This is a genomic window from Pseudomonas petroselini (assembly GCF_045037875.1).
GTDB classification, from domain to species: Bacteria; Pseudomonadota; Gammaproteobacteria; order Pseudomonadales; family Pseudomonadaceae; genus Aquipseudomonas; species Aquipseudomonas petroselini.
In genome coordinates, this window is record NZ_CP173614.1 from 3,969,346 (window position 1) to 4,027,016 (window position 57,671).

General features: G+C 61.1%; 50 protein-coding genes and 1 pseudogene (2 of these 51 only partly in view). 33 read left to right on the forward strand and 18 right to left on the reverse strand.

Translation table 11 applies throughout. The annotated features are described in order from the left end of the window. From arnA to ACI512_RS18275, 14 genes are all read left to right on the forward strand, one after another. Nucleotides 1–241: the end of a bifunctional UDP-4-amino-4-deoxy-L-arabinose formyltransferase/UDP-glucuronic acid oxidase ArnA gene (arnA, locus tag ACI512_RS18210; RefSeq protein WP_046034157.1), read on the forward strand. The gene continues 1,751 nt to the left of window position 1, outside the view; the window shows 241 of its 1,992 coding nt (coding positions 1,752–1,992); its start codon lies beyond the left edge, outside the window; the stop codon is at nucleotides 239–241. Further along, a complete protein-coding gene (arnD, locus tag ACI512_RS18215; protein WP_236380333.1) occupies nucleotides 241–1,125 on the forward strand; it encodes a 4-deoxy-4-formamido-L-arabinose-phosphoundecaprenol deformylase in 885 nt (294 codons plus the stop codon). Before arnA ends, arnD begins: the two co-directional genes overlap by 1 nt. Continuing rightward, a complete protein-coding gene (gene arnT, locus ACI512_RS18220) occupies nucleotides 1,122–2,777 on the forward strand; it encodes a lipid IV(A) 4-amino-4-deoxy-L-arabinosyltransferase (RefSeq protein WP_236380332.1) in 1,656 nt (551 codons plus the stop codon). Before arnD ends, arnT begins: the two co-directional genes overlap by 4 nt. Beyond that, entirely contained in the window at nucleotides 2,774–3,121 is a 348-nt protein-coding gene (arnE, locus tag ACI512_RS18225; protein WP_012724218.1) for a 4-amino-4-deoxy-L-arabinose-phosphoundecaprenol flippase subunit ArnE, read from the forward strand. Before arnT ends, arnE begins: the two co-directional genes overlap by 4 nt. Continuing rightward, nucleotides 3,118–3,531, forward strand: a complete 414-nt coding sequence (gene arnF, locus ACI512_RS18230; protein ID WP_093544495.1) for a 4-amino-4-deoxy-L-arabinose-phosphoundecaprenol flippase subunit ArnF — start codon at nucleotides 3,118–3,120, stop codon at nucleotides 3,529–3,531. The genes arnE and arnF overlap by 4 nt, the downstream gene beginning before the upstream one ends. Then, nucleotides 3,528–4,919 (forward strand): UDP-glucose/GDP-mannose dehydrogenase family protein, encoded by a 1,392-nt coding sequence (locus tag ACI512_RS18235; protein WP_236380331.1) that lies wholly within the window; start codon nucleotides 3,528–3,530, stop codon nucleotides 4,917–4,919. Before arnF ends, ACI512_RS18235 begins: the two co-directional genes overlap by 4 nt. Nucleotides 4,920–4,922: 3 nt before the next feature. Then, entirely contained in the window at nucleotides 4,923–6,545 is a 1,623-nt protein-coding gene (locus ACI512_RS18240) for a glycosyltransferase family 39 protein (RefSeq protein ID WP_236380330.1), read from the forward strand. A 168-nt stretch (nucleotides 6,546–6,713) separates the two neighbouring features. Then, on the forward strand, nucleotides 6,714–6,950 hold the full coding sequence (locus ACI512_RS18245) for a type VI secretion system contractile sheath small subunit (RefSeq protein ID WP_231809579.1): 237 nt from the start codon (nucleotides 6,714–6,716) through the stop codon (nucleotides 6,948–6,950). A 175-nt stretch (nucleotides 6,951–7,125) separates the two neighbouring features. Beyond that, a complete protein-coding gene (locus tag ACI512_RS18250; protein ID WP_064055117.1) occupies nucleotides 7,126–7,836 on the forward strand; it encodes an HPP family protein in 711 nt (236 codons plus the stop codon). 279 nt (nucleotides 7,837–8,115) lie between these two features. Beyond that, nucleotides 8,116–9,726, forward strand: coding sequence for an acyl-CoA dehydrogenase family protein (locus ACI512_RS18255; RefSeq protein WP_236380329.1), 1,611 nt, complete (start codon nucleotides 8,116–8,118; stop codon nucleotides 9,724–9,726). Between the two features lies 1 nt (nucleotide 9,727). Then, nucleotides 9,728–11,347, forward strand: a complete 1,620-nt coding sequence (locus ACI512_RS18260) for a cytochrome P450 (RefSeq protein WP_231809577.1) — start codon at nucleotides 9,728–9,730, stop codon at nucleotides 11,345–11,347. After that, on the forward strand, nucleotides 11,344–12,219 hold the full coding sequence (locus ACI512_RS18265) for an alpha/beta hydrolase (RefSeq protein WP_231809576.1): 876 nt from the start codon (nucleotides 11,344–11,346) through the stop codon (nucleotides 12,217–12,219). The genes ACI512_RS18260 and ACI512_RS18265 overlap by 4 nt, the downstream gene beginning before the upstream one ends. A 92-nt stretch (nucleotides 12,220–12,311) precedes the next feature. Then, nucleotides 12,312–13,415, forward strand: a complete 1,104-nt coding sequence (locus ACI512_RS18270) for an enoyl-CoA hydratase/isomerase family protein (RefSeq protein WP_405121255.1) — start codon at nucleotides 12,312–12,314, stop codon at nucleotides 13,413–13,415. Between the two features lie 3 nt (nucleotides 13,416–13,418). After that, nucleotides 13,419–14,567: an acyl-CoA dehydrogenase family protein gene (locus ACI512_RS18275; RefSeq protein ID WP_236382218.1), complete on the forward strand. Its 1,149-nt coding sequence runs from the start codon at nucleotides 13,419–13,421 to the stop codon at nucleotides 14,565–14,567. 94 nt (nucleotides 14,568–14,661) lie between these two features. On the opposite strand, the gene ACI512_RS18280 is transcribed toward ACI512_RS18275, so the two are convergent. Genes ACI512_RS18280 through ACI512_RS18295 form a run of 4 tightly spaced genes read right to left on the reverse strand, consistent with a single transcriptional unit; the run spans nucleotide 14,662 to nucleotide 18,548 of the window. Beyond that, on the reverse strand, nucleotides 14,662–15,435 hold the full coding sequence (locus ACI512_RS18280; protein ID WP_012724210.1) for an enoyl-CoA hydratase: 774 nt from the start codon (nucleotides 15,433–15,435) through the stop codon (nucleotides 14,662–14,664). An 11-nt stretch (nucleotides 15,436–15,446) separates the two neighbouring features. After that, complete coding sequence (locus ACI512_RS18285) at nucleotides 15,447–16,574, reverse strand: acyl-CoA dehydrogenase (protein WP_093544507.1); 1,128 nt, start codon at nucleotides 16,572–16,574, stop codon at nucleotides 15,447–15,449. A 9-nt stretch (nucleotides 16,575–16,583) separates the two neighbouring features. Continuing rightward, the gene (locus ACI512_RS18290) at nucleotides 16,584–17,768 is read right to left on the reverse strand and encodes an acetyl-CoA C-acyltransferase (RefSeq protein ID WP_231809571.1); all 1,185 of its coding nucleotides are present in this window, start codon (nucleotides 17,766–17,768) and stop codon (nucleotides 16,584–16,586) included. 12 nt (nucleotides 17,769–17,780) lie between these two features. Next, nucleotides 17,781–18,548, reverse strand: coding sequence for an SDR family NAD(P)-dependent oxidoreductase (locus tag ACI512_RS18295; RefSeq protein ID WP_236381290.1), 768 nt, complete (start codon nucleotides 18,546–18,548; stop codon nucleotides 17,781–17,783). A 200-nt stretch (nucleotides 18,549–18,748) separates the two neighbouring features. Here ACI512_RS18295 and ACI512_RS18300 point away from each other — a divergent pair, with 200 nt between their 5' ends. From ACI512_RS18300 to ACI512_RS18320, 5 genes are all read left to right on the forward strand, one after another. After that, nucleotides 18,749–19,642: a bestrophin family protein gene (locus ACI512_RS18300; RefSeq protein ID WP_064055123.1), complete on the forward strand. Its 894-nt coding sequence runs from the start codon at nucleotides 18,749–18,751 to the stop codon at nucleotides 19,640–19,642. Nucleotides 19,643–19,717: 75 nt separating this feature from the next. Then, the gene (locus ACI512_RS18305; RefSeq protein WP_012724205.1) at nucleotides 19,718–20,776 is read left to right on the forward strand and encodes a tetratricopeptide repeat protein; all 1,059 of its coding nucleotides are present in this window, start codon (nucleotides 19,718–19,720) and stop codon (nucleotides 20,774–20,776) included. Between the two features lie 143 nt (nucleotides 20,777–20,919). Further along, nucleotides 20,920–22,422, forward strand: coding sequence for an ATPase domain-containing protein (locus tag ACI512_RS18310; RefSeq protein WP_231809568.1), 1,503 nt, complete (start codon nucleotides 20,920–20,922; stop codon nucleotides 22,420–22,422). Beyond that, nucleotides 22,419–24,089: an ATP-binding protein gene (locus ACI512_RS18315; protein WP_236381289.1), complete on the forward strand. Its 1,671-nt coding sequence runs from the start codon at nucleotides 22,419–22,421 to the stop codon at nucleotides 24,087–24,089. Before ACI512_RS18310 ends, ACI512_RS18315 begins: the two co-directional genes overlap by 4 nt. A gap of 250 nt (nucleotides 24,090–24,339) precedes the next feature. Continuing rightward, entirely contained in the window at nucleotides 24,340–28,380 is a 4,041-nt protein-coding gene (locus ACI512_RS18320) for a hypothetical protein (RefSeq protein WP_405121256.1), read from the forward strand. A gap of 51 nt (nucleotides 28,381–28,431) precedes the next feature. Here the strand turns inward: ACI512_RS18320 and ACI512_RS18325 are convergent, their stop codons facing one another. The 5 genes from ACI512_RS18325 to ACI512_RS18345 all read right to left on the reverse strand — a co-directional run bounded on the left by ACI512_RS18325 (nucleotide 28,432) and on the right by ACI512_RS18345 (nucleotide 35,006). Beyond that, a complete protein-coding gene (locus ACI512_RS18325) occupies nucleotides 28,432–28,809 on the reverse strand; it encodes a response regulator (protein ID WP_016974745.1) in 378 nt (125 codons plus the stop codon). A gap of 79 nt (nucleotides 28,810–28,888) precedes the next feature. Next, on the reverse strand, nucleotides 28,889–30,082 hold the full coding sequence (locus ACI512_RS18330; protein ID WP_093544526.1) for a hybrid sensor histidine kinase/response regulator: 1,194 nt from the start codon (nucleotides 30,080–30,082) through the stop codon (nucleotides 28,889–28,891). Next, complete coding sequence (locus ACI512_RS18335) at nucleotides 30,076–30,681, reverse strand: chemotaxis protein CheB (RefSeq protein WP_231809565.1); 606 nt, start codon at nucleotides 30,679–30,681, stop codon at nucleotides 30,076–30,078. Before ACI512_RS18335 ends, ACI512_RS18330 begins: the two co-directional genes overlap by 7 nt. Continuing rightward, the gene (locus ACI512_RS18340; protein ID WP_012724198.1) at nucleotides 30,678–31,508 is read right to left on the reverse strand and encodes a protein-glutamate O-methyltransferase CheR; all 831 of its coding nucleotides are present in this window, start codon (nucleotides 31,506–31,508) and stop codon (nucleotides 30,678–30,680) included. The genes ACI512_RS18335 and ACI512_RS18340 overlap by 4 nt, the downstream gene beginning before the upstream one ends. Continuing rightward, entirely contained in the window at nucleotides 31,509–35,006 is a 3,498-nt protein-coding gene (locus ACI512_RS18345; protein ID WP_236381285.1) for a response regulator, read from the reverse strand. Nucleotides 35,007–35,246: 240 nt separating this feature from the next. On the opposite strand from ACI512_RS18345, the gene ACI512_RS18350 reads away from it, so the two are divergent. Then, nucleotides 35,247–35,612: a response regulator gene (locus tag ACI512_RS18350; RefSeq protein ID WP_231809563.1), complete on the forward strand. Its 366-nt coding sequence runs from the start codon at nucleotides 35,247–35,249 to the stop codon at nucleotides 35,610–35,612. Between the two features lie 158 nt (nucleotides 35,613–35,770). After that, a complete protein-coding gene (locus ACI512_RS18355) occupies nucleotides 35,771–37,171 on the forward strand; it encodes a DUF1254 domain-containing protein (RefSeq protein ID WP_236383923.1) in 1,401 nt (466 codons plus the stop codon). Between the two features lie 262 nt (nucleotides 37,172–37,433). Here the strand turns inward: ACI512_RS18355 and ACI512_RS18360 are convergent, their stop codons facing one another. Both ACI512_RS18360 and ACI512_RS18365 read right to left on the reverse strand, forming a co-directional pair. Continuing rightward, nucleotides 37,434–38,105, reverse strand: coding sequence for a DUF3313 domain-containing protein (locus ACI512_RS18360; RefSeq protein WP_236383760.1), 672 nt, complete (start codon nucleotides 38,103–38,105; stop codon nucleotides 37,434–37,436). Nucleotides 38,106–38,248: 143 nt separating this feature from the next. Next, a complete protein-coding gene (locus ACI512_RS18365) occupies nucleotides 38,249–38,743 on the reverse strand; it encodes a hypothetical protein (protein ID WP_043205339.1) in 495 nt (164 codons plus the stop codon). Between the two features lie 257 nt (nucleotides 38,744–39,000). Between ACI512_RS18365 and ACI512_RS18370 the strand changes: the two are divergent. Both ACI512_RS18370 and ACI512_RS18375 read left to right on the forward strand, forming a co-directional pair. Further along, nucleotides 39,001–39,093 (forward strand): annotated as a pseudogene (locus ACI512_RS18370) (cbb3-type cytochrome c oxidase subunit 3); the annotation flags it as partial. Nucleotides 39,094–39,183: 90 nt separating this feature from the next. Next, nucleotides 39,184–39,876: an aspartate/glutamate racemase family protein gene (locus ACI512_RS18375; protein ID WP_012724190.1), complete on the forward strand. Its 693-nt coding sequence runs from the start codon at nucleotides 39,184–39,186 to the stop codon at nucleotides 39,874–39,876. Here the strand turns inward: ACI512_RS18375 and ACI512_RS18380 are convergent. Next, nucleotides 39,873–40,385, reverse strand: a complete 513-nt coding sequence (locus ACI512_RS18380; RefSeq protein WP_064052091.1) for a GNAT family N-acetyltransferase — start codon at nucleotides 40,383–40,385, stop codon at nucleotides 39,873–39,875. The two genes, ACI512_RS18375 and ACI512_RS18380, sit on opposite strands and share 4 nt — an antisense overlap. 238 nt (nucleotides 40,386–40,623) lie before the next feature. Between ACI512_RS18380 and ACI512_RS18385 the strand changes: the two genes are divergently transcribed. From ACI512_RS18385 to ACI512_RS18400, 4 genes are all read left to right on the forward strand, one after another. Next, nucleotides 40,624–41,595, forward strand: a complete 972-nt coding sequence (locus tag ACI512_RS18385) for a helix-turn-helix transcriptional regulator (protein WP_236383759.1) — start codon at nucleotides 40,624–40,626, stop codon at nucleotides 41,593–41,595. Between the two features lie 102 nt (nucleotides 41,596–41,697). Further along, nucleotides 41,698–42,573, forward strand: a complete 876-nt coding sequence (locus ACI512_RS18390; protein ID WP_405121257.1) for a transporter — start codon at nucleotides 41,698–41,700, stop codon at nucleotides 42,571–42,573. A 22-nt stretch (nucleotides 42,574–42,595) separates the two neighbouring features. Then, nucleotides 42,596–43,780: an MFS transporter gene (locus ACI512_RS18395; RefSeq protein WP_405121258.1), complete on the forward strand. Its 1,185-nt coding sequence runs from the start codon at nucleotides 42,596–42,598 to the stop codon at nucleotides 43,778–43,780. Next, nucleotides 43,777–44,889 carry a class II histone deacetylase gene (locus ACI512_RS18400; protein WP_236381516.1) on the forward strand — a complete coding sequence of 371 codons (1,113 nt, stop codon included), beginning with the start codon at nucleotides 43,777–43,779 and terminating at the stop codon, nucleotides 44,887–44,889. Before ACI512_RS18395 ends, ACI512_RS18400 begins: the two co-directional genes overlap by 4 nt. Before the next feature lie 64 nt (nucleotides 44,890–44,953). On the opposite strand, the gene ACI512_RS18405 is transcribed toward ACI512_RS18400, so the two are convergent. The 3 genes from ACI512_RS18405 to ACI512_RS18415 all read right to left on the reverse strand — a co-directional run bounded on the left by ACI512_RS18405 (nucleotide 44,954) and on the right by ACI512_RS18415 (nucleotide 47,720). Continuing rightward, nucleotides 44,954–45,205, reverse strand: coding sequence for a fibronectin type III domain-containing protein (locus tag ACI512_RS18405; protein WP_236381514.1), 252 nt, complete (start codon nucleotides 45,203–45,205; stop codon nucleotides 44,954–44,956). 180 nt (nucleotides 45,206–45,385) lie between these two features. After that, entirely contained in the window at nucleotides 45,386–46,522 is a 1,137-nt protein-coding gene (locus ACI512_RS18410; RefSeq protein WP_236381512.1) for a glycerate kinase, read from the reverse strand. Nucleotides 46,523–46,613: 91 nt separating this feature from the next. Beyond that, complete coding sequence (locus ACI512_RS18415) at nucleotides 46,614–47,720, reverse strand: sugar diacid recognition domain-containing protein (protein WP_405121259.1); 1,107 nt, start codon at nucleotides 47,718–47,720, stop codon at nucleotides 46,614–46,616. Between the two features lie 161 nt (nucleotides 47,721–47,881). On the opposite strand from ACI512_RS18415, the gene ACI512_RS18420 reads away from it, so the two are divergent. Then, nucleotides 47,882–49,192, forward strand: coding sequence for an MFS transporter (locus ACI512_RS18420; protein WP_236381508.1), 1,311 nt, complete (start codon nucleotides 47,882–47,884; stop codon nucleotides 49,190–49,192). Between the two features lie 54 nt (nucleotides 49,193–49,246). On the opposite strand, the gene ACI512_RS18425 is transcribed toward ACI512_RS18420, so the two are convergent. Then, nucleotides 49,247–49,951 carry an SDR family oxidoreductase gene (locus tag ACI512_RS18425; RefSeq protein ID WP_046034187.1) on the reverse strand — a complete coding sequence of 235 codons (705 nt, stop codon included), beginning with the start codon at nucleotides 49,949–49,951 and terminating at the stop codon, nucleotides 49,247–49,249. A 101-nt stretch (nucleotides 49,952–50,052) separates the two neighbouring features. Here ACI512_RS18425 and ACI512_RS18430 point away from each other — a divergent pair, with 101 nt between their 5' ends. From ACI512_RS18430 to rarD, 3 genes are all read left to right on the forward strand, one after another. Next, a complete protein-coding gene (locus tag ACI512_RS18430; protein ID WP_236381506.1) occupies nucleotides 50,053–50,955 on the forward strand; it encodes a LysR family transcriptional regulator in 903 nt (300 codons plus the stop codon). A gap of 79 nt (nucleotides 50,956–51,034) precedes the next feature. After that, on the forward strand, nucleotides 51,035–52,045 hold the full coding sequence (locus ACI512_RS18435; protein ID WP_236381499.1) for an aldo/keto reductase: 1,011 nt from the start codon (nucleotides 51,035–51,037) through the stop codon (nucleotides 52,043–52,045). Between the two features lie 172 nt (nucleotides 52,046–52,217). Then, complete coding sequence (gene rarD, locus ACI512_RS18440) at nucleotides 52,218–53,099, forward strand: EamA family transporter RarD (RefSeq protein ID WP_064052097.1); 882 nt, start codon at nucleotides 52,218–52,220, stop codon at nucleotides 53,097–53,099. Between the two features lie 59 nt (nucleotides 53,100–53,158). Here the strand turns inward: rarD and hppD are convergent, their stop codons facing one another. Together hppD and ACI512_RS18450 are read right to left on the reverse strand one after the other, a co-directional pair. After that, nucleotides 53,159–54,235, reverse strand: coding sequence for a 4-hydroxyphenylpyruvate dioxygenase (hppD, locus tag ACI512_RS18445; protein ID WP_064052086.1), 1,077 nt, complete (start codon nucleotides 54,233–54,235; stop codon nucleotides 53,159–53,161). 244 nt (nucleotides 54,236–54,479) lie between these two features. After that, on the reverse strand, nucleotides 54,480–55,403 hold the full coding sequence (locus ACI512_RS18450; protein WP_236381490.1) for an EamA family transporter: 924 nt from the start codon (nucleotides 55,401–55,403) through the stop codon (nucleotides 54,480–54,482). A 77-nt stretch (nucleotides 55,404–55,480) separates the two neighbouring features. On the opposite strand from ACI512_RS18450, the gene ACI512_RS18455 reads away from it, so the two are divergent. Then, nucleotides 55,481–56,350: a LysR family transcriptional regulator gene (locus tag ACI512_RS18455; protein WP_236381488.1), complete on the forward strand. Its 870-nt coding sequence runs from the start codon at nucleotides 55,481–55,483 to the stop codon at nucleotides 56,348–56,350. A 96-nt stretch (nucleotides 56,351–56,446) separates the two neighbouring features. After that, a protein-coding gene (locus ACI512_RS18460; RefSeq protein ID WP_236381522.1) for an EAL domain-containing protein crosses the window boundary here: on the forward strand, nucleotides 56,447–57,671 show its 5' portion. It continues 317 nt past the right edge of the window; only the first 1,225 of its 1,542 coding nucleotides appear in the window; it begins with the start codon at nucleotides 56,447–56,449; its stop codon lies beyond the right edge, outside the window.

Here is a 57,671-nt window from a genome sequence, read left to right on the forward strand (position 1 = left end):
GCGTCAGTTCGAAGCGCACCCGCTGCGTGGCAACTTCCCGCCGTTCGCCGGTTTCCGCGATGTCGAAAGCAAAGCGTTCTACGGCACCGGTTACCAGGACGTGGCGCACCGCAAGCCAAGCATCGAAAACGCCAAGCGCCTGCTGAACTGGGAGCCGACCGTGGAGATGAGCGAAACCATCGGCAACACGCTGGACTTCTTCCTGCGTGAAGCCATGCTTGAAATCGCGGACAAAAAGTAATGGAGGCAGGTCTTCGCATCGACGTCGACACCTACCGTGGCACCCGTGAAGGTGTGCCGCGGTTGCTCGAAACCCTGGATGAAGCTGGGGTAAAAGCGACGTTCTTCTTCAGTGTCGGGCCGGACAACATGGGGCGCCACCTGTGGCGCCTGATCCGCCCGCAGTTCCTGTGGAAGATGCTGCGTTCCAACGCCGTGGGCTTGTATGGCCTGGACATTTTGCTGGCCGGCACGGCCTGGCCAGGCAAGCCGATCGGCCGCGACCTGGGGCACTTGATGCGCCAGGCCAAGGCGGCCGGGCATGAAGTCGGCCTGCACGCCTGGGATCACCATGGCTGGCAAGCCAACACCGGGCGTTGGAGCGAAGCGCAGCTGGTCGAGCAGATTCGACGCGGCGTGGAGACCCTGAGCGACATCCTCGGCGAACGCATCGACTGTTCAGCGGCCGCCGGTTGGCGCGCCGATGAACGCGTCGTGCAAGCCAAGCAAGGGTTCAACTTTCGCTACAACAGCGATTGCCGGGGCACCAGCCTGTTTCGTCCAACCCTGGTCGATGGCAGCGCGGGCACCCCACAAATTCCGGTGGACCTGCCGACCTTCGACGAAGTCGTCGGGCCGGTGGTAGCTGCCAAAGACTTCAACACCTTCATCCTCGACCGCTTTGGCGCGTCGAAGCTCAACGTCTACACGATCCACGCAGAAGTAGAAGGGATTCTGATGGCCAATGATTTTCGCCAGTTGCTCGCCCAGGCAGGGCAGCGCGGCATCGACTTCAAACCCCTGGGCGACCTGTTGCCTGCCGACCTGACCTCCCTGCCCCAGCAACAGCTGGTGCGCGGCGCCTTGCCCGGCCGCGAGGGCTGGCTCGGAGTGCAGCAGGCATGATCCGCCGTTGGGCCCTGCCCCTGCTCCTGTTGGCGTTTGGCGTGTTTTACCTGCTGCCATTGGCCACCCACGGCCTGTGGATCCCGGATGAAACCCGCTACGCACAGATCAGCCAGGAAATGCTGCTGACCGGCAAGTGGGCGTCGCCGCACTTCATGGGCATCCGCTACTTCGAGAAACCGGCGGCGGGCTACTGGATGATCGCGCTGGGCCAGGCGATCTTCGGGCAGAACCTGTTCGGTGTGCGGTTTGCGTCCGCCTTGAGCACCGGCTTGAGCATCCTGCTGGTGTACCTGGTATCGCGCCGGCTGTGGAATGACCCGCAGAAAAGCCTGGTCAGCACCGTGCTCTACATGAGCTTTGTCAGCGTCGCGGCGCTGGGCGGCTACGCCAACCTCGATCCGCAGTTCACCTTCTGGGTCAACCTGACCGGCGTGGCCTTGTGGTTTTGCTTCGACAGCACCACGCGCAGCGGGCGGCTGGGGGCCTGGGCGCTGCTGGGCCTGGCCTGTGGCATGGGCTTCATGACCAAGGGTTTCCTGGCCTGGTTGCTGCCGGTGTTGATCGCCCTGCCCTACGCGATCTGGCAGAAGCGTTTTCGTGAGCTGCTGGGCTACGGCGTGGTCGCCGTGGTGGTGGCGATTGTCGTCAGCCTGCCATGGGCGCTGGCCGTTCACCTGCAAGAGCCCGACTACTGGAACTTCTTCTTCTGGCACGAGCATATTCAACGTTTTGCCGGCGACGACGCTCAGCACGCCGAGCCGTTCTGGTATTACCTACCGCTGCTGGTTGCGTTCTGCCTGCCGTGGGTGGCGTTGTTGCCGTCCACGCTCAAACAGGCTTGGCTGGACAAACGCAGCGCAAAAATCGGCTTTGTGTTGCTGTGGCTGTTGATGCCGCTGGCATTCTTCAGCCTGGCCAAGGGCAAGTTGCCTTCCTACATCATGCCGTGCCTGCTGCCGCTGGCGTTGCTGATGGGCAACACCCTGGCCGACAAACTGGCCCAGGGCCGTTACCGTGCATTGCGTATCAACGGCTGGCTGAACCTGATCATTGGCGTAGTGGTGCTGCTGGCGCTGAGCTGGTTCCAACTGAAAAAACCGGTGTACGAACACGGGCAGGAAACCCTCAGCCTGGTGCTGGTGTTCACCTTCCTGTTCGGCTGGATCCTGGTCAACCTGCTGCAGGCCGCCCAGCCATCGCGCCTGTGGGCGGCGCCGATTCTCGGCAGCTGGCTGATGGTCGCCCTGTTGCCGGCCGCGTTGCCGCACTCGGTGGTGTACAACAAGACCCCTGATCAATTCATCATCGACCACCTGCAGGAACTGCAACCTGCCACCGCCTTGCTGAGCAATGACCTGGGCGCGGCGTCCGCGCTGTCGTGGCGCCTGGCACGCCCGGACGTGACGCTCTACAACACCGTCGGCGAAGTCAAATACGGCCTCGCCTACCCGGATGCCGGCCATCACAAGGTGGATGTCACCCAGGTCCAGCAGTGGATGACCGAGGCGCGCAAACAAGGCGCGGTCGGCGTGGTGATGCGCGTCAAAGGCGACGACGAAGTGGCCGAAGTGGCATTGCTGCCCACCGACGGCAAGCGCTATGAACAAGGCAATATCGTGATTCTGATCTTCCCGCAGGTGACGCCTTGATCACCCTGCTGCTGTTACTGGCTGCGTGCCTGCTGACCTGCATGGGCCAGGTATCGCAGAAGTTCGCCGTGGAAAGCTGGCGCGACCTGCCGGAGGGCTGGGCACTGAAACTGCGTTCGCCGTGGTTGTGGTCGGCGCTGGTATGCCTGGGCCTGGGCCTGCTGGTGTGGCTGCTGGTGTTGCAGCGCCTGGAGGTGGGTATTGCGTACCCGATGCTCAGCCTCAATTTTGTGCTGGTCACGCTGGTGGCGCGGTTTGTCTTTCATGAACCCATTGATGCCCGCCATTGGCTGGGTGTGGCGTTGGTGATCAGCGGTGTCGTGCTGCTGGGGCGTCACGTATGAGCCGGGTCCAAGGGTTTGCCCTGGCCCTGGGCAGCGTCGGCTTGGTCAGTGCCGCCCAGCTGGGGATGCGCTGGAGCATGACGCGCCTGCCGCTGCCCAGCGAATGGCTGGACGCGTTCACCCACAACAGCATCGACCTGGGTGCGCTCGGCATGGTGATCCTGGCGATCCTGGCCTACGCGCTGTCGATGCTCTGCTGGCTCGGCGCGCTCAAACACCTGCCGCTGGGCCGTGCCTATTCACTGTTGAGCATCAGCTACGCCCTGGTCTATCTGCTGGCGGCCAGCCTGCCGGTGTTCAACGAAGATTTTTCGGTTTCAAAAACCCTGGGGGTGGCGCTTGTCATCCTCGGTGTGCTGGTTATCAACTCTCGCCGTGCTAGCGCTACAAGTCCCAGGAATGCCCCATGAAAATCAGTGTATTTGGTAGTGGTTACGTCGGTCTGGTGCAGGCCACCGTATTGGCCGAAGTCGGTCACGATGTCATCTGCATGGACGTTGACAAAAACAAGGTCGAGTCTTTACAGAAAGGCCATGTGACGATCTTCGAGCCGGGGCTGGCAGCGATGGTCAAGGAAAACCTGGAAAGCGGGCGACTGCACTTTACCCATGACGAGAAACTCGCGGTCGAACACGGCGAAGTGCTGTTTATCGCCGTGGGCACGCCCTCGGATGAGGACGGTTCGGCGGACCTGAAGTACGTGCTGTCAGTGGGCGATGCGGTCGCCCGTCACCGCCAGGAGCCAGTGATCCTGGTGGAAAAATCCACCGTGCCCGTCGGCACCGGCGACACCCTGCGCGCACATATCGAAAAAGCCTTGCACCTGGCCGGCCGGCACTTGGACTTCGATATCGTCTCCAACCCGGAATTCCTCAAGGAAGGCTCGGCCGTGGCCGACTGCCGCCGCCCGGACCGCATCATCATCGGCTGTGAGCGCGAAGAAGTGCGCGACGTGATGCGCGACCTGTACGCACCGTTCAACCGCAACCATGACCGCATCATCTTCATGGACCTGCGCAGCGCCGAGCTGACCAAATACGCCGCCAACTGCATGCTGGCGACCAAGATCAGCTTTATCAACCAGATCGCAGAACTCGCCGAACACCTGGGGGCGGACATCGAAGCCGTGCGCCTGGGCATCGGTGCCGACTCGCGCATCGGCTACCACTTTATCTACCCCGGCTGCGGCTACGGCGGTTCGTGCTTCCCCAAGGACATGCGCGCCCTGATCCACAGCGCCAAGCAAGCCAACTGCTCCAGCGACCTGCTTGAAGCCGTGGAAGCCATCAACCAACGCCAGAAGAGCAAGCTGTTCGAACGCATCAATGCGTTCTTCAAGGGCGACCTGCGCGGCAAGACCTTCGCCTTGTGGGGCCTGGCGTTCAAGCCCAACACCGACGACATGCGCGATGCACCCAGCCGTGTGCTGATGGAAGCCTTGTGGGCCGCCGGCGCCCATGTACGTGCGTTCGACCCGGAAGCCATGCAGGAAACCCAGCGTATCTACGGCGATGATCCACGCCTGATGCTGATGGGTACGCCGGAATCCACCTTGGGCGGCGCCGATGCGCTGATCGTCTGCACCGAATGGCAACAGTTCAAGGCGCCGGACTTCGACTTGATCCACCAGCGCCTGAAAACCCCGGTGATCTTTGACGGCCGTAACCTCTACGACGGCGAACGCCTGGCGCGCAGAGGGTTCCAGTATTACCCGATCGGCCGTGGCGACTCCTGCCAGTTGCCGATTCCCCAGCAGCAGTGGGTGGCTCAAGTGGCAAAACAGGTCGTGGAAGCCTGATACGTGAACAAAGACCGACCGCCCCTGTTAAGCCCAGCGATCCGCCGCCAATCCCTCGGTTTGGGATTGCTGGCGCTGCTGCTGTTTATCGCCGGCAGCTGGCACCAGGCGATCATTGGCTTCGACTCACGCTTCGTGCTGTTTGCTCAGGAGATGCTGCGCCACGGCCCAGGCTTTTTCCCCACCACCTATGGGCAGCCTTATGCGGATTACCTGGCCACCTCGACGCTGCTGACGTGGCTGCTGTCAGTGCCGCTGGGCCAGGTCACCAGCCTTACCGCCTGGCTGCCCACGGCGATGGCGTCGGCAGTCATCGTCATGCTGGTGTATCGCCTGACGGCGCCCTACTCCCAGCGTTGGGGCTTGCTGAGCATTGCGATGCTGTTGCTGAGCAGCAGCTTTATCAGCGAAACCCGCGCGGTGTCCCTCGACCAGATGCTGGCCGCCATCGCCCTGGCGGTGTTTTACCTGGGTTATGCCCACGATCACTTTGGGGCGGGTAAACGTCTGCACTGGATTTACCTGTTGCTGATCGTCGGCTTTGCGATCCGTGGGCCGATTGGCCTGGTGATTCCGACCGGCGTGCTGTGCAGCTATTACCTGATCAACCGCCAATGGCGGCAACTGTTCAGCTTCGGTTTGTTGGCACTGGCATTGCTGGTGGCGTGCGTTGGCCTGCTGTTGCTGATGGCCAAGCTCAGCGGCGGCGAGCGCTTCATGCAGGACGTGATTCGCATGCAGTTCCTCGGGCGTATGGATGGCAGCGAAGGCTCCAGCGGCGTGCTGTATTACTTCACCAGCTCCCTGGGCAACTACGCCCTGGCCTATCCCATGGCCGTGTTGGTGCTGCTGGCAATGGTGCTCAGCGGGCGCCGTGCGCCGGGGCCGGCGTTGCAGTTGGTGTGGTATTGCGCGGCCGCGGCCTTGCTGGTGATGCTTGGCCTGTCGATTCCCCAGGCGAAAAAGGCGCGTTATGTGCTGCCGATGTTGCCGATGGCGGCGATCATCGCGGCGTATCCGTTCCAAGTCGCACACGGGCGGCTCTTTGCCTGGCTGCGTGGGCTGATGCTGGTTATCTGGACGTTGCTGCCGACACTGTTGATCGCCGGCTTGCTGTTGGCGCGACCGCGCTATCCGGAGCAGTTGAGCCACCTCGGGTGGGTGCTCGGCGTGCTGGGGGCGCTGCAGGTATTGGCACTGTTGACGTTGTTCAAGATCCGCTGGCGCCCAGTCGGGCCAGCCTTTGCCGCGGTACTGGCGGTGTGGGCCACGTATATTCTGGTGGTCGAACCGCTGGAGCGCAGTGTCTACGACACACGCACGTTTACCCTGCAGGTGCATGAGCAGGTGATGCAGCAACGCGCGCCAGTGGTGTTGCACGGTCTGGGCAAAGACGCCAAGGCGATCAAATACATGGTCAACCTCGACTGCGACCAGGTGCCTTTGTTTACCCAGCAAACGGCCGACCTGAAGCCCATCCAAGGTCCCGCCTGGGTAGTGATGAGCGAAGCGGATTACGAAGGCCTGACGGACCCGCGTTTTCGCTCCATCACCCCGACCTTGGCCGGTGAATTCGACCGCAACCCTTACGTGCTGCTGCACTTGGTCAAAACCCCGCAACCTTGAGCCCTGCGCCGGCGCTCCCGGCGCAGAGAACTCCTACGTAGCTTTACGTAATGGCTGATGCCATTTCACTTTCCTGCGTCCAAAACCCGACTGTAAACTCGCCTGCGTGCGGTATTCATTTATCGCCACAGGTCATGGATTACAACAAGGACGTTGGAGGAGAGCACCGTGCCAGATAAAGTTTCGCTTGATCCCGCTGTTTCCTGGACCCGAGATGGGATGCCTTCGGGCTACCTACCCGTGCCGTCGCTGGATCGATTGATGGGGTTGCGTGATGCCCTGGTGGCGCTGAACGGGCCGCTGGCCAGTGAGCCAGGGCTACGGGAAAACCTACAAAGACGCTTTTTGGATGAAGACTTCAATAATCGCGTGCTGGGTAAAATGTGCAGCTCGCTGATCGGATAGCACCGTTACAATTCACTATTCTTGCATTCAACCCTCATTAATATGCATTGGCGCCCTGCTTCCCAGCTCGGCACACTGCACCTGTTCCTTCCCCCAAATGTTGGAACCTTCAAAGGGCTTTTCCGGGCGACCAGACAAGCCTTTTTTTTGCCCGCTGTTTATGGACGCCCTTTCAATGCTCGCTCGCTGGTTCCCTGCCGCTATCAACACCCGTCCCACCGAATGGAGTCGTGCCGCGATCGGCATGGCGCTGGGCACCCTGTTCAGTGTCTGGCTATGCGCCCAAGTATTTGGCATGGACGTCGCCCTGCATCTGCTTGGCCCTCTCGGCGCGTCGGCCGTGTTGTTGTTCGCGGTGTCATCAGGCGCTTTGGCGCAGCCGTGGTCGATCATCGGCAGCTACCTGTGCGCGGGTGTCCTGGCGTTGCTGGTGGCCCGCGTCCTCGGGCCTTCCCTGGGCGGCGCCTGCCTGGCGGCGGGCATGACGGTGGTGCTGATGTGCTGGTTGCGCTGCCTGCATCCGCCGGCCGGAGGCCTGGCCATGACGCTGGTGCTGGCCGACCCGGCCTCCGCCGCCTTGGGCTGGTATGAGTTGGGCGCGGTATTGCTGGGCGCCGGGGCCTTGCTGACGTGTGCACTGGCTTACAACAATGCCACGCGCACGCGCTACCCCAAGGGTGCCATCGAGTCCTCGCCGGTTATCTTGAACGATCCCAAGGCCGGTCGAGACCCCGCAATCACCGCTGCCGACCTGAAACTGGCGCTGGCTGAAATGGAGCAGTTCTACGATGTGGAACCTACGGCGCTGGAACAGTTGATCCACGCGGCGGAGACCCACGCCAGGCGCCGCAGTATTGGTGAGGTGCTAGCCAGTCGGGTGCCTTGAGAAGCGCCGCATCACACAATTATGTGCTTCGCACTTGCGATGAGAGACACGGCGACTAGAGTTTTAGAGTCACTTGATGTTGTCTGCTGTTCCCCTGAAGTCTGGATCTTCGTAAACCAGTAGCGAAGACATTGGATCGTCTGGCTAAAGAGTAGTGTTCACTGAGCGGTGATATCGACGGTGACTCCCTCGCTGTTTCCGTGATGGTGTGTAGTTCTGCAGGCTGGCCCTCTTGCTCAAGTGTTTCGAATTACCCGTTCGAACCTCGAGGGTTTTGTCATGGATGAACGTTTGCAGAAGCTGCTACGCACTACGTTGTTTGACGCCAGGCTGCGTTTTGACCTGCCACTCAGGGCCTACATGGACCTGACCATCAGGCGCATGCACACCATTTTCGATCACGGCATCATCAACAATGATATGTGGCTGGGCCAGCCCGCAGGTGCACGCTTCAGAGACCTGTGCGAGCTGATCGGCAGGATCGGCGCCTACGATTATGCCCTGTATTCTTCACTGGTCGACCACATGATCGCCGCCAACGCCTTGCTGACTCAGGGCAGCCCGGAGCAAGTGGCGCGATATCGCGATGACGTCATACAGATGCGTGCGGTGTATGCATTCGGCTGCACCGAAATCGCCAGCGGTACCGATGTGCGCAACCTCAAGACCACCGTGACGTACGACGTGCAAGGCCACTGCCTGATCCTCGACTCACCCTGCGCAGGTGCCTGTAAGTTCTGGATCGGCAACAGCCTCTACGCCGCTCAAGTGGTCATGGTGCTCGCGCGCTTGCAGGTGAACGGCGAAGAACAGGGTCACCACTGGTTCCGGGTGGTGATTCGCGACCGCGAGAACGGCCCTTTACGCCCAGGCGTCAGGGTCATGGCCTGTGACCCCAAGGGCGGCATTCATGCTAACCAAGTCGCCGGTTTGCGCTTTTGTCAGATGAAGCTCGAAACCGATGCGCTGTTGCAGCGCCACGCGCACTTCGCTGCCGATGGGCAATTCATCAGCGTTTTGCCTAAAAGCGAACGCTTTATCAACGCTCTGGAAACCTTCCTTCAGGAACGCCTGCTATTGATGGCTGCTTCCCGCCACGGGGCGGGGCTGAGCGCCCACCTGGCCTACCGGTTTGCCCGCCACCGCCAGGTACAGACCGGATCGACACTGGGTCCATTGCTGGCAAAGCCGCTGTTTCGTCAGCGCCTCTACAACGCGCAACTCAAGGCCTTGGCACTCAAGTACCTGGAACAGGCGATCCTCAACCGTTTCGTAGCGCAATGGCCCAATCCCGAACAGCGTAAGGCACTGCACATTCTCGCGGCCCTGAGCAAATGCATCGGCACCTGGATAGGCCTGGAAGTCATCGCTCAGTGCCGTGAGTTGTGTGGGTCGCAAGGTTTTCATCACTACAACCACCTTGTCACGATGCGCATGGACCTCGAGATCAGCCCAACGTTCGCCGGGGATAACAGTGTGATGGCTTACCAGGTCATCAAGGATGCGCTTACTCGACCACGGTTTGACGATCGGCAGCCGCGCAACCTGGGCCAGCAGATCGAACGACTGATCGTCCGACAATGCCGGCACGTCGATGACTTCTCGCACCAGCAGGCCGTGGGCCTCGCCTACGCCCGCGCGCTTGACCTGATCATCCGGGAAACCGAATCCCAGGCGCTCAACCCCGAGATCCAGCGCGACCTGATCAGCGTGTTTACGTCCTACCTGCATCCGTGGGGCCTTACCGGCGGTGTTGAGCCACGCGCCAGCACTGCACAGGTCATACGTCTGGCCGCAGGGTTGAAGCCCCCCAAAGTACTGGTCAACGCGCCTATCGCCGACGCCGACTACATCCAGCAATTCACCCGTGCGCTGTATGAGGAGCAATGAAATGGACAGTCAATGGAAACCCGACTTCACCGACCCCGATACGATCCGTAACCCTTACCCGGCGTACGCTTTCCTACGCGAGCATCACCCGGTCTACTGGAGCCACCAGCATCAGGCCTGGATGCTCACCCGTTTCAAGGAAGTGCTTGCCGCACAGGGCGACGCCACGCTGTATTCGTCAGACCGGATACGTCAATTGGTGGACGTTCAACTGCCACCCGATAAGCGTGCGATCTACGAACCCTTCATTGAGCGCGCTTCCCGCTGGATGTACGCCCAGGATGGCAAGGCTCATGAGCAAAGCCGCCGTTTGCTGGGCCGGGCCTTCACCCCTCGCTCCATAGATGCGCTGCGCGCAGACATCCAGGCAATCACGGATGGGCTTGTTTCCCGGCTGGGCCCCACCCCGGAGCTGATGAGCCAACTGTTCAATCAAGTGCCCGCGCTGGTATTGGCCAAACTGTATGGCATCCCTAAGAAAGACGCGCTGAAACTACGGCGCTGGACCGATGTGATCCTTATGTTCCTGGTGGGCAACCTCGATACGGCAACCCGGCCGGAAAAGACCCTGGAAGGCCTGGAGGAGATGTATGCCTATTTCGGCGCACTGATTGATCGACGTCGCCGCTCGCCTCACGACGATCTGGTCAGCCGCGTTATTGCTGCCGCCGGTTCCGAAGCCACGCAGGATGAACTACTGGCGCAAATCGTGTTTGTGCTGGTGGCGGGCTACACCACCAGCGCCGACATGCTCGGGATCGGCCTCTGGTATCTGTTGAACAACCCGGACCAACTGCGTGCGCTGTCGGCTGACATGACATTGCTCAAGCCTGCCATCGAAGAAATGCTGCGCATCGACCCGTCCGGCCAATTCAGCCACCGCGTGCTTACGCAAGACGTGACACTCGGCGGGCAAACCCTGCGTAAAGGCCAACTGGTCTACTTGGTGCGTGCTGCCGCCAACCGCGACCCCGAGCACTTCCCCGACCCAGACCGCTTCGACATCCGGCGTGCGAAAAACGATCACCTGGCGTTTGGCCGTGGCGTACATTTTTGCCTGGGCCCGGCGCTGTTCCGGATCGAGGCCGAGTGTGTCTTCAGCAGCCTGCTCGGTCGGTTTCCGAACTTGCGCTTTATCGATAAGAAACCACCGGTCTGGCGGACCAATAATCTGCAGTTTCGCGGGCTGAAATCGATCTATGTCGAATTGGAACCGCTGCAGAAAGATGATCCGATCCAGCGCGTTTTCTCGGCGGCAATCTGGGAAAAAAATGGCGGCTACTGCCGCGCCTTACGAGTCGGTAGCCTGATTGTCACCAGCGGCACAGTGGCTTTCGACAACGATGGCAACCCCTGCGCACTCGGTGATGTGTATGGCCAGACCCAGCGGTGCCTGGAAATCATCGAGACGGCACTGAAGAAACTGGGTGCCGACCGCAGCCGAATCGTGGCCACGCGCATGTACACGACCAACATCCAATGGTGGGGAGACATTCTCAAGGCCCACGGCGAGTTCTTCCACGACTGCCCGCCCACCACCATGCTATTGGGGGTCAACGAACTGATTGCCAAGGAGTTCCTGGTGGAAATAGAGGCCCAGGCACAGGCGTCTGAGTCATGACGCCCGAGCAAGTCCGCCAGGAAGTACGTGATGGCGTAGTAATTGCCGTCAGCAACCTCACCGCCACGGATAATGGCCAGTCAGTGCCTGTGCGACTCTACCGGCCCGCTCATCCGCTGCCGGCACCGGTGTTGATGTACTTTCACGGGGGGGGTTGGGTCGCAGGTGATCTGGACACACACGACAGCTTTTGCCGGGTCATGTGTGAATGGGCGGGCTGCGCCGTGGTGGCCGTGGACTACGCACGGCCGCCCGAGCAGCGCTTTCCCAGAGCCGTAGAGGATTGCCATACCGCCACCCGATGGGTTGCCCGCCACGGCACGCAACTGGGACTCGATGCCCGGCGGATTGCTGTCGCCGGGGGCGGATCGGGCGGCGGACTTGCAGCGGTCATCTGCCAGATAGCCCGTGATCAGCAAGGCCCTGCCATTGGCTTTCAGTTGCTACTGTACCCAGTGCTGGACTGCCTGGCGCGCACACGCTCACGGGAGCAGTTTGCCGAGGGCTTTGGCTTGACCACCGAACGGCTGGATTGGTATCTGAACCAGTATGTGCCACCGGGAACTGCCTTGGCACATCCATGGTTGTCACCTGCGCGCGGCACCTGTTTTCAAGGCCTGCCCGCCGCACTGATCATCACCGCCGGCTGTGACCTGTTGCGTGATGAAGGTCGGGCCTTTGCACGACGCCTGAAAAAGGCCGGGGTGCCGGTGCGATACAAAGAGTACGCCGGTAGACGCCACGGTTTCCTCAACTACCCGGCGGCCGACCCACTGGCCAGGCGCGCCATCCTGCTCTGTGCCGAGGCGTTGGCGGCGCATTTCAGTCAGGCGGCGCCCCTGCATAAATGCAAAAACGACCTGCATGATTGAGGGTTGTACTGTGCAAATTTGCACTGGTACGATCACACGATGGTTCGTCCGCGAACATCTTGATAAAGAATAATAAAAGCAGAGAGTTATCGATGACTGCTCAGGTTTCAACCGAGGCAAGCCACGCAGCAATACTTCAGGACGAAGTCCTCGCCGAAGTCCGCAACCACATCGGGCACCTTACCCTCAATCGCCCCGCCGGCTTGAATGCCCTTACCCTGCAGATGGTCCGCAGCCTGACGTCCCAGTTGCAGGCATGGGCGGATGATCCGCAGGTGTATGCCGTGGTCCTGCGCGGCGCCGGCGAAAAAGCCTTTTGTGCCGGCGGCGATATTCGTTCGTTGTACGACAGCTTCAAGAATGGCGACACGCTGCACCAGGACTTCTTCGTCGAGGAATACGCGTTGGACCTGGCCATCCACCACTACCGTAAACCGGTGCTGGCGCTGATGGACGGCTTTGTCCTGGGCGGCGGCATGGGCCTGGTGCAAGGCGCCGATTTACGCGTGGTCACCGAGCGCAGTCGCCTGGCGATGCCGGAAGTGGCCATCGGTTACTTCCCCGACGTAGGCGGCAGCTACTTCCTGCCGCGTATTCCCGGCGAGCTGGGGATTTACCTGGGCGTGACCGGGGTGCAGATCCGCGCGGCCGACGCGCTCTACTGCGGGCTGGCTGACTGGTACCTCGACAGTCACAAACTGGCCGACCTTGACCAGAAGCTCGACAACCTGAGATGGCACGACTCGCCGCTCAAGGACCTGCAAGGCACGCTTGCCAGGCTGGCGGTGCAGCAACTGCCCGATGCGCCCCTGGCCGCTTTGCGCCCCGCCATCGACCACTTCTTCGCGCTGCCGGATGTGCCGAGCATCGTCGAGCAATTGCAGCAAGTCACCGTTGCCGACAGCCACGAATGGGCACTCAACACCGTCAGCCTGATGCAGACGCGCTCGCCCCTGGCCATGGCCGTGACCCTGGAGATGCTGCGCCGTGGCCGGCGCCTGTCGCTGGAGCAGTGTTTTGCCCTGGAATTGCACCTGGACCGCCAATGGTTCGAACGCGGCGACCTGATCGAAGGCGTACGCGCGTTGATTATCGACAAAGACAAAAGCCCACGCTGGAACCCGCCCACCCTGCATGGGCTGGCTCTCAGCCATGTAGAGAGCTTCTTCCATCACTTCAAGAAGGTTGTGAAATAAGCTATGCAAGACCTTGAATATACAGAAGAACAAGTGATGATCCGCGACATGGCGCGCGACTTCGCCCGTGGTGAAATCGCCCCCTACGCCCAAGCCTGGGAAAAAGCCGGCTGGATCGACGACGCCCTCGTGGCGAAGATGGGGGAGCTGGGCCTCCTGGGCATGGTGGTGCCGGAAGAATGGGGGGGTACCTACGTCGATTACGTTGCCTACGCCCTCGCCGTCGAAGAGATTTCTGCCGGTGACGGAGCTACCGGCGCACTGATGAGTATCCATAATTCAGTGGGTTGCGGGCCAATCCTCAACTACGGCTCAGATGCGCAAAAGCAAACCTGGCTGGCAGACCTCGCCAGCGGCCAGGCGATTGGCTGCTTCTGCCTGACCGAACCCCAGGCCGGTTCAGAAGCCCACAACCTGCGCACCCGCGCCGAGCTGCGTGATGGCCAGTGGGTGATCAATGGCGCCAAACAGTTCGTCAGCAACGGCAAGCGTGCCAAGCTGGCCATTGTGTTTGCCGTGACCGACCCTGATCTGGGCAAGAAAGGGATATCGGCGTTCCTGGTGCCTACGCACACTCCGGGGTTCGTGGTGGACCGCACCGAACACAAGATGGGCATCCGCGCCTCCGACACCTGCGCCGTCACGTTGAACCAGTGCACGGTGCCCGAGGCCAACCTGCTGGGTGAGCGTGGCAAGGGCCTGGCGATTGCCCTGTCCAACCTGGAAGGCGGGCGCATTGGCATTGCCGCCCAGGCGCTGGGCATCGCCCGTGCAGCGTTTGAGGCCGCCTTGGCGTATGCGCGTGATCGCGTGCAGTTCAACAAGGCGATCATCGAGCACCAGAGCGTGGCCAATCTGCTGGCAGACATGCACACCCAACTGAATGCCGCACGCTTGATGATCCTGCACGCCGCACGCCTGCGCAGCGCCGGCAAGCCATGCCTGTCGGAAGCCTCCCAGGCCAAGCTGTTTGCCTCGGAAATGGCCGAGAAGGTCTGCTCCTCCGCGATGCAGATTCACGGTGGGTACGGGTATTTGGAAGATTATCCGGTGGAGCGTTACTACCGGGACGCGCGGATCACGCAGATTTACGAAGGGACCAGCGAGATTCAGCGGATGGTCATTGCGCGGGAACTGAAGAATTACTCATAAAAAAACGGGTTACTCTAACTGTCACACCGCATAAACCCTGTGGGAGGGGGCAAGCCCCCTCCCACATTTGACCTCCAGTGTTTGTCAGGCCGGGTTACTTATCCTTGAACTCGGGTGCACGCTTGGCCACAAACGCCGCCATGCCTTCCTTCTGATCCTGCGTCGCAAACGCTGCATGGAACACCCGGCGCTCAAAACGCACACCTTCGGACAGGCTCACTTCAAACGCGCGGTTCACGCTTTCCTTGACCATCATGCTGATCGGCACCGACTTGCCGGCAATCAGCGTGGCAACTTTCAAGGCTTCCTCCAGCAGCTCATCGGCCGGCACGATGCGCGCGACGATCCCGCAGCGCTCCGCTTCCACCGCGTCGATAAAACGCCCGGTCAGGCACATTTCCATGGCCTTGGCCTTGCCCACCGCGCGGGTCAGCCGTTGGGTGCCGCCCATGCCGGGCAGGACGCCGAGGTTGATTTCCGGCTGGCCGAACTTGGCGCCGTCACCGGCCAGGATGAAGTCGCACATCAACGCCAGTTCGCAGCCGCCGCCCAGAGCGAAGCCGTTCACCGCCGCGATGATCGGTTTGCGGCGGTTGGCCACGCGGTCGCTGTCGCTGAACAGGTCATCGAGGTAGATCTGCGGGTAGGTCAGCTCGGCCATTTCCTTGATGTCGGCGCCGGCGGCAAAAGCTTTTTTCGAGCCGGTCAACACGATGCAACCGATGTCAGGGTTGGCTTCCAGGCCGTCCAATGCCTGGTTCAATTCGCTGACCAGTTGCGCATTCAGGGCGTTCAAGGCGTTTGGACGATTGAGGGTAATCAGCCCGACGCGGCCTTGGACGTCGAGCAAAATGGTTTCGTAACTCATGTATCGGCTCCTTAGAGATTGCGTGAGATGACCATGCGTTGGATGTCGCTGGTGCCTTCGTAAATCTGGCAGACCCGCACGTCGCGGTAGATCCGCTCCAACGGGAAGTCGCTCAGGTAACCGTAACCGCCCAGGGTTTGCAAGGCGGCCGAACAGACTTTCTCGGCCATTTCCGAGGCAAACAGCTTGGCCATGGAGGCTTCCACCAGCGCCGGCTTTCCGCTGTCGCGCAGGGCGGCGGCGTAATGCACCATCTGCCGAGCGACCGCGATTTGCGTGGCCATGTCCGCCAGGCGGAAGGCCACGGCCTGGTGCTCGATGATGGGCTTGCCGAAGCTTTCGCGCTCGCGGGCATAGTCACGGGCCGCTTCAAAGGCGGCGCGGGCCATGCCGACCGATTGCGAGGCGATGCCCACGCGGCCGCCTTCGAGGTTGGCCAGGGCAATCTTGTAGCCTTCGCCCTCCTCCCCAAGCCGATTGGCCACCGGCACTTTCACGTCTTCAAACAGGATCTGGCACGTATCGGACGCATGCTGGCCGAGCTTGTCTTCGACGCGGGCCACGGTGTAGCCCGGCGAGTCGGTCGGTACGATAAAAGCGCTGATTCCGCGCTTGCCCGCCGCCGGGTCGGTCACGGCAAACACAATCACGACCCCCGCGTTCTGCCCGGAGGTGATGAACTGTTTGCAGCCGTTCAGCACGTAGTGGTCGCCTTCCAGGCGCGCACGGGTTTTCAGGCTGCTGGCGTCGGAACCGGCCTGGGGCTCAGTGAGCGCAAAGGCACCCAGCATGGCGCCGCTGGCCAGCGGCTTGAGGAAGTGCTCTTTCTGCTGGTCGTTACCGAATGTGAGAATCGGCACGCAACCGACCGAGTTGTGCACGCTCATGATCGTGGAGCAAGCGCCATCACCCGCTGCGATTTCTTCCAGGGCCATGGCGTAGGCCAGGTAACCGGTGTCGCAACCGCCCCACTGTTCCGGCACCAGCATGCCGAAAAAGCCCAGTTCGGCCATCTCGCCGATGGCTTCCTTGGGGAAACGGTGCTCGCGGTCCCATTCGGCGGCAAAGGGTTTCAGGCGTTCCTGGGCAAAGTGCCGGGCCGCGTCGCTGATCTGCAGTTGTTCGTCATTGGGCAGCATCTGGGCTCCTTAATACAGGCATTCGACGGCCATGGCCGTGGCTTCACCACCACCGATGCAAATCGCGGCGACGCCGCGCTTGAGGCCTCTCTGGCGCAGGGCCGAGAGCAGGGTCACCAGGATCCGCGCACCCGATGCGCCGATCGGATGGCCCAGGGCGCAGGCGCCGCCATGGACATTGACCTTGGCGTGGGGGATTTCCAGCTTGCTCATGGTCACGAGGCTGACCACGGCAAAGGCTTCGTTGATCTCGAACAGATCAACCTCATCCAGGTTCCAGCCAGTCTTGGTCATCAGTTTGCGAATTGCCCCGACCGGCGCCACCGGGAACAGACCCGGCTCATCGGCAAACGCGGCATGCCCATGGATCACCGCCAAGGGCTTGAGGCCACGTTGCTGCGCCTCGGACTGGCGCATCAGCACCAACGCCGCCGCGCCATCGGAAATCGAACTGGAGTTGGCCGCTGTCACGGTGCCGCCTTCGCGGAAGGCCGGTTTCAGGCTGCCGATCTTGTCCAGTTTGGCCTTGGGCGGCTGCTCATCATGCAGGATGGTTTTCTGCTCTTTGCCCACGGTGACTTGAACCGGGACAATCTCGGCGGCGAAGCTGCCATGGGTAATGGCCTCTTGTGCACGGGTCAACGAAGCAATGGCGAACGCGTCCTGGGCTTCACGGCTGAAACCGTTGTGCAGGGCGCAGTCTTCGGCAAAGGTGCCCATCAGGCGGCCTTTGTCATAGGCGTCTTCCAGGCCGTCGAGGAACATATGGTCCAGCACCTTGCCGTGGCCCATGCGGTAGCCGTTGCGCGCGCGGTCCAGCAGGTAGGGTGCGTTGGACATGCTTTCCATGCCCCCGGCAATCACCACGTCGACACTGCCGGCCAGCAGTGAATCGTGAGCCAGGATCGCCGCCTCCATGCCCGAGCCACACATTTTGTTGAGGGTGGTGCAGCGCGTGGCCTTGTCCAGCCCGGCGCCCAGGGCAGCCTGGCGCGCCGGCGCCTGGCCGAGGCCTGCGGGCAATACGCAGCCGAACAGCACTTCATCCACGGCATCGGTGGCGATACCAGCGCGCTCGACGGCGGCACGAATCGCGGCGGACCCCAGCTGCGGCGCAGTCAAGCTCTTGAGATCGCCCTGAAACCCGCCCATGGGCGTGCGCACGGCGCTGACAATAACGATAGGATCAGTCATGCGGGTTGCTCCTCACTTCGCAGCCATGCGCAGGGCGCCGTCGAGACGGATCACCTCACCATTGAGCATGCTGTTTTCGATGATGTGCCGCACCAACGCGGCGTATTCGTCGGGTTTGCCCAGGCGTGGCGGGAACGGCACACCCGCCGCCAGGGAGTCGCGGACTTCCGGGGTCATGCCAGCCATCATCGGGGTTTCGAAGATGCCGGGGGCGATGGTCATCACGCGAATGCCAAAGCGCGCCAGTTCACGTGCGGCAGGCAGGGTAAGGCTGGCGATGGCGCCCTTGGACGCGGCATACGCCGCCTGGCCGATCTGCCCGTCAAACGCCGCCACCGAGGCGGTGTTGATGATCACGCCGCGTTCGCCGTCGGTATTCGCCTCGGTTTCAGCGATAACGGCGGCCGCCAGGCGCAACAGGTTGAAGCTGCCGATCAGGTTGACGTTAATCACCTGGGCAAAGCTCGCCAGGCCGTGGGGGCCGTTCTTGCCGAGGATTTTCTCGCCACGCACCACGCCGGCACAGTTGACCAGACCATGCAGGCCGCCAAAGGCTGCAACGGTGGCCTGCACGGCGGCTTCGGCCGCCGCTTCCTGGCTGATATCCGCGACGCAACTGCTGGCATTGTCGCCCAGCTGCTTGGCCTTGGCGGCCACGGCATCGGCATTCAGGTCTACCAGCATCACCTTGGCACCCGCAGCGATCAGCATCTCGGCAGTCGCCGCACCGAGGCCCGAAGCACCGCCGCTGACCAGGAAGATCTTGTTTTCAATCTGCATTGTTGTTTCCTTGAACGGTCCGAATCGTCGAAATAGTCGCCCCGCAGCGCTGTAGCGGCAATGGTCAAAGCCCTCAACCTGGCTGACTGTTTTGGCCAGTCATCGAGCTCGCCGATCAACCGGTCGGCCCAAGCGATTGGACGGCTGGGGTGCTTGCTTCTAACCTGATGGCCTGCGCCACTCACGAAGCCCGCCCCTGAATGATAGTCCGCCCCAAACCCAACCTGCTGGGCATCCTGTTTTCCCTCAAGGGCTCGATCGCCAAGCGCATCGCCCTGCGCAGCCTGCTGGTCACCTTGCTGGCCTCGGTGATCGTGCTGGTGGAAACCCTGCACCCGGCGTATTTCTCCAAGGTCAATGCCACGCCGTTCACGTTGCTGGGGTTGTCGCTGTCGATCTTCATGAGCTTTCGCAACAACGCCTGCTATGACCGCTGGTGGGAAGGTCGCAAGCAACTGGGGCAGATGATCATCGATGTGCGCTCGTTGATTCGCGAAACCCAAGTGCTCAGTGACCCGGCCGAACGTGCGGGGTTGCTGCGCAGCCTGTGTGGCTTCGCCCATGGCCTGATCGCGCGGTTGCGCCATGAGGATGAAGCCCAGGCGATACAGCCTTGGAGCACGTTCCAGCCGCACCACCCCAACCTCCCCGACCATGTCCTGCAACAGGTGGGTGCCCGGTTTTCCGCGTTGGCCGCGCAAGGTGCGATCAGTGAATGGCGCTACACCCAGCTGGAAGCGCGACTGGTCAGCCTCAGTCAGGTGCAGGCGTCCTGCGAGCGGATCAAAAGCACGCCACTGCCCTTCCCCTACACCCTGCTGCTGCATCGCACCATCTACCTGTTCTGCATCCTGCTGCCATTCGCCATGGCTGAGCCGCTGGGCTGGTTGACGCCGGTGTTCACCGCCATCGTCAGCTACACATTTTTCGGGCTGGATGAAATCGGCGATGACCTTGAGGACCCGTTCGGCTTTGATGAGAACGACCTGCCCTGCAATGCCATCCTGCGCACCCTTGAGCGCGAAGTACTCGCGGCCCTCGGTGAAACCGAGCTGCCGCCGACGCTGGAACCGGTGGAATACGTGCTCACCTGAGACGGGTTTGACACTCGCCGTGGTCTGACCGAAGCTGGGCGCTTTGTACTAGCTGCCTAGCTTTCGGACGCCTGCATGTCAAAGTCACGCCGTTACTCCATCATCGGCCTGTGCGCCCTGCTGTTGATTGTGCTGTTCACTTGGTATTTCTCCCGTTCCACCCCAGTGGCCGTGCCTCCCGCCATTGCCCACGGTTACGCCAAAGCCTTGAAACAGGCGCATAACGGTGAGCCTGGGGCGGCGCGCGTGCTGTATCAGCAGTTAGGCCGCCCAGACCTGACGCCCGAACGCCGGGTGGCGCTGCATGCCGAGCTGCCCAACTACCCCAGCCCCCAAGCCTTGAAGCTGGCCGACAAAGACTTGAGCAGCGATTCACCCCAGGTACGCGAGGCCGCCATCCACAGTATTGTCGGCCTGGTGCCGACCGGTCAGCGCACACTGTTGCTCGGCCCGGTGCTGGATGATCCTGAGCAGGAAGTACGGTTTGCCGCCGCCAATGCATTGCTGGGCTTGTCGCCCGACACCTTGGGCCTGTATTTCGGGCCCTTGCAGCAAGTGCTGGATGAGTTTGTGAAAAAGCTCAAGGCCCAGCCCGAAACCGCCGAAGGCTGGATTCAGCTGGCGCGTCTCTACATCCACAGCGCCCTGTTGCCGGACGCGCAACATGCGCTTGAGCAGGCCATGCGCTTGCAACCGGACAACCTGCAAGCCGTGGTAGCGCAGATCGAACTCCTGGACAAACAGGGCAAGTCCGAAGAGTCCCGCCAATTGTTGGCGCGCCAACTGGCGGCGCACCCTGAATCAGCCTACCTGCAACACGCCCTTGGCCTGTGGCTGTTGCACCATGGCGAACGCCCTTACGCCCTGCTGGGCCTGTCGAAAGCGGTGGAGCTGGAGCCGGACAATCAGGACTACCGCTACGACCTGGCCACCACCCTGCACGCCCAGCAGGAATTGGAAGCGGCCCAGCGCCAGTTGGAAGAAATCATCCAGCGCCACCCGGCCAATCGCAAGGCGCGGGTGCTGCTGGTCAATTACTGGAAGGAAAGCGGCCAGTTGCAAAATGTCCAAGTGCTGCTCGCGCAACTTGAGCAACAGAACCCGGACGACCCGGCACTGCAGCAGGGCTTATAGCGTGGTCACCATTTTTGTAAAACTGGCCTCGCGCTCATTTCCCCAGTAAAAGGTTGAACCGCCGCAAAGCGCTACGGTCAAGAGAATATGGCGCGGCCACATGGCCGCGCATCCTCTACTCGTATGTGACCTGAGGGCACTTCTTGTCTACATCCAAAGCGCAACTATCCGAAAAAGCGGCCATTGGCATTGAAGGTCTCGACGACATTCTTGCCGGTGGACTCTCGCGCAGCCACCTGTTCCTGCTGGAAGGTGAGCCCGGTACCGGTAAAACCACGGTCGCCCTGCATTTCCTGCAGGCGGGGGCGAAGAGCGGCGAGCGATCGCTGTACATCACCCTATCGGAAACCGAGCGCGAGTTGCGTCAAGGTGCCACGTCTCACGGTTGGGACCTGGATGACAACATTCATATTTTTGAACTGACGCCGCCGGAAAGCCTGCTCAACGCCGACCACCAGCAAAGCCTGCTGTACTCCTCCGACCTGGAACTGGGCGAGGCCACCCGGCAGATCTTCGAGGTGGTGGAACGGGTGAAGCCGACCCGCGTGGTCATCGACAGCCTTTCGGAAATCCGCCTGCTGGCGCAAAGCTCCCTGCGCTATCGTCGGCAGATCCTGGCGATCAAGCACTACTTTGTGCGTTACGACGCCACCGTCCTGTTGCTGGACGACCTCACCACTGAATCCCTCGACAAGACCGTGCACAGCGTTGCGCATGGTGTCATCCGCCTGGAAGAGTTGACCCCCAACTACGGCGCCGAGCGGCGCCGGGTGCGTGTGGTGAAGTACCGCGGCCAGAAATACCGGGGCGGCTTTCATGACTTCACCATCATGCAGGATGGCGTCCATGTGTTCCCACGCCTGGTGGCCGCCGAGCATCGCGGGGGCTATAAACGCGAGACCTTGAGCAGCGGCATTGCCGCGCTGGATGCGTTGATGGGCGGCGGGGTCGAGACCGGTTCCAGCAGCCTGATTCTCGGCCCGGCCGGTACCGGCAAGTCGCTGATCTCGATGATCTTCGCCGCCGCCGCCGTGGAGCGCGGCGAAAAAGCTGCACTCTTTATTTTCGATGAAGAGCTGGGGTTGTTGTTCGAACGCATGAAAAACATGGGTATCGACCTCGCCGCCCTGCAGGAAACCGGCAACTTGCTGATCGAACAGGTCGATGCCGCCGAGTTGTCGCCGGGCGAGTTCTCGCACCGGGTGCGGCGTTGTGTCGACGAACGCGGAATCAAAACCGTGGTCATCGACAGCATCAACGGCTACCAGGCGGCAATGCCAGAAGAAAATGCGCTGATCCTGCATATGCACGAACTGCTGCTGTACCTCAATCGCCGGGGGGCGGCGACCTTTATGACGGTCGCGCAACACGGGCTGGTCGGTGATATGCAGGCCCCCGTCGACATCACCTATCTGGCGGACACGGTGATCCTGCTGCGCTACTTCGAAGCCTTGGGCAAGGTGCGTCGAGCTATCTCGATCATCAAGAAACGCACCGGTGCCCATGAAGCCACCATTCGCGAATACCGAATTGGCAGCCAGGGCATGACCGTCGGCGAGCCCCTTGATAACTTCCAAGGCGTGTTGCGCGGCATACCGACCTACATGGGTGCAGGCTCCCCTTTGCTCAAGGATGAGGGGGTGTGACGGCGCTCTCTCCCGTCTCCGAGCGTGCGATCGTCCTTGCGCCCATGGGCCGTGACGGGTCGCTGGCGTTGATGATGCTCAACGAGGCTGGCTACGCCGGCGTCACTGTCGGCAGCCTGGTGCAACTGTGCGAAGCGCTGGAGCAAGGTGCAGGCTTACTGATCATTGCGGCTGAAGCCCTGCGCGGGGTTGATCTGGAACCCTTGCTGGAGTACTTGCATCAGCAACCGGCCTGGTCGGATTTGCCGATTGTGCTGATGACCCATCACGGTGGCAGCGAACAGAATGGCTCATCCAACTTGAGCGGCTTGTTGGGCAACGTGACGTTCCTGGAGCGGCCGTTCCACCCTGTCACGTTGATCAGCCTGGTGAGTACCGCGCTGCGCGGTCGGCGCCGTCAGTACGAAGCACGCGACCGCCTGATTGACTTGAGCGAGAGTGAACTGCGCTTGCAGCGCACGCTGGAGACCCTCGAACAGCAAGTCGAAGAACGTACGGCGCAATTGCGCAGCAATGAAGAAGCCTTGCGCCAATCGCAGAAAATGGAAGCCGTCGGCCAATTGACCGGCGGCATCGCCCACGACTTCAACAACATGCTCACCGGCATCATCGGCAGCCTGGAATTGCTGCGCAGGCGTGTATCCCGGGGCAAGTTGGACGATCTGGACAGCCTTATCGACCTCGGTGTGACCTCGGCCAACCGGGCGGCGGGCCTCACCCATCGACTCCTGGCGTTTTCCCGTCGCCAATCACTGGATTCAAAACCCGTGGGGATCAACCAACTGGTGTTCTCCATGGGCGAGTTGCTGCAGCGCAGCATCAACGAGAGCATTACGCTGGACATGCGGCTGAACGACCAGCTCTGGACCGCCGAAGCCGACCCGAACCAGTTGGAAAGCGCCCTGCTCAACCTGGTTATCAATGCGCGAGACGCGATGCCCGCTGGCGGCAAGCTCACGGTCGAGACCGCCAATCGCCATCTCGACAATGTGTTCACGGCGGCCTATGGCACCCTGAAACCCGGTGACTACGTGGAATTGAGCGTCAGCGACAACGGCTGTGGCATTCCGGAAAGCGTGATGGGCCGCGTGTTCGATCCGTTTTTCACCACCAAACCGATTGGCCAGGGCACCGGCCTGGGGTTGTCGATGATCTACGGGTTTGCGCGCCAATCCCATGGCCACGTGACGATCCACAGTGAAGTGGGAAAAGGCACCACGGTCAGCCTGTTTTTGCCACGGTTTGTCGGTGAAATGGCAACGCATGTAGCGGTCAACCCGACGTTATTGCCATTCGCCAACGCGGGTGAAACGGTGCTCATCGTCGAAGATGACCCCGCCGTGCGTGTATTGGTCAGTGCGGTACTCAAGGAGCTGGGCTACGCCTTTGTCCAGGCTGGCGATGCCGATACGGCGCTGCCGATCATCGAATCCGAGCAGCGTATCGACTTGATGATCAGCGATGTTGGCTTGCCCGGCATGAACGGCCGACAGCTGGCGGAAATCGGCCGGCAGATCCGGCCGGAACTCAAGGTGCTGTTCATTACCGGGTATGCCGAGCACGCCGCCGTACGGGGAGGTTTTCTGGACCCTGGCATGCAATTGATCACCAAGCCTTTTACCTTTGACCTGTTGACGGCGAAGGTCAGGGAGATGATTCAGGCGTGAGGTAGATACCGCAAAGTCCTGACATATTGAAGGGCTGGCAGGCAGGAACGGTTACGAAAGGGAGGGACACGAAGGTCTACACCGCAGTGCGTGAAATGTCACTGCGAACGGCCTGAAAATAACCTTGCGAGCCCCTCCCGCCATGATTTCTTCCCGCTACGTTGTCCCTCTGCATCAACCGCCCCTGGACACTGCCCCTGAAAAAGCACTAGCACGCCGGCCACGGTCCACGGAGCCTGCGAGCGATCCGGTGATCCCGCCCGAAGCACATGCACAAGCGAAAGGCGACAGCCGCCTGGCCGGGCTTGTCGCGCAAACCCTGCGTTCAGCGGCCAATACCGGACGGCTGGAGGACATCGACAACATCCCTCCCGATTCTGCCTTCGGTCAATGGTGGTCACACCTGCACTCGTTGATGAAGAGCCCGTACTTCGTCGATTGGGCGACCAAACAGGGCATTGACCTGACGAAAGCGATTGAGATCAACCCCAGGGAAAATCTCATCGGTGCCATGGTCGCTGGACAGCGCAAAACATTTTCGGGGTTCCAGTTCGGCCATCTCTGGACCTCGATGATGGCGCCGATCATGCAAGCGGCCAAAGCGCTGACCTCTGGCTCCTCCTATATCTACAGCCCCAACAGCAGCACGTCCGCACCTTACCGAGCAGTCGCCGACTTTTATGGCGAAGCCCTCATCGCACAAACCCGAGAATCCGCCTCGGCTCGCGCAGCGGAACTCGAACACACCAACGCCTTCGAGGCCAAATGGCCTTCGCCTGAGCGAGCCGAAGAGGTCCTGCAACGCGAACAGGCCAAGCTGGCCAATGCCCACGATCAGCGATCACTCGCCACCGCACTGCTGCCGATCGTGCAGGAGGTCGACGCGTTATCCGAAACACTGATGCGCCGCACGAAGCTTGACCCCCTTGATCGTTTGTACATGCCTGCAGAGCGTGTGCCAGCCCTGCTTGAGCAACTCATCCGCCGTGAATTGAGCAGCGTCAACATCACGCTTTCTCCCGACCCGACTCTGCGACCACCGCAGGAAGGTAACACCGTCAGCCTCGAAAAATACCTCACCGATATCGGCTGGGACGTGCCCACGAGCCGTGATGAATTGTTCAATCTGGGTCGAGCGCTCTACGCCCCGCCATTGTCCCAGCTCCCCCAGGGAAACTTCGGCGGTGCGCTGTCCTGGCCTACTCCACTGAGTGATGACAGCCGCCGCGACATGAGCGACGCCCTGAGCCAAAACACCCTGGGTCTCGATGATCTGCACAGTTATGACGAGGGCAAAGGTGTCCTGGGGTATCTGACACGCAACCTGCAGTTCGAGCCGTACGAGCTGCAGGACCCCGCGCGGTTTATTCAAAACCTTCTGAGTACACGCAAGGCCCAAGTGTTAGGGCAGGCGCTGCAAGAAAAGTTTAACGGCATATCGACCCCAGACAGCGTTAACGACTGGACCCTGGGTGCACTCGGCGCCACCCTTGATAAGGCGTCCGAATCGGGGAACACATCGGTCCCAGTCAGAACTGGCGTTGCCGGCTTTGATTTGGCGCGTTCCGCACACTGGGGCATGCCGTCTTCAACAGTGGTTACCGCGTTGACCAGGCACCTATTTGTTACAGGACGTACCAGCCTTGAATTAGCGCCCATCGCGGCCCACCTGTTGCTGTCACGCCGGGCGCCTGAGTTTTTGGTCAAGGATATTCCTGGCAACGTGACCTACGGCTCTCATTCCTGGGTGAGCTTCAGCACCGCAGTGGCGCGCCTTGAGAGCCAGGCACCCGGCTCGACCGCACGCATGAACTACGCACACGTCATGCAGCGAGCCGATGTGGCCCCCGTCACCGCACAAGAACGGTACGTGGAGCGGACGGCGCAACAGGACGCGCTCAAAGATTGGGGGGTCGCCAACGGTGTCATTGCGCCAAACGCAGAGGATCACTACACCGACGATGAGATGAGTCGCCTCTTTAGCCAATTCAATGCTCAGGTCTCAGCCCTGAGAGAAGCATCGCAGGCCTATTCGACGCCGATGCCCGTACGCAAGGAGATGGCGCTCGAAGAACTCCAGCGCGTGTACGGCGATAAGCTGCCGTTCGAGAAAAAATGCCTCACCCTCACCCCTCAAAACCGTGACTTTCCCGGTCCTTACTCAGTGCTGGATCTTTACCTGGATGGGAAAATAAACTCCCCTCACGGGGGCGATTGGTCGTCTTCAAGCGATGACATCAACATCCGTAGTATCCAGGGCAACGCCTACCAACTGCCCGACCTAAATGGGCGCTTCAAAACTGAACTTGCGCACTACTTTTCCTCGGCGCAAAGCGCGACGGGGACTCAAGTCAAACACCTCATTGCCACCCTCCCTATTGAAGATAGAAAAATCATTGAACGCGCAAAAATTACAACGCTTAGAGAGTGCAGCGTCACTAAGGGCGCCTTCAGCGGGGAGCTTACTGAAACGGAAGTGCCCAATTGCCTGCTGGTAAAAGCTGAGCTGGCCGGTACCGTCAATGTCTATGAAATCAACTTGAACGAAAACCGCATTCGAAAACGCGATGAGCTGGAACAACACCCGCTGGCGCCTGAATACCGCGCTTGCGAACCCGGTGGGCGCAACATACTCCTGAAAAAAGTGACACCGTCAGGCCGTTATTCAGCGAACGTCACCGACGAGAAGAGTGACAGGGGTACGCCAAACAGCTTTGCGAGCGAGAAAACCCAGTACATTGCCGACGCCATGACACACGTGGTCGGCATCCAACAGCTGAAGGCCCAGGCAGAGGGGATGACGACGTTTGACACCGAGGTGCCCTTCTATAAGAAAGCCCGTGAGTTCATGCTGAATCTGATCCCTCTGCGCTCGGCGATTCAGAATTTTCAAGCCGGCAACATAGGTGACGGCATCGTTGACTTGACGTTCGATGCCTTTGGTTTCGTCTTGGGTCTACACGCCGCGGCCAAAGGTGCAAAGGCCTTACAGGCGGGCGCTTCCGCATTGAGCAAAGTCGCGCACGGCGGAAAAATCCTGGGGCGTGCCGCCATCGGCTCACTCAACCCCCTGGACGGTGCAGGCAACTTGCTCGTTTCGCTGGCCAACACCGGAAAAAAAGGTGCCGTGCGCACCTATCGCCTGCTGCAAGGTGCCAACAGCTATGACCTGATCCAAGCCAGCAAGCAATTCGATGCCAGTGCCATGGGGACCTTCAAGCTGCAAGGCAGCATCGTCGAAGGGCCGGCAGTTCTGAGCAAAGGCAAATGGTATGCCTTCGATGGTTTGAACGGGCGCCCATTCGGCAAAGCGCTGGACGATTTTCAGCCCTCTTTCCTATCAGGTGAGCCGCAGCTGGGTATATGGGCGACTCAGGTGACTGCAATGACGCCTGAATCAATAGCGCTGCGTAAACAGTGGCATGCAGTGGTTGAGCGGCATAAACACGGGGTTGATAAAGCCGATTTCAAGCAGGGTTATGACAAAGGTGACCCTAAGTCTGTCCCCGGTTACCGCCCGAATATGAAGTATGAGGAGGTCATGGAGCTGACCACCAAGACAGCGATGACAACGGTGCAGATCGGCACGCTGGTTCGCCAGCAAGAACGACTGGCCGTACAGCACGGCTTCAAGGGCGTCAGCCGGGTTTATGAATGCGTCAGCGAGGCCGGTGGGCACTTCACCCCTACGCCCCAGATCTTTTACCTCAGCCAGACCCGTCCACTTACCCGAGGCCAATGCGCGGCCATGTCCAGATCGATGGCAAATGCGATGGAACAAGGTACGGAGGCGACGTTTATCGGCAACATGTTCACCGCTGCCGCTAACCCGACCGACCCTGCGGCTCGGCAATTCATCCAGGAGCTGGCGACGATGCAAGCGCGACTGGAGGCTCCGACCTTATTTCATGCCGGCAAGCCACGCCGGCAAATGGGCTACAACGCCATAGTTGATGAGTTGGCTGACGCCAAAGGGCCAAAGACGCTGATGATCAGCAGCCTTGATCATGCGATGACGGCAGGCGTAGCCGGCGAAGGACTGAATAAAAAGTTCTTTTTTTATGACCCCAACGTTAGCGTCGCGACATTTACCAACCCGGAAATGATGAAGCGCGCCCTGCACAAGGTATTCACCGATAAAAAACTGCCGGTTCAATACACGACCTGCAGCAAGGATCCCCACACGCTGGAGTTTGAAGTCAGCGTGTATGACAGCGCGTGGAAGCGAATGACCTCAGTCTCCGATAAGACCGTCAAGGAGGTATCTGAAATGCCGCTCGTGACCACGTAATCAGGGAGCGCTGTCAGGGATGGGCCAACCCCGCCCTGACAGAGGCGACCTTTACGCCAACAACCGCTGGATATGCTCTTGCAGCGTATCCAGATCAAACGGCTTGGCCAGGATCGGCGCATTGCGCGTGATCGGGCTGTTACAGTCGAGGATTTCCTGCGGGTAGCCGCTGATGAAGATCACTTTCAGTTCAGGCCGTAACATGATCGCAGGCTCGGCGATCTGCACCCCGGAAATCCCACCCGGCAGGCGGTAGTCGGTGACCATCAGGTCCAGGTGCGGCTTGGTCGCCAGGATTTCGAAGGCCTGCTCCCCATCGATCGCCTTCAACACCCGATAGCCCAGGCCGGCCAGGTACTCACCCAGCACAAACATAATGGATTCGTCGTCCTCGACGATCAGAACGACATCTTGCGCATCTTCACTCATGGGAAGCCTTTGTTCGGTCAATTGCTGCAATTACGACCATGGGGTCACGCAGAAGGTTGCGTCGAAATGACGATTGATTTCATGCCGACGGTTCAAGGGGCAGGCACACCCGAAACAGGGCGCCCTCGCCTATCTGGCTTTCGACCTCGATGGTGCCGCCATGGGCTGCAACGATCTGCTCGGAAATAAACAGTCCCAGGCCCAGGCCTGCCGCCACCTGACTGGCGGACACACGCTCGAACTGTTGGAAAATACGTTTCTGGTTGTCTTCGCTGATGCCGATCCCGTGGTCGCGCACTTCCACGCGAGCTTCGCCATGTTCGCTGTACACGCGCACCTCCACCGGGCTCTTGGCCCCGTAGCGCAGGGCGTTGGTCAGCAGGTTCGTGACCACCTGCTCAATGCGGAACTCGTCCCAGTTACCTTCAACAGGGCCGTCCACAATCAGCTGCATGGACGATTCCGCAGCCGCCACTTGCGGCGCAAAGTTCTCTACCAAGTTGCTCACCAACTGCGCCAGGTCGAAGCGCGCCGGGCGAATGGACAGCTTGCCGGTGCGAATGCGCGACACATCCAGCATGTCTTCGATGAGGCGGATCAGGCTCTGGATCTGCCGCTCATCGCGGTCGACCATAGCGTGCATCTTGTCGAGGGCGAACGCCGCGGCGTTGTCCCGCGCCAGGTGCATCTTGCGCAGCTGGGTCTCGAGAATCAGGCCATTCAGGGGCGTACGCACTTCGTGGGCGACGATCGACATGAAGTCGTCGCGCATACGTACCGCCTGTTCCAACTCGGCCTGGGTGGCCTGCAGGCGCGTGAGCAGCAGTTCCTGTTCGCGACGGCTGCGCTCCAGGGCTTCGACTTGTTGCTTCATCGCCTTGCTCTGGCGATACAGGTCGACGAACACGTTGACCTTGCTCTTCACCGCATGGATATCCAGCGGTTTGTGCAGGAAGTCGACGGCGCCGCTTTCGTAGCCTTTGAAGGCGTAATTGAGTTCGCGGCCGGCGGCGCTGACGAACACAATCGGGATGTTCTTGGTTTTCTCGGTACCGCGCATCAATTCGGCCAGCTCGAACCCGTTCATGCCGGGCATCTGCACGTCGAGGATCGCCATGGCGAACTCGTGCTCCAGCAACAGGGACAAGGCCTCGTCGGCGCTCAATGCCTTGAACACCTGGCGGTCCTCGCGCTTGATCAGCGCTTCGAGGGCCAGCAGGTTTTCCGGCAGATCGTCGACGATCAGCAGTTTGGCCTGGACAGTACTTAACATGGGGAATATTCCAGGGAAGCCAGCAAGGAGCCAATGCGGCTCAACGTCAGAATGTGGTCGGGTGTGTGCAGCGCCAGCGCAGCCCGGGGCATGACGTCGACACGTGCTTCAGTGGGGTCTTGCACCACGGTGGTTCCACCCTGTCGCTGGACGTAGGCCAGGCCCCGGGCGCCATCGTGGTTGGCGCCGGTCAACAGGATGGCCATCAGGCCTTTGCCGTAGGCTTCGGCGGCGGACTCGAACAGGAAATCAATGGCGGGTCGCGAATGGTGCACGCGGTCTTCCTGGCTCAGCGACAAGCTGCGATCCTGCTCCACCGACAAGTGATAGCCGGGACCGGCAAAGTACAGGGTGCCCGGCTTGAGCGTTTCCTTGTCGCGCGCCTCCACCACCGGTATGGCGACGCGCCGGTCAAACACCTCGGCTAATTGGCTACGGCGCTCGTCCGGCAGGTGCAATACGGCGACGATAGGCAAGCCGAAATCTGCCGGCAATTGGCCAAATACTGTCAGCAACGCCTCTACGCCACCGGCGGATGCGCCGATGACGATAGCCTCTATACCCCGGACCTTTGCCGGGCTGGCAGCCGCTTGATTCATAGTTTTCGGTAGATCCGTTCCTGTTTGACCAAGGGTTCGAACTGCTTGCCGTACGCGGAGAAGTCCAGGGTTTCCTTGCTGCCCAGCACCAGGAAGCCGCGATGACACAGCGACTCATGAAACAAACCAAATGCGCGATCTTGCAATTTCTTATTGAAGTAAATCAATACGTTACGGCATGAAATTAATTGAGTTTCTGAGAATACACTATCGGTCGCCAGACTGTGGTCGGCGAAGGTGACATTCTCGCGCAACGTTTTATCGAAGATCGCGTAATCGTAGGCCGCTGTGTAGTAGTCGGCAAATGAACGTTGGCCGCCGGCCTGCTGATAGTTGGCGGTGTAGGCGCGGACATTCTCCAGGGAAAAGATGCCCTGCTTGGCCTTGTCCAGCGACGCCGGGTTGATATCGGTGGCGTAGATGATCGTACGCTCCAGCAACCCCTCTTCGCGCAACAGGATGGCCATGGAGTACACCTCCTCGCCCGTGCTGCAGCCGGCGATCCAGATCTTGATCGACGGATAGGTCTTGAGCAGCGGCACCACCTCCTGGCGGATCGCCAGGAAGTGCGACGGGTCGCGAAACATCTCGCTCACCGGAATCGTCAAGAACTGCAGCAACTGCATGAACGCCGCCGGGTCGTGCAGCACGCGCTCCTGCAAGGCAGAAATCGTCGCGCAATCGAACTGGCGCAACGCATGAGCCACACGGCGCTTGACCGACGCCCCGGAGTAATCCCGGAAGTCATAGCTGTACTTGAGGTAAATCGCCTCGATCAACAGGCGCAGCTCAATGTCGCTGCTTTTTTCCAAAAAACTTCGCTCCACTTAAATGCGTTCCATCTTCGGTAGCCATACGCGAATGAGTGAGAACAGACGATCCAGATCAATCGGCTTGGCCAGGTAATCGTTGGAACCGGCCGCCAGGCAACGTTCCTGGTCGTCCTTCATGGCCTTGGCCGTCACCGCGATGATCGGCAGCTTTTTCCAGCGCGGGTCCTGGCGGATCAAGGCGGTGGCCTCGTAACCGTCCATTTCCGGCATCATCACGTCCATCAGCACCAGGTCGATATCGTCGACTTCATTGAGTTTGTCGATGGCTTCACGGCCGTTACGGCCGATCACCACCACCGCGCCCTTGTGCTCCAGGGCGCTGGTCAGGGCGAAGATGTTGCGCACATCGTCGTCCACCAGCAGGATTTTTCGCCCCTCAAACACCTTGTCGCGGCTGCGGGCGGTCTTGAGCATCTTCTGGCGGTCATGGGACAGCTGGGATTCGACTTTGTGCAGAAAGAGTGTGACTTCGTCCAACAGGCGCTCCGGCGAGCGGGCGCCTTTGATGATGATCGAGCGCGAATACTTGCGCAGTTCGGCCTCTTCATCGCGGGTCAGGTTGCGCCCGGTGTAGACGATCACGGGCGGGAACGAACAGATGTCCTCGGTGGCCATGCGCTTGAGCAGCTCGTTGCCGAGCATGTCCGGCAACTTGAGGTCGATGATCATGCAGTCGTAGGCGTTGGTACGCAGCAGGTCGAGGGCTTCCTGGGCAAAACCGACGGCGGTGATCTCGATGTCATCGTCGCCGATCAGGCGGGCAATACTGTCGCGCTGCAGGTCATCGTCTTCCACCAGCAGCACGCGCTTGACCTTCTGGGTCAGCTTGGCCTCCAGGCGCGCAAACACGTCCTTGAGCTCTTCGCGGGTGGTGGGCTTGACCGCATAGCCAATGGCGCCCATGTGCATGGCAGCTTCGACGCGGTCTTCCACGGAAATCACATGCACCGGGATATGGCGGGTGTTGGCGTGCTCTTTCAGGCGCTGCAGAACAGTGAGCCCGGAATGGTCGGGCAAGCGCATGTCCAACAGGATGGCGTCGGGAATGTACTCCTCGGCCAGGCTGTAGCCTTCGTCCGCCCCGTGGGCCACCAGGCAGTGGTAGCCCAGCTCATGGGCCAGGTCGAAGAGGATACGGGCGAAATTCGGCTCGTCTTCCACCACCAGAATGCAGCGCGTGGTAAACGGGGTCTTGTCGCGGTCGTCGGCGAAGCGCGGAATCAGCTTGGCGTCGGCCACCGGCAACGGTGACACCTTGACGGGGACCGGTGCGGGTGCCATCACCACTTGGCGTGGCGGTTCGACAGGGGCGGCGTCTGCCTCGCGCTCGACATACTGCTCCGGCAACACCAGGGTAAAGATACTGCCCTTGCCTGGCTCGCTGGCCACACTGATGTAGCCGCCCAACAGCGCCGCCAGGTCGCGGGAAATCGACAGGCCCAGGCCGGTGCCGCCATAACGGCGATTGGTGGTGCCGTCGGCCTGGCGGAAGGCTTCGAAGATGCTTTCCTGCTGGTCCGGGGCAATGCCGATGCCGGAGTCGCGAACCGTGAAGGCAATGCCCTCCCCCGGTGCACGCGACACAGAGAGGCTCACGTCGCCCTGCTCGGTGAACTTGATCGCGTTGGACAGCAGGTTCTTGAGGATCTGTTCCAGGCGCTGGCGGTCGGTAAACAGCATGGTCGGCGAACCTTCCTGCACGTCCACTTGGAAGCCCAGCTTGCGATCGGCCGCCAGCGGTTCGAACATGCCGCGCAGGCCGTCTACCAGACGCGCCACACTGGAGTTTTCTGGGCGCACTTCGAGCTTGCCGGCTTCCACCTTGGAAATGTCCAGGATGTCGTTGATCAGGTTGAGCAAGTCATTGCCGGCGGAATAGATCGATTCGGCAAACTTGACCTGTTCGGCGCTGAGATTTTCCTGGGGGTTCTCGGCCAGCAACTTGGCCAGGATCAACGAACTGTTCAGCGGCGTGCGCAGCTCGTGGGACATGTTGGCGAGGAATTCGGATTTGTACTTGCTGGAGCGCTGCAACTCTTCGGCACGGTCTTCCAGCTCGAGCTGGGCCTGGTTGAGTTCGACGTTCTTGCGGTCCATGGCGTCGCGCTGCTCGGCCAGGGTCTGCGTCTGTTCGGCGAGTTGCTCGTTGGTCTGCTCAAGCTCCGCTTGCTGGGTTTCCAGGTGAGCCTGGGATTCCTTGAGGATGCGCGACTGTTCCTCCAGCTCTTCGTTGGCAGTCTTGAGTTCTTCCTGCTGCACTTGCAGCTCTTCGTTGAGCTGCTGGGTCTCGGCCAGCACTTCCTGCAGGCGCTGGCGATAACGGGCGGCCTCGATGGAGGTGCCGATATTGCCGGCGATCAGTTCCAGCAGCTCCTCGTCGCGTTCTTGCAGCGGCCGCAGGAAACCCAGCTCGAGCACGCCATTGACGCGATCATCATCGCTGGTGGGCATGACCAGCACACTGCGCGCAGCACCTTCGCCCAGGCCGGAGCTGACCTTGAAGTAGTCCACCGGCACATCGTCCAGGCGAATCAGGCGATCCAGCTGGGCCGCTTGGCCGACGATGCCTTCATCACTGTAGATCGCTTGCTCACGCTGTTCCTGCTCGCGGGAGAAACCGTAGGTGGCCACGCGCTTGAGGCCGCCGTGCTCTTCGCGCACATACAGCGCGGCGACGACCGAGCCCATGTATTGGGCAAAGAATTGCAGGATATTGCGGCCCAGCATGTTCAGGGTCAGTTGGCCAAGCACCTGTTCGGCCAATTCAGTCTGGCCATTGCGCAACCAAGCCTGTTGCTCCAGCCGCCGCGCGATCTTCTGTTGGGACGCGAGGTTTGCGCTGTAACTATTTGATAAAGAAACTAAATTCTTACGACCAATGTAAGCCAGAAAGCCACTCAAACCGAGTACAAAGACCAGGTACAGGGTGACGCTGATCACGGTGGTGCGGGTGACTTCTTCATTGCGGGCGATGCGGAACTGCTGTTCCATCGCCACCGCATCGTCATATTCCTTGCGGATCTCATCGGTCAGGCGCTTGCCACGGCCGGCCTTGACCGCACCGCGGTAGTCGCCACTGCTGCGCTGCATATCAATCATCGACTGGGCGTAGTTGTTCCACTCGGCCTGCATGGCCTCCAGGCGTTTGAGACGGTCCACTTGCTGCGGGTTGTCCGCCACCAGTTCCTGCAAATTGCGCAGGTCGGCAATGATTCGCGGCTTGGCCACTTCGTAAGGGTCGAGGAAATGCTCGTCACCGGTGATCAGGAAGCCGCGCATGCCGGTTTCCAGGTCCACCGTCAGCTTGGACGACTCATTGAGGTTATTGATAACCCGGTCGGTGTGTTCCACCCACTGGATGACCGACAGCAGGTAGGTGATCAATACGACGAAAAATACGGCACTGAGCACGCCCACACCCAGGGGCAACGCCACGTTTCGGCTCAGTAGTGTACGGAAGCTCTTTTCATCGACGGACGAAGCGGGAGTCATGGGCATGCCTTGGCCAAAGGTGGAAAAACCGGGAGTTTGCCCCAAACGGGCGGGCAAGACTATTTTTCTAGAACGGGTTTGTACAGATTCCTACATGGGAACAGGCTATTCTCTATGGTCTTTTCTAACGCATTGTTTTTACGGCCTGCGGGAACTTGTCACGAGTGCGCGCTTACTCAAGGAAGAGGCCTGTCAGAACGGCCGCGTGTAAACCCTCGCCTTTTTTGGGAATTTCATATTATGTCCGCAGTCACTTCCACCATCCTTGTCGTTGAAGACGATGCCATCGTGCGCATGCTCATCGTCGATGTTCTGGAGGAGTTGGCGTTCAGTGTGCTGGAGGCTGCCGACGCGGCAGAAGCGCTGGCAATCGTGGAAAACACCGAACATCTCATCGACCTGATGATGACCGACGTCGGCCTGCCGGACATGGACGGCAAGCAACTGGCCACCAAGGTGCGCGAACTGCGCCCTACCCTACCTATCCTGTTCGCCAGCGGCTATGCGGAAAATATCGACGTGCCCGCCGGCATGCAGGTGATCGCCAAACCGTTTTCCATTGATCAATTGCGCGACAAGGTCAAATCGATGCTGCCCGCCGCCTGAGACCCCCTCTTGGCGTGTGCGCCGTCCCGCCAGGGCAACGATTTGCGCACAGATGGCGCTTGTTTGCAGGGATTAACGTGACGTTCGGCCAATAAACCGGTTAACTCGGCGGTTTAATCCCATGCCCTCAAAAAAGATCTCTGGAAGGACGCAACAACATGATTGGAAAACCGACGCGCCTGCTGTTGGCGAGCCTCTCGATATTCATGAGTACCGGCGCCTGGGCCGACTTCACCGCAACGCCCAGCGAAGCCCGGGCCATTGCCAAGGAAGCCTACCTGTATGGCTTCCCGGTGGTGGAGATGTACAAGACGCTCTACACCCAAGCCGTTGACAAGGGCGGTGCCAATTTCAAGGCGCCGATCAACCGTATCGGCCACTCCGCCCAGGTATTTACGCCCAAGGACACCGGGGTCGTCACACCGAACCCGGACACGCCTTACTCTTTCGTGTGGATGGACCTGCGCAGCGAACCGCTCGTACTGACCCTGCCCAAAATCGAAGACGACCGTTACTACTCGGTGCAGTTGATCGACCTTTACACGCAGAACTTTGCCTACCTGGGCACCCGCAGCACCGGTAACAACGGCGGCCACTACATGATCGCCGGCCCGGACTGGAAGGGCCAGCAACCGGTGGATGTGGACCGCGTGATCTACAGCGAAAGCAATATCGCCTACGCCCTGTACCGCACGCAGCTGTTTGATGAAAAAGACCTGACCAAGGTCAAGCAGATCCAGAGTGGCTACAAAGTGCAGTCGCTGAGCAGCTATGTGAAGCTCGCCGCGCCGGCCAAGGCGCCGAAAATCGAATGGCCGAAGCCGACGGCAACCATGAGCGACAGCCCACAATTGTTCCGCTACCTGAACTTCATGCTGGCGTTCGCCGCGCCCCAGGACAGTGAAAAAGACCTGCTGGCGCGCTTTGCCAAGATCGGTGTCGCGCCAGGTGCACCGTTCAAGGTCAACCAGCTGACCGCCGAACAGCGCAAGGCCCTCGAAGACGGCATCGCTGATGGCAAGGCCGAGTTTGCCGCGTTCAAGAAAGACAAACTGGACACGCAACAAATTCCCAGCGGGGAGCTGTTCGGTAGCCGCGACCACCTTAAAAACAACTACCTGTACCGCTACGCGGGTGCCGACACGGAGCTTTTCGGCAACTCCACCGACGAGGCGGCTTACTTGACTTACGTCGTCGACAGCGAGGGCAAACCGGCCAACGGCGCACGCCATAGCTACACCGTGCACTTCGCCAAAGACCAGTTACCGCCAGCCGACGCGTTCTGGTCGCTGACCATGTACGACGCCAAGACCAAGCTGCTGGTGCCCAACCACAAGAAACGCTACCTGATCAACTCGCGGATGCTCTCCAGCCTCAAGCGCGACGCGGATGGTGGCCTGACCCTGGCGCTGCAACACCACGAGCCGCCAAAAGCGGAACAGAGCAACTGGTTGCCGGCCCCGCCGGGCCCGTTCTATGCGGTGTTGCGCATTTACCTGCCCAAGCCTGAGGTCGGTAGCGGTCAATGGAAGCTGCCTCCCCTGACCCCGCTCAAGTAACACCCCATGCCCGGTCACAACAGCGTCAGGCCGGGCATGTCCTAATGCCAGTCAGTTAAGAAGCAGCAAGAGCGAAAAGTAACCCGTGGCGAGGGAGCTTGCTCCCGCTGGACTGCGTAGCAGTCCCAGTCTTTTGAAACAAAGAGCTGGGGCCGCTTCGCGACCCAGCGGGAGCAAGCTCCCTCGCCACAGGTACGGTGCTCATCCTTAACTGACGGGCATTAGGGCATGTCCTTCCGATATAAGGCCAATCCCTGCGGATTTAGAGGCGTTTGAGCTTGAGGTACGACTGATGCAAGTCGGACGCCCAACCATCAATCACGCCTTTTACATCGTCAGTTTTCATCACCTGCGAGTCATTGGCCAATGGCTTGCCGGTGCCTTTGCGCACCACCTGGGCTAGCACCTTGCCACTTGAGCCGTCGAGAAACTGCGCCTCGGTGCCCAGGGTGGTTTCCTGATCACGGATGCCGGTGCCGGTACTTACCGCCGCGGCAACCAGAGCCACGGGGATGAACTCATAGGGCTTGAGGCCTTCGGTCTTGCTGCTGACGGCGGTGATCGCCGCACGTACCACCATCACGCCGGGGCCAGGACCATTGGCCAGGGGCAGGGATTTTTCCAGCTCCCGCCTAAGCGCCTGGCCGTAGTAGGCGTTGATACCAGTGAGGGTACTGTCGGGGATTTTCGCGGTCGCCTGCGGTTTGGGATAGAACTGGGTCGGTTCGATGTACACCGCGGTATAGCGGCTCAGGTCGAGTTTGGGGTCGACCCAGCGCATCACTTCGGCACCCGAAGGGGATTTGGCTTCCTTGAGCTGGCTGTAGTCCGAGAGGAAGCCGGAATACTCATCCGGTTGAGTGACCTTGTTGGCACAGCCTGCCATCGCGATTGACGCAACGCACAGCGTGCTGATCAGTAGCCTTAGTTTCATCATTGAACTCCCTGGCAGTCATCATCGAAATGTTGAGCTGTAGGTATAGCCAATCCTGAAAAATTAGCGTTATTGCCCGAGTCGGCTTGACCCGCCGGCGATGCTCCAGCAGCCCAGCGGTCGTGGCGACCCCGCGCTGACACTCAGCCGCGTTCGCGTGGAATCAGGCTTTGCAACTGCGAGGCCAGGAAGTTGGCGTCGAAGCCAAAGGTGTCGGGGTCTTTCAGGCCATTGGTTTTCTTCCACAGCCAGTCGTTCTTGTCCGCGGGCAGCACCAACGAAACGCTGCCGTGCCGCGCGGCGGTCAAGCCCATGACGGACACGGAGATCAAGCCACCCACACCCATCACATCGGGCACGAACTCGACCGGCTTGCCGGTGATCTGTACGGTCAGTTTTTCGGTCTTGAAGGTCGATGTCTCCACCGGCACGCTCGGGCCGCTGGCAACGTAGGCCTCGCGATGCACCTCCAGCAGTCCCACGGTCTTTACCGGTTCCAGCCACTGCTCGATCTGCCCGAACAGCTCTGCGAGCTTTTGCGCCCAGCGGGCCGATTGCACATCGAATTGCTGTTTCTTGTGCGCTTCGCTATCGGCGTAGTGACGAAGCATCTCGCCCAGTTGCTGTACATCGTCCATTGCGGATTTCCTTGGGTGGGCCAGGTAACTGGCGTCGATCATGGCAGATGCAGCCACTGGCCGTACGATTAACGGCTTTTTTGCAATGAGCCCGGCGGCTCCAAGCAAGCTGATCCGCCGTAATGAGGTATTTCTGAGTCTGTTTTGTTTTGCCCACACTTCCTAAAGTGCCGCCACTTGGCGGCCGTGGGAGGACAAGCATGAGCACCGCAACCATCGGGCAGTCCTATAACACGGCACCCTCACCTACTCGTTAAGTGGCGCAGCGCGTGGAGCGGGCAACCGGCAAGCAGATCAACGCCGTGGCACCGGAAGAGGCCAAGCCGGGCTGGATCAACCTCGACCTGTAGAACTGCACCGGTCATTTCGCCGGTAACTGCGTATGACTAATCAACGGCTGATGCGTAAGGTGAAGCGACTTTCCTTGCCAGGAGCACCGCATGCGCACCATCGGCCTTATCGGCGGCATGAGCTGGGAGTCCAGCGCCGAGTACTACCGCATCATCAACCAACGCGTGCGCGACCAACTCGGCCCGCTGCGTTCGGCGCAACTGCTGATGTACAGCGTAGATTTCGGCCCAGTGGAGCAGGCTCAACACGCCGGCCGCTGGGACGATACCGCGCTGATCCTCGAAGACGCCGCACGCCGTCTGCAGGCCGGCGGTGCGGAGTGCGTGGTGCTGTGTACCAACACCATGCACCTCGTGGCGCCGCGTATTGAAGCGGCCGTTTCGATTCCGTTCCTGCATATCGCCGACGCAGCTGGCGCGGCGGCCGTGGACGCCGGCACGCTCACAGTCGGCCTGCTCGGCACCGCGTTCACCATGGAGCAGGATTTCCTCATATCCCGCCTGGCGGCCCAAGGCCTGACCGTGCTGGTGCCCGAGGCGGACGCACGCCAGGCGGTGCACCGGATCATCTATGAAGAATTGTGCGTCGGGGTGATCAGCGACACGTCACGCCAGGTCTACCAACGGGTGATCGAGTCCCTGGCCGCACGCGGCGCCCAGGCGATCATCCTCGGTTGCACGGAAATCAGCCTGCTGATCAAACCCGAACACAGCCGCCTGCCGCTGCTGGACACCACCGAGCTGCATGCGCAGGCTGCGGTGGCGTTCGCCTTGCAGGATTAAACCGACGTGCGCAGGCGCGCCATGCTCACGGTGTCGACAAACCGACCGTCACGCAGGGCGTAATCGCGCAACACGCCTTCAACTTCAAAGCCGAATTTGCGGTACAGCGCCTGCGCCGCTTCGTTGTCGGCGTACACCGTGAGTTCCACCCGGTGCAGGTTCATCCAGTTGTCAGCCACGTCCAGCGCTGCCGTCAACAACCGCGAGCCGACGCCCTTGCCCTGCCACGCCGTCGCCACGCCCATGCCGAACGAGCCGACGTGGGCCTGGCGCACGCGCAGGTACTGCTCCAGGCCAAGCTGGCCGATAACCTCGCCGCCGTGTACCGCCACCAGCTGTAGCCGCCGCTCGTTGTCCATCACCAAACGCTTGCGCCACACCTCGACCGACTGGAAAGGCATCTGCAGCACCTGACGGCACACGGCCGGTTCGTTATAGAGCGCGGCGACACCCTCAAGGTGGGCCTCGGTAAAGCGCTGGATCACGATATGAGGTTCAGGCGTGTGCATTGTGTTTCATCCTTTGAAAGACAAGTGACCGGCCAGTGTAGGGGGAAAACCGGTAGCGGGAAAAGCGCCGTGACACCTCCCGAAAGATCCCACACACCCATAAGCCGCATCCTGCATCTGAACGATAGCGATCGTACTCGGCTGCACCGATACTTGGCCCAGGCCCTGCCACGTCAATTCACCGTACCGGCCTTCACCCTGTGACCAGAACAATAAAAAGTCGCACAGAGGAACACTCATGAGCCGTCTTGACCTTTCGAGCCTGTTGCAGGCCTTCAGCACCCTGATCCTGGATCTGCAGCGATTGGCCCAACACCAGGACATCGAGCACTTCCAGCACCACGCATTGGCGCGCGTCAGTCAGTTGTTGCACTTCGACAGTGCCTGGTGGGGCCGCGCGGCGCTGATCGGGGATTTGCCGGAAGAACACAGCAGCTGCCTGTACCACTTGCCGCCGGCTTACTTGACCGACTGGCAGTCCATCCGTCATTTGGATGTGACCGTCGGGCGTGTGCATGCTCAGCCCGGCGAGGCGGTGATCATCGATATGTCGGACCCGGCGAGCGGCACTGGCTTGAACTGGCTGGCCGACCGGTACGGCATCGGCGAACTGTTGTGTGTCATCCACATTGACCCGCAAACCAGCCTCAGCGATCACCTGACCCTGTATCGAAAGCCCGGAGCGCCACGGTTCGCCGAACAAGACTGCCGGCTGCTCAACCCCCTGATGCTGCACTTGGTGGCAGCGGTCTCGGCCAACCAGATCCGCACGCTGGTGGCCACCCGCGAAACCCTGATCAGCCCGCGCAACCTGGCCTTGGCGGTGTGCGGCCCGCACGGCGTGTTGCAGTGCGCCGAACGCGGCTTTATAGACTTGCTGCTCAGCGAATGGCCGCAATGGAGTGGTCCGACCTTGCCGGTGCCACTGGATGAGCGTGGCCATGAGGGCAAGCAGATCCATATCCAGGTGTCCGCGGTGGGCGACCAGTTCCTGTTGGCCGCGCGCGTCAACCGTGCCCTGCCCCAGCTCAGCCCACGAGAGAACGCTGTAGCCCAGGGCTTCGGCGAGGGCAAGACCTACAAGGAAGTCGCCCGCGACCTGGGGCTCTCGCCCAATACCGTGCGCCATCACTTGCGCACGATCTACAGCAAGCTCGGGGTCAGAGACAAAGCACGCATTGCGCACTTGGTGCACGCCCCACCTGAATAATCCCGCGTTTTTTTAGTTTCTTTGCGCTGCCCGTTTTGGCGGCCACGGGCGGCTTTTGCCCAACTTTCAGTCCCTGCCCTCACCCATAAGAGACGCCTTGCCATGACTCAACCCACCTTGCGCACCTTGCCTTTGCTGCTCGGCGGCACCTTACTGTGCCTCGACAGCCAGGCTGCCGACCTCAATGCCCGGGATTTTTTCAGTGCCCCGCCCGGCACCCAACTCGGTGTGCTGTACCTGCCGACCACCCGCGCCGGGGACTTTCACGGCCCGGCCGACACCACCGGCAAGGCCGAACTCAAGGTCAATGCCGTCGCTTACCGGCAGGTGTTTTTCACCGATGCCTGCGGCACGCTCTGCACCCCGCAGTTCATTGTCCCGTTTGCCGATATCGATGCTCGCCTGCCGGGCGCGACCCAGCACACCGGAGAAAGCGGGTTCGGCGATCCACAGGTCGGCGGCACGCTGTTTTTCATCAATGACCCGGCGTCCCGCACCTACAGCGGCCTGCTGAGCCTGATTACCGTGCCGGTGGGCGAATACCACCGCAACAACCCCGACGTCTCGCCCGGCGGCAATCGCTGGGGCGCGACCTTTGTCTACAACTACACCCAGGGCATCGGCGAAAAATGGGTGCTGGAAGCCAACCTCGAAACCCAGCTGTACGCCACCAATGACGACTACTTTGGCAGCGAACTCAAGCAAGACCCGCTGTATCGCCTGCAAGCGTTTGCCTCCTACGACTTCAGCCCTGCCACCTACGGCGCATTTCGCCTGATCCAGGCCGAGGGTGGCGCGCTGCGCATCAACCGTCAGCGAATCGACGACACCCGCAAGCGCTACACCCAGCTGGGGTTCGAGGTCGGGCATTGGCTGGATCAGCAGAACCAAGTGATGTTCAGCCTTTCGCAAAACGTCGCGGCATCCAACGGCTATGCCGGCACCGAGGCCTTGCTGCGCCTGGTCCATGTGTTCTGAACCCCCTTTCCGGAGCCTGACCATGCACACTCATTCCCACGCAACACAGGATCGGCCTCGCCCAGCGTCCGTATCCTGGGACCTGCTCGCGGCCATCGTGCTGTTTGCCGCGATCACCCCGACCATCCTGATGACCGCGCCCGCCGTGGCCGCGCAGTTGGGCGCCCAATGGCAACTGAGCCCCTCGCAGATCGGCGACTTGTTTTCGGTGGAACTGGGCGCGATGAGCCTGGCGACCCTGCCCGCCCTGTGGTGGCTAAGGCGCGTGAACTGGCGGTTGGCGGCCCTGGCCGCTGCCGGGTTGTTTATCGCCGCCAACCTGCTGTCGATGCTTGCCGACAGCTACACCCACCTGCTGACCCTGCGCTTCGCCAGTGCCTTGGCGGGCGGCTCATTGATGATTATCTGCCTGGCCAGTGCGGCCACCACCGCCAACCCCAGTCGCGTATACGGGTTGTGGGTGATGGGGCAACTGGTCGTGGGCGCCATCGGCCTGGCGGTATTGCCCGGTTTGTTCGAGCGCTATGGATTGGGTGCCTGCTACCTGATCCTCGCCGGCCTGATGACCCTGTTGTTACCCCTTGCGCGCAGTTTTCCCAACGCCGCCCCGGCGCCACAAACCGCGGAAACCGCGCGGCTGCCCGGCTCGCGATGGCGCGCCGCGCTGGGCGTCGGTGCGGTGCTGGCCTTTTACATCAGCCTTGGCGGGATCTGGACGTTTATCGGCGCCCTGGGCGCCCGTGTCGGGATATCGCCGCAAGACAGCGGCGAGGTGCTGGCCGTTGCGACGGTCATGGGGATCGCCGGCGCCGCCTGTGCATCGCTGATCGGCCCACGCCTGTCGCGCCTGCGATTGTTGCTGGCGGGCTATGCCCTGATGGCCGCCGCCGTGTTGCTCCTGCTGGGCCAACCGACGCTGATGCGCTTCGCCCTGGCGGCGCTGCTGTTCAAGTTCACCTGGACCTTCATCCTGCCGCTGATCCTCGCGTGCCTCGCCGACCTCGATCACAGCGGCAAGCTGATGAATGCCTCGAACCTGGTGATCGGCGGCGGCCTGGCCATCGGCCCGGCAATCGCCGGCCGGCTGATCGAGGTCAGTGGCAGCTTTACGGCGTTGTTGATCGGCGGCGCCGTGATCACCTTGTTGTCGCTGGCAATGATCCTCGCCAGCCGTCCCAAACCCGTCGTTGAAATGGAGCTTGTATGAACCGAACCACCGCGTTTTTCTTTGATGAAATGAGCCTTTGGCACAGCGCCAGCGCCCATGCATTGACCTTGCCCGTGGGTGGCTGGGTGCAGCCACCGGCCGGCAGCGGGCATGCCGAGTCCCCCGAAACCAAACGGCGCATGAAAAGCCTGCTGGATGTGTCCGGGCTAAGCCATCACCTGGACATCCACAACGCGGCGGTCGCCAGCGAAACCGACTTGCTGCGCGTCCATGGCCGCGAATACCTGCAGCGCTTCAAGGCGCTGAGTGATGCCGGTGGTGGCGAGCTTGGACCGCAGGCGCCGATAGGCCCGGGCAGCTACGAGATTGCCCGGCTCTCCGCCGGCCTGACCATGGCCGCCGTCGACACCGTGCTCAAGGGCCTCGCGGATAACGCCTACTCGCTGTCTCGCCCACCTGGCCATCACTGCCTGGCGGACAGCGCCATGGGCTTCTGTTTCCTGGCCAACATCGCCATCGCCATCGAAGCCGCCAAGGCCCGCAGCGGACTGGGCAAGGTCGCCGTGATCGATTGGGACGTACACCATGGCAACGGCACGCAAGCGATTTTCGAGGCGCGGGCGGATGTCTTGACGATCTCGTTGCATCAGGACGGTTGTTATCCGCCGGGCTACAGCGGTGAACAGGATCGTGGTCGCGGCGCCGGGCGGGGAGCGAACATCAATATTCCCTTGCCGCCGGGATGCGGCCACGACGCTTACTTGCATGCGATGACGCGCATCGTGGTACCGGCGCTGGAGCGCTTCCAGCCGGAACTGATCATCGTCGCCTGCGGCTTTGACGCCAACGCCGTCGACCCACTCGCGCGGATGTTGCTGCACAGCGAGTCGTTTCGCCTGATGACCCGTTGCGTGCGCCAGGCTGCCGAACGCCTGTGCCAGGGGCGCTTGGTGCTGGTGCATGAAGGCGGCTACAGCGAAGCCTATGTGCCGTTTTGCGGCTTGGCGACGCTGGAGGAATTGTCCGGTGTGCGCACAGCCGTGGAAGACCCGATGCTGGCACTGGTCGAGCTGCAGCAGCCCAAGGCGGCGCTGCTGGAGTTTCAGAAGCGGTGGATCGATCAGTTGGCGCGGGGAGTGTTTGACTAGCCATGTGGAGTAGCCAGTCGCCCCCTCGCGCGCATTGAGTGTCCTTCGCGCGGGGGGATCGCACTTAAGGCACTTCACGGGGAACGAAGCTAGTTCCACCCTGGCGCACCCCGTGAGTGACGGTGACGCCATACCGTACGCCGGTTTCCAGCCCGGTGAGGTGCGTTTCGTTGCCTTTGACAGTTCTAGCAACAGGTTCCCCGTGAGGAATCTCCGAATAGGACACGTGGTATTGAGTATCGCTACTGCCGTCCCAGGTGATCTTTGCCGAAGTAGCGCTTGTGATCTCGGCGTTTACATCGATGCGATCGTTCATGATATTGACCTTTAGGCAAAATAACGTAATCGGCTGTACCCTCTGTTTAAACCCGAGGGGGTCACCAAATTAACGTCTGAGGCCAATGCTGCGTCTACTGTCAGGATTGACAGGCTCAATGACTTTTCCGACCGACGGAATGTCCGGTACACATCAAGTCGCGTCCCCGGTTTATAGGCCTTAGTGAGACGCCAATCGCCAAACCCGTGCTATGGCCGCCGCACGCTCACGTAAGAGGCCAGGTGCCGCCTTACATGCCTGCTCCAACGTCATCGGCCCCGAAGGCAAGGCGAAAGCGGCATCCACGCCATGGGCATACATCTGCTCATAGCCCTCGCCCAGCGTGCCGGCAATCACAATGACCGGCACGTTGTGCTGCCGGGCGATACGTGCCACGCCGAACGGGGTTTTGCCGCGCAGGGTCTGGGCGTCGAAACGGCCTTCGCCGGTGATCACCAGGTCTGCGCCACGCACAGCTTCATCCAGGCCGACCAATTCGGCGACCACGTCCACACCGGCACGAAACTGCGCGCCCAGGAACGCTTTGGCGGCAAAGCCCAAGCCGCCGGCGGCGCCGCTGCCGGCTTCGTCGCGCACGTCGCTGGGCAGCACGCGGGCGCAGTGATCGGCAAAGTGACCAAGGGCGGCGTCCAACTGTTGCACTTGCTCGGGATTGGCGCCCTTCTGCGGGCCGAAAATCGCCGACGCGCCGTGGGGCCCGCACAGCGGATTGTTCACGTCCGCAGCGATTTCGAAGCGGACCTGCGCCAGGCGCGGGTCCAGCTGTTCAAGGCTGATATGCGCCAGGCGCGACAGGGCCAGGCCGCCGGGTGGCAGCCGTTGCGCTTGTGCATCGAACAGTTGCACGCCCAGCGCCTGCATCGCGCCCGCGCCACCGTCGTTGGTGGCACTGCCGCCAATCGCCAGGATGATGCGTTGGGCGCCGGCATCCAGGGCTGCGCGGATCAGTTCGCCGGTGCCGTAAGTCGTGGTGACACAGGCATCGCGCTGTTCCGGGGGCAGCAGTTGCAGGCCGCTGGCCTCGGCCATTTCGATGATGGCGGTGTGGCTGTCAGCCAACCAGCCCCAACGTGCTTGAACCGCTGCGCCGAGCGGGCCGCGCACGGTGTGGCGCCGCAACTCGCCGTGACATGCCGCCAGCACCGAATCCACCGTGCCTTCACCTCCATCCGCCATTGGACACTGGACCAACTGAGCATCCGGCCAGACCTGCGCCAGCCCGTCAGCAATGGCCTGTGCCACGCCTTCAGCACTCAGGCTGTCCTTGAACGAGTCGGGGGCGATGATGATTTTCATGGGCTTTCTCCGGTTTTTATAACGCCCATGCTGCCAGTTGGCACGGCCGCTGACGCCGGTCCGGTGCACAAGTGCGGATGCGCTTTGTTGTTCATTCCGACAAAGCCTGGGGCAGCAACTGCACGCCGAGGTACAGCGCAAGCATGCCGTCCAGGGTCAACGGGTCGACACCGCTGAGTTCGGCAATGCGCTCCATGCGGTAACGCAGGCTGTTGCGGTGAATGCCCAGCGCATCGGCGCAGGACTGGCTTTGCCCGTCGTGTTCGCACCAACTGCGCAGCGTGGCCTGCAGTTGGCCATTGCTGTCTTTGGCCAGCACTTTGCGCAGGGGGTTGAGCAGTTCGTCGAGGGCATCGTCGTTGCGATGGCGCCAGAGCATCACGGGCAGGCGATAGCGGTTGAGGGTCAGCAGCCGTGACTGCGGCAGCACATCGCGGCCATAGGCGAGCAAATCACCGACGCGTCGATAGCAACGGCGCAGACCCGCCAGCCCATCCGCCTGCCCCCCAACGGCGACGCGCAGGATATGCCAGCCGAGGCCATCAAGCTTTTCCAACAGCCGTGGGTTGTCGACCTGTATCGCGGCCGGACGGCACCATAACAATGAATATTGCGCCGAGCTGACGCACCAGCTGTCCGGGTAACGCGAGGTCAGCCAGGCACTCAAGGCTTCCGCCGATTGCCCCGCGCCCAGTTCGAACAGGTACGGTGTACGCGCCATCTGCGGCTTGAGCCCCAGTTGTTGAGCTTCGTCCACCAGGCGCGGTGAGTCGCCGGTATCGGCCAGCAGCAAGGCCAGCAGATCGTCACAGCGTTGGCGCCGCCATTGTTGCTCGGCCTGCTGGTGGCGATGGCTCACCAGCATTTCGGCGGTCATGCGCACCAGCTCGGCGTAGGTGCGCAGGCCTTCCGGCTCACCGGTGATGCCGAGCACGCCGATCAGGCGGCCGTCATGCAGCAGCGGCAGGTTGATGCCCGGTTGCACGCCTTTGAGGTGCTTGGCGGTCTGGCCGTCGATTTCCACCACGCGGCCATTGGCGAGCACCAGTTGTGCGCCTTCATGGCGAGTGTTGATACGTTCGGGCTCGCCGCTGCCGAGAATCAGGCCCTGGCTGTCCATGACGTTGACGTTATGGGGCAGGATCGCCATGGTTCGATCGACGATATCCTGTGCCAGGTCATGATCCAGCTCGAACATGGGGCTAATTTCCTAGAAAACGATGGTTGTTCACAGGCACAGCGCAATAGCGGCTTCACTGTGCGCACGCACAAAGACAGCGGCCTGCCAGGTGGCCGAGACTCAGTGGGCGATCAACGTTAACCTCGCATCGCAAAAAATCATAATAAAGAGAGACTCCCATGTCACAGAGCGCCGCCGTCACAATGGCCACCGATGACGATAAAAACGCCATCTACAAGCGCGTTACCCTGCGCTTGATCCCCTTCATTTTCATCTGCTATCTGTTCAATTACCTCGACCGGGTAAACGTTGGCTTTGCCAAGTTGCAGATGCTCGATGCGTTGAAATTCAGCGAAACCGTGTACGGCCTCGGCGCCGGGATCTTCTTTATCGGCTACGTGTTGTGCGGTGTGCCGAGCAACCTGGCGCTGACCAAGTTCGGTCCACGGCGCTGGATTGCGTTGATGATGATCGTCTGGGGCACGCTGTCGACCTGCCTGCTGTTCGTCACCACACCAACCCACTTCTACACCCTGCGCCTGTTTACCGGTGCCGCCGAAGCCGGCTTCTTCCCTGGCGTGGTGCTGTACCTCTCGCAGTGGTTCCCGACCTTCCGCCGTGGGCGGATCATGGCGCTGTTCATGTCGGCCATTCCGGTTTCCGGCCTGCTGGGCAGCCCGTTCTCCGGCTGGATCCTCAACCACTTCGCGGCAGGCCAAGGCGGCCTGGCCGGTTGGCAGTGGATGTTCCTGCTGCAAGGTATCCCGACCGTGATTTTGGGCGCCCTCGCCTATTTCCTGCTCAGCGACAGCTTTGCCCACGCCAAATGGCTCAAGCCGCACGAGCGCGCAGTGCTGGAAGCCGACCAGGCGACCGACCTGGCCAACAAGCCGAAAACCACGACCGATTCGCTGGCCGAAGTGTTCAAGAACCCGGCGATCTGGGCGTTCGGCCTGATCTACTTCTGCATCCAGAGCGGCGTGTACGCGATCAACTTCTGGCTACCGTCGATCATCAAGAACCTGGGCTTCAGCGATAACCTGGTGATCGGCTGGCTCAGTGCGATCCCTTACCTGCTGGCGGCGGTGTTCATGTTGCTGGTGGGTCGCTCCGCGGACTTGCGCAAAGAGCGTCGCTGGCACTTGGTGGTGCCGATGTTGATGGGCGCCATTGGCTTGGTGATTGCGGTGAACTTCGCGACGACACCGGCCATTGCGATCCTCGGCCTGACCATCGCCACCATGGGTGCGCTGACCGGCCTGCCGATGTTCTGGCCGGTGCCCACCGCGATGCTTAGTGCCGGCGCGGCGGCCGGTGGCCTGGCGCTGATCAACTCCATGGGCCAGATGGCCGGCTTCCTCAGCCCGTACATCGTGGGCTTTGTGAAAGATGCCACCGGATCAACGGATGTGGCGCTGTACCTGCTCGCGGCGGTGATCGTGGCGGGTAGTGTGCTGGCGTTGCGGATGACGCGTACCCTGAAGGTCTAACGCAGTCACATGTGGGGAGTGGTGTGGCCGCCCCCCGCAGTGTTTGTGCGGTGTTTACAACAGGCCGCCGCCGTCGATGTCGATCACGGCGCCGGTCATGAAGCCATTCTCCATGGCCAGCACATACCCCGCCGCGACCTCCTCCGCCTGCCCCACGCGCCCGACCGGCAACGCACCGCCGGCCTTGGCAAACATCGCCAGGCGCTGTTCTTCAGCCAACCCCGCATAAGCCGGTGTGTCAATCACGCCTGGACTGATCACGTTGACCCGGCGCGGTGCCAACTCCTTGGCCAATTGCTTGCCCAGTGCTTCGGTCGCGGCGTTAATGCCGGTCTTGATGAACTGGCCCGGCGCCAATTTACGTCCCAGTTGCCCCGAGGTCAGGCTGATGCTGCCGTGTTCGTCAAGAAAAGGCAGTGCCAGTTGAATCGCTCGCAGCGAGCCCCAGAGCTTTACGTTGAAATTTTCCTGGGCTTCGGCCAGGTCGGTCTCAAGCAAGGTCTTGGCGCGTACCGTCGGCCCCGAGGTGTAGACCAGGTGGTCAAAACGCCCCACGGTCTCGAACAGGCGTTGCAGGGAGGCTGCATCGGTGACGTCCACCGGTTCGCTGCGCAGGCCGTTTTCGTTGCCGGAGACCAAGCGCCGCCCGGCCAATACCACGTGTGCACCCCGCGCAGCGGCGGCCTGGGCCACGGCGGCGCCGATGCCGCTGCTGCCGCCGATCACGATGACGGTTTTGCCGTTGAGGGAAGAAGTCATGGGGAAAATTCCTGCTTGAGAAAATGAGCGTTCATCTTCCCAGCTTGGCAATCAGCGAAAAATCCCGGTAAAACGACAAGATCTTTAAAGGATTTTTACAAATGAGCTCAACCCTCGACCTTGAAGTCTTCGTGCGCACCGCCGACACCGGCAGCTTGTCCGCCGCCGCGCGCGGGCTTGGCTTGACCCCGGCCGCCGCCAGCATCGCCCTCAAACGCCTGGAAACGCGCCTGGGCATCCGCCTGTTGGCGCGCTCCACGCGCAGCATGCGCCTCACCGAGGAAGGTCGGCGCTACCTCGACAGCGTGCGGGTAGCGCTGGAGGCGCTCTCGGAAGGCGAACAGGCGATCAAACAGCAGGGCCAGAGTCTCAGTGGTTTACTGCAACTGGCGGCGCCTTCGGATTTCGGGCGCAATGTGCTGCTGGGCTGGCTGGACGAGTTCAAGCTCGAACACCCCAATATCCGTCTGCAATTGCTGCTCAACGACAGCAATGCCGACCTGTTCCGCGACACCGTCGACATTGCCCTGCGCTTTGGTGTGCCCAGGGACTCCAGCCTGGTAGCACTGCCGGTGGTGCCTGGGCACCACCGCATCCCCTGCGCCAGCCCGGACTACCTGGCGCGCCATGGCACGCCCCGAACACCTTCCGATCTGGCGCAACACAACGCACTGCGCTACATGCGTCAGGGCCGGGCCAACAGCACGTGGTATTTTCGCCAGGGCACGGCGCTGCAGGAGGTTGAGGTGACGGGCGATTACTTGAGCGATGACGGCGAAATCGTGCGGCGCTGGGCGCTGGCCGGCCACGGCATCGCCTACAAAGCCAACCTGGATATTGCCCGTGACATCCAGGCCGGTCGGCTGGTGCCCTTGCTGCCTGATTGGCAGGGCGAACCGACGCCGTTCAACCTGATGTGCCCCCACCGCCTGCAAGTATCGGAACGGGTGAAAGTGTTGCATCGCTTTTTACAAGGGCGCTGTCAGGCGTTGCTGAGCGCGTGAAGAAACGCGTGCGGGGCTTGTCCCAGAGCCTTGGAGTCTGGTATTGCATGGCGTACGTTTCGGCCAAGAGGAGCTATCCATGATCTACCGCACATTGGGCCAGTCCGGGTTGAAGGTCAGTGCCTTGACCCTGGGCACCATGATGTTTGGCAAACAGACCAGCACCGAGGACTCGCTGCGCATCATCGACAAGGCCTGGGACCAGGGCATCAATTTTATCGACACGGCGGACGTCTACACCGGCGGCCGCTCCGAGGAAATCGTCGGCGAAGCGATCGCCCGTCACCGCGAGGATTGGGTGGTGGCGTCCAAGGTTGCCATCGGCCCCATCGATGGGTTGCCCAACCGCAGCGGCCTGAGCCGCAAGCGTATCTTCAATGCGTTGGAAGCCAGCCTGAGCCGCCTCGACACTGACTACCTCGACATCTACTACCTGCACCGTGAAGACCACGCGACCCCACTGGAGGTGACGGTGTCGGCAATCGGCGACCTGATCCGCCAGGGCAAGATCCGCTACTGGGGCCTGTCCAACTATCGCGGCTGGCGCATTGCCGAAGTGATCCGCGTGGCCGAGCGCCTGGGCGTGGACAAACCGGTGATCAGCCAGCCGCTGTACAACATCGTCAACCGTCAGGCCGAGGTCGAGCAGATCACCGCCGCAGTCGCCTACGGCTTGGGTGTAGTGCCTTACAGCCCATTGGCGCGTGGCGTGCTCAGCGGCAAATACGCCCCGGATGTAGCGCCCGAAGCCGGCAGCCGTGCGGCGCGCCAGGACAAACGCATCCTGGAAACCGAATGGCGCGTGGAATCGCTGCGCATCGCCCAGCAGATCCAGCAGTACACCCAAGGCCGTGGCGTGGGGATTGTGGAGTTTGCCATTGCTTGGGTGTTGAACAGTTCAGCGGTCAGTTCGGCGATTGTCGGGCCGCGCACCGAGGAGCAGTGGGACGCCTACCTTGGCGCGTTGGACGTGAAGATCACGGCGCAGGATGAAGCGTTCATCGACTCGCTGGTGACGCCGGGGCATTCCTCCACGCCCGGGTTCAATGATGTGGAGCACTTCGTCTCGGGCCGCGTGGCGCGCGGTTAATCTGCAAGCCCCCTGTGGCCCACAGGCCACAGGGCGGATCCCAACGAATCCACGGCGAGAAATTTTCCTGAAAAACGCCCCAAAACAGCGCAACCCTCTCACGCTAAAAGCACCATAATCCCCTCCTGCAATCCCCCTCTTTTTTGTACCCATGGTTTTTCGCGAGGACAGTGTGTCTAAAGGTGTTGTGTTATCGGTCTCGGCTTCGGCGTTGTTCGCTGTGATGTATTACTTCACATCATTGCTCACCCCCTTGAGCGGCCTGGAAATTTTCGGCTGGCGCATGCTGCTCACCGTGCCGTGCATGACGGTCTTCATGATCGTCAGCGGCGAATGGCGGCGGGTGTGGGAGCTGGTACGGATGTTAGCCGGCAAGCCCCGTCTGATCGCGGGTGTGCTGCTGTCTTCAGCGTTGCTCGGCGTGCAGCTGTGGCTGTTTATGTGGGCGCCGCTGAATGGGCGCAGCCTGGATGTGTCGGTGGGGTACTTCCTGTTACCGCTGACCATGGTGCTGACCGGTCGCCTGGTTTGGGGCGAGCAGCTGTCGTATTTGCAGCGGGTCGCAGTGTTTTTTGCAGGCCTCGGCGTGCTCAACGAGCTGTACCAGGCCGGCGGTTTCTCCTGGGCAACACTGGTGGTGATCATCGGTTACCCGCTCTATTTCATCGTGCGCAAATACCTCAAGACCGACCACCTGGGCGGCCTCTGGCTGGATATGGCGCTCATGCTGCCGGTGGCCTGGTGGTTTGTGCAGAGCGGCGAGCAAGGCTTTGCGGTGATGGATGCGCACCCGAAGCTGTATGCGTTGATTCCTATGCTGGGCCTGATCAGTGCGTCGGCGCTGGTGAGCTATATCATTGCCAGCCGTTTGCTGGCATTCAGCCTGTTCGGGCTGCTCAGCTATGTGGAGCCGGTGCTGTTGCTGGGCGTCGCACTGATCTTGGGTGAAGGGATCAAGGGCGGCGAGTGGTTGACCTACATCCCGATCTGGCTGGCGGTGATGGTGCTGGTGTTTGAAGGGTTCAAGCATTTGGTCCGTCAGCGCAAAGCCTGATGCACAGGCAATAAAAAGCCCGGCCGAGACATCTCTCGGCCGGGCTTTTTTACACTTGCTTAGTCGGTGCTCAATACACCGCGACGCACTTGGTCGCGCTCGATGGACTCGAACAGCGCCTTGAAGTTGCCTTCGCCAAAGCCATCGTCGCCTTTGCGCTGGATGAACTCGAAGAACACCGGGCCCATCAGGGTTTCCGAGAAGATCTGCAACAGCAGGCGCTTGTCGCCCGCAACGGACGAGCCATCCAGCAGGATGCCGCGCGCTTGCAGTTGATCCACCGGCTCGCCGTGGTTCGGTAAGCGACCTTCAAGCATTTCGTAGTAGGTGTCCGGCGGTGCGGTCATGAAGCGCATGCCGATCTTCTTCAACGCGTCCCAGGTCTTGACCAGGTCGTCAGAAAGGAAGGCCACGTGCTGGATACCTTCACCGTTGAACTGCATCAGGAACTCTTCGATCTGCCCGGCGCCCTTGGACGACTCTTCGTTCAGCGGGATGCGGATCATGCCGTCCGGCGCACTCATGGCCTTGGAGGTCAGGCCGGTGTACTCGCCCTTGATGTCGAAATAGCGCGCTTCACGGAAGTTGAACAGCTTCTCGTAGAAGTTGGCCCAGTAGGCCATGCGCCCGCGATAGACGTTGTGGGTCAGGTGGTCGATGACCTTCAGGCCTGCGCCTTGCGGGTTGCGCTCGACGCCTTCGAGGTAGACGAAGTCGATGTCGTAGATCGAGCTGCCTTCGCCGAAACGGTCGATCAGGTACAGCGGCGCACCGCCGATGCCCTTGATCGCCGGCAGGTTCAGTTCCATCGGGCCGGTTTCGATGTGGATCGGCTGGGCGCCGAGCTCGAGGGCACGGTTGTAGGCTTTTTGCGAATCCTTGACGCGGAAGGCCATGCCGCACACCGACGGGCCGTGCTCGGCCGCAAAGTAGGAGGCGATGCTGTTGGGCTCGTTGTTAAGGATCAGGTTGATCTCGCCCTGGCGGTACAGGTGCACATTCTTGGAGCGGTGGGTCGCGACCTTGGAGAAGCCCATGATCTCGAAGATCGGCTCCAGGGTGCCCGGCGTCGGCGACGCGAATTCGATAAATTCAAAGCCCATCAGGCCCATTGGGTTTTCGTATAGATCTGCCATGATTTGGCGCCTCATCATTCTTGTAGTGACGGATTCAATTGCCAGCAAGGATGAGGTGCACAGGCGGCGCACAGGAGAGGCCTCGCACGCTGCGGGCGAGGAAGTCACCAAAGATGAGGGGGGAGCCGAGTAGCTTCATGGTGTCATCGGTCTCTGACGGCTTAGGCTTGCGTGAGCGCAAGTCCATATTCTTGTATGCGTAAATCGATTCTACACAGCGTAACCGTGTTTGTCCGTACTCTTATCAAATCCCCATTGCCTTGGCCTGCGCAAGGGGTTTGTTGCACAGGTAGATGCCCAGCAGGATCACCGCACCGCCGATCAGCATTGGCGCGGTCAACTGTTCGCCCAGCAGCAAGGCGCCAAAGATCACGGCCGTGAGTGGGTTAAGCGCGATGAATACCCCGGAGCGGGTCGCGCCGATACGTCGGATGCCATCGTAGTAGCCGATATAGGCCAGCGCCGACCCCAGCACACCCAGGTACAACAGGCTCATGACCTGCGAAAAATGCAGTTGGCCAATGGCCTCCACACTAAAACGGCCCGTGATCAGCGAGGTCACGGTGAGCATCAGGGTACCCAACAGGATTGACCAAGTGACCGTCTGCAGCGGCCCTAAGCTTTGGTTCAGTTCGCGGGAAAACAACGAGTAGATGCCCCACCCCACCACGCAACCAAAGATCAGCAGATCGCCTCGCCAGTTGCCGGCGCCGTCGCCCAGCAACTGCGGGTTGCGGCTGATGATGACCACGGCAGCACCCGCCAGGCATAAGGCGATGCCGATGACCTTGATGCCGTTCAGGCGCTCCTTGAATAACCACCAGGACGCCAAGCCAATCACCGCTGGGTTCAGGGCCACGATCAATGAGGCCCGTGACGCGTTGGTGTACTGCAACCCGTAGAAGAAACACAGGTTGTAGAAAAAGATGCCGAAAAAACCCAGCACCAGCAATTGTGCGGCCTGCCGCGGGTTTGGGCGCGCCAAGGGAATACGTGCGCCCCCCATGAACACCAACAATGCCAGGCTGGCCAGGCAAAAACGCAGGCTGGCCGCCAGCAGAGGGTCAACCGCCTCACTCAGGTAGCGACCGGCGACGAAGGTACCGCCCCAGATCATGGTGACGGCGGCCAACTTGAAGTAAGTGATGCGATCCGAGGTTGAATACACGGGCGGTGGCTCTAATGGCTTGAGGGTTAGCCCATTGTTCTGGTAATACAGAGTCATCGTAAAATGAGCTTTCACTCATGACCCTGACTCAACTCGAAATATTCTCCCTGGTGGCCGAGCTGCAAGGTTTTACCAGCGCCGCCCACCGCCTGGGCATCAGCCAATCGGCGGTCTCCCATGCGATCAAGGGGCTGGAGGAGGAACTGGGGGTGGCATTGTTCAGGCGGCACCAGGCCCAGGTGGAACTCAGTGATATCGGCGCGCAGTTGCTGGGACGCGCCCGGGCGATGCTGGGGCTGGCCAATACACTGCAACAAGAGGCTGCGGACGCTCGGGGCATGAAACGCGGGACGTTGCGCATCGGCTCCTTCGGACCGACGTCCTCGACCTACCTGCTGCCGAAGATCCTCAACCGGTTTCGCCTGGAGTATCCCGGCATCGAAGTGCATGTGGACGAAGGGCCGGACAGGCAAGTCATGCAATGGCTCGACGAACGCCGGATTGATATCGGCTTTGTGGTGCTGGAACAGGAACGTTTCGACACCTTCGCGCTGTTCGAGGACCAGATGGTGGCGCTGCTGCCGGCCGACCATAAGCTGGCGGACCGCGAGCAGGTCAGCCTCAAGGAGTTGTGCAACGACCCCTTTGCCCTGACTGAGGCCGGCTCGTCTGAATTGGTGCTGCGACTGTTCAACGAGGCGCGGCTGACCCCTAACGTGCGTTTTCGCTGCTCGCAGTTGCTAAGCACCCTGGAAACCGTGGGTCGCGGGGATGCCGTGAGCGTGGTGGCACAGTCATCGTTGCCGATTTGGCGCGATCAACGCTATGTACAGCGCGCGCTGTCACCGCGTGTGCCGCGCCGGGTGGGCCTGGCCGTGCTGGACCGGCGGCACGCCTCCCCTGCGGCCCTCGCCTTCATTCGCATTGCGCAAGCTTTGGCGTGGTAGTGGCAGCTACTGGCTAAACGCTAGGTACCGCGAGCTTATTTTGGCCTGGACCTCTATCATCAATTGAATCTGATCCTGCAACAGGCCGTTCACTTCATGCCCCTCACCGTCAACGGCCCGCGAAAACGCGCCACTCGCAACGTGATTACCGCGCTCAGTGCGCTGTTGCCGATTGCACTCGGGGTGGTCATTCTGCATTGGCAAGCCGAACGCACCCTGCAACAAAGCACCGCCCAGACGGCGCAGGAAGCCGTGCGCCAATTCGACCTGATGCTCGACAACACCGCCCTCGCCGCCCAGGCCTTGCTGCCATTGGCGGGACGACCCTGTGATGACGGTGCGCAGTTGGCGCTGCGCGAACAGGTCACGCGCCGGCCGTTCGTGCGGGCGACCACTTTGTCCTGGCAAAAAAATATCTACTGCAGTTCGCTGTTCGGCGGCACCTATGCGTCGCCGGTCAACCCGGATGACTATGTGGATGGCCGCTTATGGCTGATGAATGGCAACCCGGTGACGCCGGACACGGCACTGCTGGTCTACCGGCTGGTCAACGGCGACAAGGCCGCATTTGCTTCGATTGATGGTTACCACCTGACCAACGCGCTGCGCCTGATCAGCCGTTACGCCGACTTGGTGCTGCAGGTTGGCCCGAATTGGCTGGGGGCGGATGGAAAGGTGCATGACACGCAGGTGCCCGTATTCGCCGTGGCCCATCATCGCCTGGCGTCCGAGCGGTTTCACTACAGTGTCGACGCGGGCATGCCGGCCGGCGAAGTATGGCGGTATATGCAGGCCCGATACCCGGCACTGTTCAGCCTGGTGGTGTTCTTTGGCGTGCTGGCGGGCGTGTTGGCCCATTGGCTGCAAAAGCGCTCTTCGGCGCCGACCCATGAACTGCAACGGGCGTTGGGTGCCCATGAATTCATTCCGTATTTCCAACCGGTCGTACGCGGTGATACCCGTGAGTGGGCCGGTTGCGAAGTATTGATGCGCTGGCAACACCCGAAAGAAGGCCTGGTGCGCCCCGACCTGTTTATCCCCCTGGCCGAACATTCGGGCCTGATCGTCCCCATGACTCGCGCGCTATTGCGTCAGACCGCTGCACAACTGGCGCCCCACGCGGCGCGGTTCCGCCCTGGATTCCATATCGGCGTGAACATCACCGCACGCCACTGCCAGGACTTGGCACTGGTGGATGACTGTCGTGAGTTCCTCGCCGCATTTCCTGTAGGCCAGGTGACACTGGTGCTGGAGTTGACCGAACGCGAGCTGATCGAACCCACCGACATCACCCGTCGCTTGTTCGATGCGTTGCATCAAC

Excerpts from the sequence above, each read along its gene's own strand:
- arnD (WP_236380333.1), top strand. The coding sequence starts at position 241 with ATGGAGGCAGGTCTTCGCATCGACGTCGACACCTACCGTGGCACCCGT.
- arnT (WP_236380332.1), top strand. The coding sequence starts at position 1,122 with ATGATCCGCCGTTGGGCCCTGCCCCTGCTCCTGTTGGCGTTTGGCGTG.
- arnF (WP_093544495.1), top strand. The coding sequence starts at position 3,118 with ATGAGCCGGGTCCAAGGGTTTGCCCTGGCCCTGGGCAGCGTCGGCTTG.
- ACI512_RS18235 (WP_236380331.1), top strand. The coding sequence starts at position 3,528 with ATGAAAATCAGTGTATTTGGTAGTGGTTACGTCGGTCTGGTGCAGGCC.
- ACI512_RS18250 (WP_064055117.1), top strand. The coding sequence starts at position 7,126 with ATGCTCGCTCGCTGGTTCCCTGCCGCTATCAACACCCGTCCCACCGAA.
- ACI512_RS18255 (WP_236380329.1), top strand. The coding sequence starts at position 8,116 with ATGGATGAACGTTTGCAGAAGCTGCTACGCACTACGTTGTTTGACGCC.
- ACI512_RS18260 (WP_231809577.1), top strand. The coding sequence starts at position 9,728 with ATGGACAGTCAATGGAAACCCGACTTCACCGACCCCGATACGATCCGT.
- ACI512_RS18265 (WP_231809576.1), top strand. The coding sequence starts at position 11,344 with ATGACGCCCGAGCAAGTCCGCCAGGAAGTACGTGATGGCGTAGTAATT.
- ACI512_RS18270 (WP_405121255.1), top strand. The coding sequence starts at position 12,312 with ATGACTGCTCAGGTTTCAACCGAGGCAAGCCACGCAGCAATACTTCAG.
- ACI512_RS18275 (WP_236382218.1), top strand. The coding sequence starts at position 13,419 with ATGCAAGACCTTGAATATACAGAAGAACAAGTGATGATCCGCGACATG.
- ACI512_RS18280 (WP_012724210.1), bottom strand. The coding sequence starts at position 15,435 with ATGAGTTACGAAACCATTTTGCTCGACGTCCAAGGCCGCGTCGGGCTG.
- ACI512_RS18285 (WP_093544507.1), bottom strand. The coding sequence starts at position 16,574 with ATGCTGCCCAATGACGAACAACTGCAGATCAGCGACGCGGCCCGGCAC.
- ACI512_RS18290 (WP_231809571.1), bottom strand. The coding sequence starts at position 17,768 with ATGACTGATCCTATCGTTATTGTCAGCGCCGTGCGCACGCCCATGGGC.
- ACI512_RS18295 (WP_236381290.1), bottom strand. The coding sequence starts at position 18,548 with ATGCAGATTGAAAACAAGATCTTCCTGGTCAGCGGCGGTGCTTCGGGC.
- ACI512_RS18300 (WP_064055123.1), top strand. The coding sequence starts at position 18,749 with ATGATAGTCCGCCCCAAACCCAACCTGCTGGGCATCCTGTTTTCCCTC.
- ACI512_RS18305 (WP_012724205.1), top strand. The coding sequence starts at position 19,718 with ATGTCAAAGTCACGCCGTTACTCCATCATCGGCCTGTGCGCCCTGCTG.
- ACI512_RS18325 (WP_016974745.1), bottom strand. The coding sequence starts at position 28,809 with ATGAGTGAAGATGCGCAAGATGTCGTTCTGATCGTCGAGGACGACGAA.
- ACI512_RS18330 (WP_093544526.1), bottom strand. The coding sequence starts at position 30,082 with ATGTTAAGTACTGTCCAGGCCAAACTGCTGATCGTCGACGATCTGCCG.
- ACI512_RS18335 (WP_231809565.1), bottom strand. The coding sequence starts at position 30,681 with ATGAATCAAGCGGCTGCCAGCCCGGCAAAGGTCCGGGGTATAGAGGCT.
- ACI512_RS18345 (WP_236381285.1), bottom strand. The coding sequence starts at position 35,006 with ATGACTCCCGCTTCGTCCGTCGATGAAAAGAGCTTCCGTACACTACTG.
- ACI512_RS18350 (WP_231809563.1), top strand. The coding sequence starts at position 35,247 with ATGTCCGCAGTCACTTCCACCATCCTTGTCGTTGAAGACGATGCCATC.
- ACI512_RS18355 (WP_236383923.1), top strand. The coding sequence starts at position 35,771 with ATGATTGGAAAACCGACGCGCCTGCTGTTGGCGAGCCTCTCGATATTC.
- ACI512_RS18360 (WP_236383760.1), bottom strand. The coding sequence starts at position 38,105 with ATGAAACTAAGGCTACTGATCAGCACGCTGTGCGTTGCGTCAATCGCG.
- ACI512_RS18365 (WP_043205339.1), bottom strand. The coding sequence starts at position 38,743 with ATGGACGATGTACAGCAACTGGGCGAGATGCTTCGTCACTACGCCGAT.
- ACI512_RS18375 (WP_012724190.1), top strand. The coding sequence starts at position 39,184 with ATGCGCACCATCGGCCTTATCGGCGGCATGAGCTGGGAGTCCAGCGCC.
- ACI512_RS18380 (WP_064052091.1), bottom strand. The coding sequence starts at position 40,385 with ATGCACACGCCTGAACCTCATATCGTGATCCAGCGCTTTACCGAGGCC.
- ACI512_RS18385 (WP_236383759.1), top strand. The coding sequence starts at position 40,624 with ATGAGCCGTCTTGACCTTTCGAGCCTGTTGCAGGCCTTCAGCACCCTG.
- ACI512_RS18390 (WP_405121257.1), top strand. The coding sequence starts at position 41,698 with ATGACTCAACCCACCTTGCGCACCTTGCCTTTGCTGCTCGGCGGCACC.
- ACI512_RS18395 (WP_405121258.1), top strand. The coding sequence starts at position 42,596 with ATGCACACTCATTCCCACGCAACACAGGATCGGCCTCGCCCAGCGTCC.
- ACI512_RS18400 (WP_236381516.1), top strand. The coding sequence starts at position 43,777 with ATGAACCGAACCACCGCGTTTTTCTTTGATGAAATGAGCCTTTGGCAC.
- ACI512_RS18405 (WP_236381514.1), bottom strand. The coding sequence starts at position 45,205 with ATGAACGATCGCATCGATGTAAACGCCGAGATCACAAGCGCTACTTCG.
- ACI512_RS18410 (WP_236381512.1), bottom strand. The coding sequence starts at position 46,522 with ATGAAAATCATCATCGCCCCCGACTCGTTCAAGGACAGCCTGAGTGCT.
- ACI512_RS18415 (WP_405121259.1), bottom strand. The coding sequence starts at position 47,720 with ATGTTCGAGCTGGATCATGACCTGGCACAGGATATCGTCGATCGAACC.
- ACI512_RS18420 (WP_236381508.1), top strand. The coding sequence starts at position 47,882 with ATGTCACAGAGCGCCGCCGTCACAATGGCCACCGATGACGATAAAAAC.
- ACI512_RS18425 (WP_046034187.1), bottom strand. The coding sequence starts at position 49,951 with ATGACTTCTTCCCTCAACGGCAAAACCGTCATCGTGATCGGCGGCAGC.
- ACI512_RS18430 (WP_236381506.1), top strand. The coding sequence starts at position 50,053 with ATGAGCTCAACCCTCGACCTTGAAGTCTTCGTGCGCACCGCCGACACC.
- ACI512_RS18435 (WP_236381499.1), top strand. The coding sequence starts at position 51,035 with ATGATCTACCGCACATTGGGCCAGTCCGGGTTGAAGGTCAGTGCCTTG.
- hppD (WP_064052086.1), bottom strand. The coding sequence starts at position 54,235 with ATGGCAGATCTATACGAAAACCCAATGGGCCTGATGGGCTTTGAATTT.
- ACI512_RS18455 (WP_236381488.1), top strand. The coding sequence starts at position 55,481 with ATGACCCTGACTCAACTCGAAATATTCTCCCTGGTGGCCGAGCTGCAA.